The sequence below is a fragment of the Blautia sp. BIOML-A1 genome (genome assembly GCF_009883055.1).
GTDB lineage: Bacteria > Bacillota > Clostridia > Lachnospirales > Lachnospiraceae > Blautia_A.
This window is the reverse complement of record NZ_WWVR01000014.1, coordinates 1-57,671: the sequence shown is the minus strand read 5'-3', so window position 1 is coordinate 57,671 and position 57,671 is coordinate 1. Positions and strand designations below refer to the sequence as shown.

The 57,671-nt window shown below is 41.3% G+C and carries 55 protein-coding genes (1 of these 55 running past the window's edge); 48 read left to right on the top strand and 7 right to left on the bottom strand.

What is annotated here, in order from left to right; translation table 11 throughout:
- From GT674_RS08560 to GT674_RS08540, 4 genes are all read left to right on the top strand, one after another.
- A protein-coding gene (locus tag GT674_RS08560) for a CHC2 zinc finger domain-containing protein (protein ID WP_161285303.1) crosses the window boundary here: on the top strand, window positions 1–206 show its 3' end. Its footprint begins 439 nt before the window's first position; 206 of the gene's 645 nt are visible here — the last part of the coding sequence; its start codon lies off the left edge, out of view; it ends in the stop codon at window positions 204–206.
- Entirely contained in the window at window positions 175–1,512 is a 1,338-nt protein-coding gene (locus tag GT674_RS08555) for a virulence-associated E family protein (RefSeq protein ID WP_161285313.1), read from the top strand. The genes GT674_RS08560 and GT674_RS08555 overlap by 32 nt, the downstream gene beginning before the upstream one ends.
- A 241-nt stretch (window positions 1,513–1,753) precedes the next feature.
- Complete coding sequence (locus tag GT674_RS08545) at window positions 1,754–1,987, top strand: excisionase (RefSeq protein ID WP_004612442.1); 234 nt, start codon at window positions 1,754–1,756, stop codon at window positions 1,985–1,987.
- A gap of 110 nt (window positions 1,988–2,097) precedes the next feature.
- Window positions 2,098–3,297, top strand: coding sequence for a site-specific integrase (locus GT674_RS08540; protein WP_015552607.1), 1,200 nt, complete (start codon window positions 2,098–2,100; stop codon window positions 3,295–3,297).
- A gap of 393 nt (window positions 3,298–3,690) precedes the next feature.
- Here GT674_RS08540 and GT674_RS08535 read toward each other — a convergent pair whose 3' ends face one another.
- Entirely contained in the window at window positions 3,691–3,867 is a 177-nt protein-coding gene (locus GT674_RS08535; RefSeq protein WP_118197743.1) for a CopG family transcriptional regulator, read from the bottom strand.
- A gap of 109 nt (window positions 3,868–3,976) precedes the next feature.
- On the opposite strand from GT674_RS08535, the gene GT674_RS08530 reads away from it, so the two are divergent.
- Window positions 3,977–4,654 (top strand): zinc ribbon domain-containing protein, encoded by a 678-nt coding sequence (locus tag GT674_RS08530; protein ID WP_161285302.1) that lies wholly within the window; start codon window positions 3,977–3,979, stop codon window positions 4,652–4,654.
- Between the two features lie 233 nt (window positions 4,655–4,887).
- Here GT674_RS08530 and GT674_RS08525 read toward each other — a convergent pair whose 3' ends face one another.
- The 4 genes from GT674_RS08525 to GT674_RS08510 all read right to left on the bottom strand — a co-directional run bounded on the left by GT674_RS08525 (window position 4,888) and on the right by GT674_RS08510 (window position 8,058).
- Complete coding sequence (locus GT674_RS08525; RefSeq protein WP_161285301.1) at window positions 4,888–5,970, bottom strand: helix-turn-helix domain-containing protein; 1,083 nt, start codon at window positions 5,968–5,970, stop codon at window positions 4,888–4,890.
- Window positions 5,957–6,532 carry a recombinase family protein gene (locus tag GT674_RS08520; protein ID WP_161285300.1) on the bottom strand — a complete coding sequence of 192 codons (576 nt, stop codon included), beginning with the start codon at window positions 6,530–6,532 and terminating at the stop codon, window positions 5,957–5,959. The genes GT674_RS08525 and GT674_RS08520 overlap by 14 nt, the downstream gene beginning before the upstream one ends.
- Before the next feature lie 277 nt (window positions 6,533–6,809).
- A complete protein-coding gene (locus tag GT674_RS08515; RefSeq protein WP_161285299.1) occupies window positions 6,810–7,646 on the bottom strand; it encodes an ArdC family protein in 837 nt (278 codons plus the stop codon).
- Window positions 7,647–7,782: 136 nt separating this feature from the next.
- Window positions 7,783–8,058 carry a hypothetical protein gene (locus GT674_RS08510; RefSeq protein WP_161285298.1) on the bottom strand — a complete coding sequence of 92 codons (276 nt, stop codon included), beginning with the start codon at window positions 8,056–8,058 and terminating at the stop codon, window positions 7,783–7,785.
- Between the two features lie 305 nt (window positions 8,059–8,363).
- Between GT674_RS08510 and GT674_RS08505 the strand changes: the two genes are divergently transcribed.
- The 25 genes from GT674_RS08505 (at window position 8,364) to aspS (ending at window position 35,732) form a co-directional block, all read left to right on the top strand.
- On the top strand, window positions 8,364–8,552 hold the full coding sequence (locus tag GT674_RS08505) for a hypothetical protein (RefSeq protein ID WP_118197750.1): 189 nt from the start codon (window positions 8,364–8,366) through the stop codon (window positions 8,550–8,552).
- Between the two features lie 338 nt (window positions 8,553–8,890).
- Complete coding sequence (locus GT674_RS08500) at window positions 8,891–10,426, top strand: radical SAM protein (RefSeq protein WP_161285297.1); 1,536 nt, start codon at window positions 8,891–8,893, stop codon at window positions 10,424–10,426.
- A gap of 48 nt (window positions 10,427–10,474) precedes the next feature.
- A complete protein-coding gene (locus tag GT674_RS08495; protein ID WP_161285296.1) occupies window positions 10,475–11,341 on the top strand; it encodes a hypothetical protein in 867 nt (288 codons plus the stop codon).
- 271 nt (window positions 11,342–11,612) lie between these two features.
- Window positions 11,613–11,795 carry a hypothetical protein gene (locus GT674_RS08490; RefSeq protein WP_118197753.1) on the top strand — a complete coding sequence of 61 codons (183 nt, stop codon included), beginning with the start codon at window positions 11,613–11,615 and terminating at the stop codon, window positions 11,793–11,795.
- A gap of 29 nt (window positions 11,796–11,824) precedes the next feature.
- Window positions 11,825–11,995, top strand: coding sequence for a hypothetical protein (locus tag GT674_RS08485; protein ID WP_161285295.1), 171 nt, complete (start codon window positions 11,825–11,827; stop codon window positions 11,993–11,995).
- Window positions 11,992–13,245 carry a hypothetical protein gene (locus tag GT674_RS08480; RefSeq protein WP_161285294.1) on the top strand — a complete coding sequence of 418 codons (1,254 nt, stop codon included), beginning with the start codon at window positions 11,992–11,994 and terminating at the stop codon, window positions 13,243–13,245. Before GT674_RS08485 ends, GT674_RS08480 begins: the two co-directional genes overlap by 4 nt.
- A gap of 251 nt (window positions 13,246–13,496) precedes the next feature.
- Window positions 13,497–13,703 carry an excisionase gene (locus GT674_RS08475; RefSeq protein ID WP_118197786.1) on the top strand — a complete coding sequence of 69 codons (207 nt, stop codon included), beginning with the start codon at window positions 13,497–13,499 and terminating at the stop codon, window positions 13,701–13,703.
- A gap of 95 nt (window positions 13,704–13,798) precedes the next feature.
- Window positions 13,799–15,022, top strand: a complete 1,224-nt coding sequence (locus GT674_RS08470) for a site-specific integrase (RefSeq protein ID WP_161285293.1) — start codon at window positions 13,799–13,801, stop codon at window positions 15,020–15,022.
- A 198-nt stretch (window positions 15,023–15,220) separates the two neighbouring features.
- Window positions 15,221–15,700, top strand: coding sequence for a low molecular weight protein-tyrosine-phosphatase (locus tag GT674_RS08465; protein ID WP_161285292.1), 480 nt, complete (start codon window positions 15,221–15,223; stop codon window positions 15,698–15,700).
- Window positions 15,701–15,953: 253 nt separating this feature from the next.
- A complete protein-coding gene (locus GT674_RS08460; protein ID WP_161285291.1) occupies window positions 15,954–16,880 on the top strand; it encodes a DUF5688 family protein in 927 nt (308 codons plus the stop codon).
- Between the two features lie 72 nt (window positions 16,881–16,952).
- Complete coding sequence (locus GT674_RS08455) at window positions 16,953–17,717, top strand: N-acetylmuramoyl-L-alanine amidase (RefSeq protein ID WP_161285290.1); 765 nt, start codon at window positions 16,953–16,955, stop codon at window positions 17,715–17,717.
- A gap of 20 nt (window positions 17,718–17,737) precedes the next feature.
- On the top strand, window positions 17,738–18,322 hold the full coding sequence (locus GT674_RS08450; RefSeq protein ID WP_161285289.1) for a YdcF family protein: 585 nt from the start codon (window positions 17,738–17,740) through the stop codon (window positions 18,320–18,322).
- Window positions 18,323–18,718: 396 nt separating this feature from the next.
- Window positions 18,719–20,374: a hypothetical protein gene (locus GT674_RS08445; protein ID WP_192926001.1), complete on the top strand. Its 1,656-nt coding sequence runs from the start codon at window positions 18,719–18,721 to the stop codon at window positions 20,372–20,374.
- Between the two features lie 149 nt (window positions 20,375–20,523).
- Window positions 20,524–20,874, top strand: a complete 351-nt coding sequence (locus tag GT674_RS08440; RefSeq protein ID WP_161285288.1) for a TIGR04086 family membrane protein — start codon at window positions 20,524–20,526, stop codon at window positions 20,872–20,874.
- Between the two features lie 76 nt (window positions 20,875–20,950).
- Complete coding sequence (gene scfA / locus GT674_RS08435; RefSeq protein ID WP_015541285.1) at window positions 20,951–21,091, top strand: six-cysteine ranthipeptide SCIFF; 141 nt, start codon at window positions 20,951–20,953, stop codon at window positions 21,089–21,091.
- A 90-nt stretch (window positions 21,092–21,181) separates the two neighbouring features.
- Complete coding sequence (scfB, locus tag GT674_RS08430) at window positions 21,182–22,546, top strand: thioether cross-link-forming SCIFF peptide maturase (RefSeq protein WP_173902160.1); 1,365 nt, start codon at window positions 21,182–21,184, stop codon at window positions 22,544–22,546.
- A gap of 24 nt (window positions 22,547–22,570) precedes the next feature.
- Window positions 22,571–24,991 (top strand): protein translocase subunit SecD, encoded by a 2,421-nt coding sequence (gene secD, locus GT674_RS08425; RefSeq protein WP_161285287.1) that lies wholly within the window; start codon window positions 22,571–22,573, stop codon window positions 24,989–24,991.
- A gap of 82 nt (window positions 24,992–25,073) precedes the next feature.
- Window positions 25,074–26,786 carry a single-stranded-DNA-specific exonuclease RecJ gene (gene recJ, locus GT674_RS08420; protein ID WP_161285286.1) on the top strand — a complete coding sequence of 571 codons (1,713 nt, stop codon included), beginning with the start codon at window positions 25,074–25,076 and terminating at the stop codon, window positions 26,784–26,786.
- Window positions 26,787–26,899: 113 nt separating this feature from the next.
- Window positions 26,900–27,424 carry an adenine phosphoribosyltransferase gene (locus GT674_RS08415; RefSeq protein ID WP_161285285.1) on the top strand — a complete coding sequence of 175 codons (525 nt, stop codon included), beginning with the start codon at window positions 26,900–26,902 and terminating at the stop codon, window positions 27,422–27,424.
- 116 nt (window positions 27,425–27,540) lie between these two features.
- Window positions 27,541–29,874, top strand: a complete 2,334-nt coding sequence (locus tag GT674_RS08410) for a RelA/SpoT family protein (RefSeq protein WP_161285284.1) — start codon at window positions 27,541–27,543, stop codon at window positions 29,872–29,874.
- Window positions 29,875–29,904: 30 nt separating this feature from the next.
- A complete protein-coding gene (locus tag GT674_RS08405) occupies window positions 29,905–30,534 on the top strand; it encodes an MBL fold metallo-hydrolase (protein ID WP_161285283.1) in 630 nt (209 codons plus the stop codon).
- A complete protein-coding gene (hemZ, locus tag GT674_RS08400; RefSeq protein WP_161285282.1) occupies window positions 30,506–32,056 on the top strand; it encodes a coproporphyrinogen dehydrogenase HemZ in 1,551 nt (516 codons plus the stop codon). Before GT674_RS08405 ends, hemZ begins: the two co-directional genes overlap by 29 nt.
- Window positions 32,057–32,087: 31 nt before the next feature.
- Window positions 32,088–32,648, top strand: a complete 561-nt coding sequence (locus GT674_RS08395) for an HD-GYP domain-containing protein (RefSeq protein WP_227240143.1) — start codon at window positions 32,088–32,090, stop codon at window positions 32,646–32,648.
- Window positions 32,649–32,660: 12 nt separating this feature from the next.
- Window positions 32,661–33,911: a histidine--tRNA ligase gene (gene hisS / locus GT674_RS08390; protein ID WP_161285281.1), complete on the top strand. Its 1,251-nt coding sequence runs from the start codon at window positions 32,661–32,663 to the stop codon at window positions 33,909–33,911.
- A 21-nt stretch (window positions 33,912–33,932) separates the two neighbouring features.
- Window positions 33,933–35,732: an aspartate--tRNA ligase gene (gene aspS, locus GT674_RS08385; protein ID WP_161285280.1), complete on the top strand. Its 1,800-nt coding sequence runs from the start codon at window positions 33,933–33,935 to the stop codon at window positions 35,730–35,732.
- An 81-nt stretch (window positions 35,733–35,813) separates the two neighbouring features.
- On the opposite strand, the gene GT674_RS08380 is transcribed toward aspS, so the two are convergent.
- Window positions 35,814–37,106 (bottom strand): hypothetical protein, encoded by a 1,293-nt coding sequence (locus tag GT674_RS08380; RefSeq protein WP_192925999.1) that lies wholly within the window; start codon window positions 37,104–37,106, stop codon window positions 35,814–35,816.
- Window positions 37,107–37,466: 360 nt separating this feature from the next.
- Between GT674_RS08380 and GT674_RS08375 the strand changes: the two genes are divergently transcribed.
- From GT674_RS08375 to tsf, 16 genes are all read left to right on the top strand, one after another.
- Complete coding sequence (locus GT674_RS08375) at window positions 37,467–39,005, top strand: efflux RND transporter periplasmic adaptor subunit (RefSeq protein WP_161285279.1); 1,539 nt, start codon at window positions 37,467–37,469, stop codon at window positions 39,003–39,005.
- The gene (locus GT674_RS08370; RefSeq protein WP_161285278.1) at window positions 39,005–39,685 is read left to right on the top strand and encodes an ABC transporter ATP-binding protein; all 681 of its coding nucleotides are present in this window, start codon (window positions 39,005–39,007) and stop codon (window positions 39,683–39,685) included. The genes GT674_RS08375 and GT674_RS08370 overlap by 1 nt, the downstream gene beginning before the upstream one ends.
- Window positions 39,682–41,667 (top strand): efflux RND transporter periplasmic adaptor subunit, encoded by a 1,986-nt coding sequence (locus GT674_RS08365; protein ID WP_161285277.1) that lies wholly within the window; start codon window positions 39,682–39,684, stop codon window positions 41,665–41,667. The genes GT674_RS08370 and GT674_RS08365 overlap by 4 nt, the downstream gene beginning before the upstream one ends.
- Before the next feature lie 14 nt (window positions 41,668–41,681).
- On the top strand, window positions 41,682–42,938 hold the full coding sequence (locus tag GT674_RS08360) for an ABC transporter permease (RefSeq protein ID WP_161285276.1): 1,257 nt from the start codon (window positions 41,682–41,684) through the stop codon (window positions 42,936–42,938).
- 182 nt (window positions 42,939–43,120) lie between these two features.
- Complete coding sequence (locus GT674_RS08355; RefSeq protein ID WP_161285275.1) at window positions 43,121–43,993, top strand: DegV family protein; 873 nt, start codon at window positions 43,121–43,123, stop codon at window positions 43,991–43,993.
- Window positions 43,994–44,003: 10 nt separating this feature from the next.
- Window positions 44,004–45,770, top strand: a complete 1,767-nt coding sequence (gene argS, locus GT674_RS08350) for an arginine--tRNA ligase (RefSeq protein WP_161285274.1) — start codon at window positions 44,004–44,006, stop codon at window positions 45,768–45,770.
- Window positions 45,771–45,851: 81 nt separating this feature from the next.
- Complete coding sequence (locus GT674_RS08345) at window positions 45,852–47,093, top strand: serine/threonine protein kinase (RefSeq protein WP_330585506.1); 1,242 nt, start codon at window positions 45,852–45,854, stop codon at window positions 47,091–47,093.
- Window positions 47,066–47,962, top strand: a complete 897-nt coding sequence (locus GT674_RS08340; protein WP_161285272.1) for a hypothetical protein — start codon at window positions 47,066–47,068, stop codon at window positions 47,960–47,962. Before GT674_RS08345 ends, GT674_RS08340 begins: the two co-directional genes overlap by 28 nt.
- A gap of 16 nt (window positions 47,963–47,978) precedes the next feature.
- Entirely contained in the window at window positions 47,979–48,626 is a 648-nt protein-coding gene (locus GT674_RS08335) for an HAD-IA family hydrolase (protein ID WP_161285271.1), read from the top strand.
- Between the two features lie 110 nt (window positions 48,627–48,736).
- Window positions 48,737–49,459, top strand: a complete 723-nt coding sequence (locus GT674_RS08330; RefSeq protein ID WP_161285308.1) for a CPBP family intramembrane glutamic endopeptidase — start codon at window positions 48,737–48,739, stop codon at window positions 49,457–49,459.
- Between the two features lie 183 nt (window positions 49,460–49,642).
- A complete protein-coding gene (locus tag GT674_RS08325) occupies window positions 49,643–50,014 on the top strand; it encodes a GntR family transcriptional regulator (protein WP_161285270.1) in 372 nt (123 codons plus the stop codon).
- Window positions 50,011–50,913, top strand: a complete 903-nt coding sequence (locus GT674_RS08320) for an ABC transporter ATP-binding protein (protein ID WP_161285269.1) — start codon at window positions 50,011–50,013, stop codon at window positions 50,911–50,913. The genes GT674_RS08325 and GT674_RS08320 overlap by 4 nt, the downstream gene beginning before the upstream one ends.
- The gene (locus tag GT674_RS08315) at window positions 50,888–53,152 is read left to right on the top strand and encodes a DUF6449 domain-containing protein (RefSeq protein WP_161285268.1); all 2,265 of its coding nucleotides are present in this window, start codon (window positions 50,888–50,890) and stop codon (window positions 53,150–53,152) included. Before GT674_RS08320 ends, GT674_RS08315 begins: the two co-directional genes overlap by 26 nt.
- 9 nt (window positions 53,153–53,161) lie before the next feature.
- Window positions 53,162–53,938, top strand: a complete 777-nt coding sequence (locus GT674_RS08310) for a pseudouridine synthase (RefSeq protein ID WP_161285267.1) — start codon at window positions 53,162–53,164, stop codon at window positions 53,936–53,938.
- Between the two features lie 703 nt (window positions 53,939–54,641).
- Entirely contained in the window at window positions 54,642–55,370 is a 729-nt protein-coding gene (rpsB, locus tag GT674_RS08305; RefSeq protein ID WP_161285266.1) for a 30S ribosomal protein S2, read from the top strand.
- A 30-nt stretch (window positions 55,371–55,400) separates the two neighbouring features.
- On the top strand, window positions 55,401–56,339 hold the full coding sequence (gene tsf / locus GT674_RS08300; protein ID WP_161285265.1) for a translation elongation factor Ts: 939 nt from the start codon (window positions 55,401–55,403) through the stop codon (window positions 56,337–56,339).
- A 92-nt stretch (window positions 56,340–56,431) separates the two neighbouring features.
- Here tsf and GT674_RS08295 read toward each other — a convergent pair whose 3' ends face one another.
- Window positions 56,432–56,608 (bottom strand): hypothetical protein, encoded by a 177-nt coding sequence (locus tag GT674_RS08295; protein ID WP_161285264.1) that lies wholly within the window; start codon window positions 56,606–56,608, stop codon window positions 56,432–56,434.
- A 120-nt stretch (window positions 56,609–56,728) separates the two neighbouring features.
- On the opposite strand from GT674_RS08295, the gene GT674_RS08290 reads away from it, so the two are divergent.
- Window positions 56,729–56,899, top strand: coding sequence for a hypothetical protein (locus GT674_RS08290; RefSeq protein WP_161285263.1), 171 nt, complete (start codon window positions 56,729–56,731; stop codon window positions 56,897–56,899).
- A complete protein-coding gene (locus GT674_RS08285; RefSeq protein ID WP_161285262.1) occupies window positions 56,881–57,543 on the top strand; it encodes a helix-turn-helix domain-containing protein in 663 nt (220 codons plus the stop codon). The genes GT674_RS08290 and GT674_RS08285 overlap by 19 nt, the downstream gene beginning before the upstream one ends.
- The last annotated feature ends 128 nt before the right edge of the window (window positions 57,544–57,671 follow it).

The following is a 57,671-nucleotide window of genomic DNA, read 5'->3' as shown; positions in this document are numbered from 1 at the left end:
TTGTGGAAGCCTTACAGAAGCAAGCCCAAGTGGAATATCTGCTGGATGTGCTTCTGTTCGGGGAAACAGAGGAAAAAGCGGCTTTGATTACGGACTACGGAAAGGATGTGATACAGCTTGAACAGCGAATGGCAGAGCTTGCAGCCGCAGACGCAGCAAGAACTAAAAAACACCATGAACGCCATGCAGCCGCCACAGAGCGTTGAGGAAATCAAGGCGGGACTGGAAACCACCGAGAAAGGCGGTGTCCGTCAGAGCATACGGAACTGCCTGACCGTATTCCAGCGTGACCCGCTGCTTTCCGGGGCTATCGCATACAACATCCTGACCGACCGCAAGGACATCATAAAGCCCATCGGTTTTCAAAGAGAAAGCACCGCCCTGAACGATACGGATATGAAGTATCTGCTTCTTTATCTGGAAGAAACCTATGGGCTTACCAATGAGAAAAAGATTGATAACGCCATCGGGATTGTGGCGAATGAAAACAAGTACCACCCCATCCGGGACTATCTCAATACCCTGGTGTGGGATGGGACAGAACGAATCCGTTTCTGTCTGCGGCACTTTCTGGGGGCTGACGCAGACGATTACACCTATGAAGCGTTGAAGCTGTTCCTGCTGGGTGCAATCTCACGAGCCTTTCAGCCGGGATGCAAATTTGAAATCATGCTCTGTCTGGTAGGCGGTCAGGGGGCTGGCAAGTCCACCTTCTTCCGTCTGCTGGCAGTCCGGGATGAGTGGTTCTCCGATGATTTGCGGAAGCTGGACGATGACAATGTGTACCGCAAGCTGCAAGGTCACTGGATTATTGAAATGTCAGAAATGATGGCAACCGCCAATGCCAAGAGCATTGAGGAAATCAAGTCATTTTTAAGCCGGCAGAAAGAGGTCTACAAGATACCTTATGAAACCCACCCGGCAGACCGCCCCCGTCAGTGCGTGTTTGGCGGCACTTCCAATGCCCTTGACTTCCTGCCCCTTGACCGTTCCGGCAACCGTCGCTTTATTCCCGTCATGGTGTACCCGGAGCAAGTCGAGGTTCACATTTTGGAGGACGAAGCTGCTTCCAGAGCCTATATCGAGCAGATGTGGGCGGAAGCGATGGAGATTTACCGAAGCGGCAGGTTCAAGCTGGCTTTCAGCCCCACCATGCAGCGGTATCTCAAAGAACACCAGCGGGATTTTATGCCGGAGGACACCAAAGCCGGAATGATACAGGCGTATCTTGATAAGTACACCGGGAGCATGGTCTGTTCCAAGCAGCTCTACAAGGAAGCCTTGAACCATGCCTTTGACGAGCCGAAGCAATGGGAAATCCGGGAAATCAACGAGATTATGAACCAGTGCATTACTGGCTGGCGGTACTTCCCGAATCCAAGAATGTTTTCCGAATATGGCAGACAAAAGGGCTGGGAGCGTGAAAACCCGGCAACGGACTCCGGCAACCCGTCTGAAAAAACGATGGACGGTTTTGTGGAGGTCACAGAACAGATGGAGCTTCCATTCTGAAAATGACAGCCCGTTGCATCCCCTGTTGCTATCCCGTTGCCGCGCCGGTTGCCGGGGAAAACCCCGAAACTATTAGCTTTTCTCCCTTATAACAACCAAAACAACAGAAAAATAAAAGAAAAGTATAAATAGTAAGTAGTGCCAGATTGAGATTGTTTGCAAGGTCTTTTGAAGCCCGTTGCCGGACTTCGTTGCCGACACCCTCTGTCTGGCTATTTTCATGTATGGAGGATAACTGCCTATGGCGAATAATAAGATGAATATTGAAGGAAAAAATTACTCGGATGTTCCGGTGTGGCGTAGATATACGCTTACCATTGAGGAAGCAGCCAGATATTATCATATCGGCGAAGGAAAATTGAGAACGCTTATTGACACACATCCCAATGAGGATTTTTATGTGATGAACGGCAATCGTGCCCTCATTAAGCGTGAGAAATTTGAGAGGTATCTGGATCAGGCTACTGCTGTGTAAACAGAGCTGACAGATTTACCGATTTCACATGATATAACTATGCGGAGAGCTGGATTTGTGCTATGATAAGAGCGCAAGTCTGGCTCTCTTTTTTGAAAGGAGAGTTCACGATGAGTGAGAAAAGACGAGATAACCGTAATCGGATTTTGCGAGAGGGCGAGTACCAGCGTAAAGATGGGAGGTATCGGTTCCGCTATATTGATGAGGACGGAAAAGAGAAAAATGTATACAGTTGGCGTTTGGACAAGAATGACCCAATGCCAAAAGGGAAGAAGCGGGAGCCTTCCCTGCGTGAGAAAGAAAAACAGATTGAAGCGGATTTGTTTGACCGTATCGTAACAAACGGCGGCAACTATACTGTTTTGGAACTGGTAGAAAAATATGTTTCATTGAAAACAGGAGTTCGTCACAATACGGTTGCCGGATATAAAACGGTCATCAATATGCTGAAAAAAGAGAGTTTTGGGAATCTGCGAATTGATAAGGTGCGTTTGTCAGATGCAAAGGCATGGTTGATTAAGCTCCAGCAGATTGATGGACGGGGATACAGTTCCATTCATTCTATCCGGGGAGTTCTAAGACCGGCATTTCAGATGGCAGTCGATGATGACCTGCTTCGTAAAAATCCATTTGAATTTGAGCTTGCATCCGTCATTGTCAATGATTCTGTTACCAGAGAAGCGATTACCCGAAAGCAGCAGAGAGATTTGCTGAAGTTTATTCAGGAAGATAAGCATTTCAGCAGATACTATGATGCAATCTATATTCTTTTTCACACAGGGCTTCGTATCTCAGAGTTCTGTGGGCTGACAGTTTCAGAAATTGAGTATGGAGAAATGCGTATCAAGGTAGACCATCAGCTACAGCGTACTGCACAGATGCAGTATGTGATCGAAGAACCGAAAACAGACAAAGGTATTCGATATGTACCGATGACAGAAGCTGTTGCAGCGTGTTTTCGCAGAATCATTGCCAACCGAAAGACGCCAAAGGTTGAGCCGATGGTGGAAGGATATGCCGGATTTTTGTTTCTGGATAAAAACGATATGCCGATGGTTGCCCTTCATTGGGAGAAGTATCTGGAGCATATCATTCAGAAATACAATAAAATTTACCGTATCCAGATGCCGAAAGTTACCCCTCATGTATGCAGGCACACCTTTTGCTCTAATATGGCAAAATCCGGGATGAATCCAAAAACCTTGCAGTATATCATGGGTCACGCAGACATCAGTGTAACCTTGAACACTTACACCCATGTAAATTTTGATGATGCAAAGGAAGAAGTATATCGGATAGCGAATAGTTAAAAAAGCCCGTTGGTAAGGACGCTTGCTTTACCAACGGATTTACCAAGATTGCAGGGAAAAACATAAGAAAATACGAGAAGATTTGAGAAGATACCTTAAAAAGAAAGGAAAATTCAAAAGTCGGAAAACCCTGAAATATCAAGTGTTTGAGAAGAAATACAAGACTTAAATGGAGATATAAAAAGATGATAAAAATACTTTTTATTTGCCACGGCAGTAGTTTGTTTTAATCTCTAAAGTTCTGTATATCATGGAGTTATCTGTGAGAACAACTTATATTTGTACCAGTTTTGTACCAATGAAATTGTGAAAAGAAGTGACATAACATTTAATAATCATATAGCGTATACAAAAATTGGACTGAAAAATCAGTCCTCTTTTTTTTATCCGCTATTATTCTGATAAAGTGTCGTCCATGTTTCTAAGGGCATAAACTATCATCTGATTAATCATTTCATTTCGGCTGATGCCAATGGTTGCTGATTTATTATCTATGTCTCTTAATATTTCTATTGGAATGCGTAAAGATATTACTTCTTTTTCTGGTTTGTAAGCAATGAATTTTTCCAATTTATGCACCACCTCTCTTGATAATTGTAGTTTATTTTGATATGATAATATATATTCAGAAAACGAATACTAAAACGATATTAAAATACGAATACACAGGAGGCAGTGTATGGCACTGGTAAAATGTCCAGAATGCGGAAGAGAAAATGTTTCCGATACCGCAGAAGCTTGTCCTAATTGTGGTTATGCAATAAAGAACCATTATCAAAGAGTAAGGGAAGAAGAAGCTAAACAGGCTAGATTGAAAGCAGAAAATGAAAAGAGAATTTTAGAAGAACGGCAAAAAAAGGCTACAGAAGAACAACGTCAGAGAGATGCCGTTACAAAATTGGAAATGCAGATAAAAGGCAATACAAGAACAATTCCTGTTCTGGCAATTTTAACATTGCTTTTTGCTGTCTTAACGGTTTTGAGTTGGAATTACAGTGAGAACGGTGATCTGGGGTTTGCAATACTGTTCTGTGGTTTTGCAACATTCTTTTGTGGAATAGCCTGGATTGTTACTATCTATGCAAAAAATCAAGCACGTGAAGACCTTACACTAGTAAAACAAAGCGTAGATAGTTATGAGAAGAAAGTTGAAGAACGCAAGGTCAGGGCGGCAGAGTTGGCAAAAAAACAACAGGAATTGCAAGATGCTCAGCACCCTAAATGCCCGAATTGTGGAAGTAAAAATACTAAGAGAATAACGGTTACTAATAGGGCAGTGTCAACGGCTACTTTAGGCGTAGCTTCATCCACAATAGGAAAACAGTATAAATGTAATCGGTGTAAACATATGTGGTAATATGCTTATTTTAAAGAAAGAAAAACAGGGGCGGTTAAAATCCCCTGTTTTTTGCTTCATGTGTGATTATTGTTCCGTTAAAGTATCTGAATATCAAGCATTCATTGGTATAGTCGGTAACGCAGAGAGAGGTTTGATTGATTTTGGTTATGGTTATTTTATCCATGAAAAAGTGCCGTTTAATATATTGCAGAACTTTGTATTGTTCGATTGTATCAACATGAATGTACATGCTACTTCCCTACCTGCCTGTCTTTCCGACCATTTATAACACGGCTGATTGTCATTTTGGAAACATTGAATTGTTCGGCAATATAAGCCATTGTATAACCGTCATCAAACATTTGCTTGATAGTCGCCTTGTCATTGTTGGTTAATTTGTTATTATGATTTACCGTTTGCAGTTGTTCAATAAGGTAATCTGGTAATTGCAATGCAGATATTGCCTTTTTCTGTACACCTTTCATTGTACTTCGTGCGGCTTCGGATGTAATACCAAGGTATGTTGATATAGCTTTAAAACCATATCCACTTAATCGTAAATGTAGAATCACGGATTGTTTTTGTGTAAGTGACAAACATTCTATCATCTGGTCTATATTTTGCGCTGTAGAAATATCCGCGCTATATAGTGTACCTTGTCTTCCAATACTGTGATTTAATACCGTATTTTCAACACTGTCATAGGGGGAAACCATAGCACAGCCACCTAGATCAGCATATTTGATTAAGCGTTTATATACCTGTGTTTTCTCGCCTGTTTCGCCATCCTGTGCTATTTCTTCTAAATATGTATATCCGTTCCTTGCGTCTGTGCTCATTGCTCGGCTGTTTTCTATCTCACGCCTAACAGATTTGTAAACTTCTTGTATAGGAGTGGTTTCTACAGTTTCCCAACCGTTAACGCTGTCTGCTTTTTTTATCCAGACTTTCTTCTTCAATCGACGTTCTTTGTATGGGGATTCCATAAATTCCACAATATTTCCATGTTGCTTTGTCTGATTTATAAGTGTTGCAGATGCCGTGTGAACTAAGTCCATTCCGTCTCCTAGTGGGTTGCGTATTAAATATTCAAGATCACGTGAATCAGTTACTGTACCAGAGTTAACCAGTCTTAAAGTTGAATAATCTTTACATAATTCGGATTTTAAATCTGCAAGTTGCGGATTGCCTGTTTTAAGTACAGCTATTTTTAAAACGGCACAAGCTATAGAAAATGATAATTCATACAGAATATCAGTATATTCTTGCGTTGAGGTGTTCTGGCAATGTGCTTCGTACTCCTTAATCAATTCTTGAAAATTATTTGTTTGCATTAGTGTGTTCCTCCTTGTATTCCTTGATAAGTTTGTCAAGTGTTGGTCTGCTGATTCTTAATTCTTTTGCAAGTGCTACTTTGGATATTTCCCGACGTAAATAACGCTGATATCCGTTTTCAAAATTAGGAACGTTTTTTCGTTTTCCCCCTGTATATTTCCCATTCCTTTTTGCTATAGCTATTCCCTCACGTTGACGTTCCAAAAGATTGTATCTTTCAAATTCATTGATTGCGCCAATCATGGTTAGCATCAACTTCCCCGTAGGGGTGGAAGTGTCGATATTTTCTTTATTGCTGACAAGATAAATATTTTTCTGTGTAAGCTGTTCTACAATATCCAAAAGGTCTTTGGTAGAACGTGCTAACCTTGAAAAATCATGTACATGAATTGTATCTCCCTCCCGTGCAAATTCCAGAAGTTCCTGTAATTTTGGGCGGTTTGTATCTTTTGCTGAAATCTTTTCAATGAACCATTTCTCAATGGTAAATGGTTTCATTGCTTCGATTTGTCGTTGTTCGTTCTGTTCCACGGTGGAAACTCTGATATATGCAATGTTCATAGTGAAATGCTCCTTTGTAAAATTGAAATCATGACATACCATGCAGATTGTAAAAGATAGCGAAAAGCAATGTTGATTTTACAGAATTATCTGCATGGAATAATGTCAAATTACGGTGTAGTCTGTTTTATCTGCAATACTTATCTGCAAGATAGAGGGCAACTAATCCCAGTGGAGGAAAAAGTGTAGAGATAACACAGACACCAATATAAATAAAAAACTTTTCCATGGTATGTTCCTTTCTGTGTGGGGCGGTTGGTGTACCGCCCATAAGATATTAAGCAAGTATATAGTCAACAGCTTTCTCTGCTTGGCTTGAAGCTGAAATGATAAAGCGATTATCGTTCTTAAGTACGTTCAACCAATTCTGGATATATGCAACGCTGTTAGTAAAAGTTCGCTTTGTTTCAATCTCCAATGTGGAAAGTATCGTTGCACTTCCTATTTCTGCAACTAATTCTTCTTTGGAATATGTTTCACTTCCGAATGAAGCAACAGCAGTGGTTTCAAGTCTGTTCAATCTGTTCTTGTGTCCTGTACTATGTACTAGTTCATGGAATGTAGTTGAGTAGTATTCATTGATGTGTTGATACTGTTCTTTCATTGGAACGACAATTGTATCTCTGCTAGGGCTGTAGTAGGCTTCGTTACTTGCTTGTTCATTGAAGTTGATTGCTTCTCGTGTAACATAGTCAAGTATAAGTTTATCGGCATCTGCAATCGGCTCTACTTCGTGGAAAGGTTCTTCTAATGGCTTTACGCCGTCCACCTGTGAAATATGGAATACGCTGACGTATCTAAGATACGGAACAGTTTTCTTTTCCAGTTCACCGTCGTTGTTTTCCTTTTCAACCTCCAATATTTTCCAGAATACGACTATCTCCGCTTTTTCTCCTTTGCGAATTTTACCGCCTAATTCAGTCCATTGTTTAAAACTGGCGTATTCCCCGTCATGTTTAAGAAGCATCTGATTTAATAAGCTGTAGGGTTTCCGGCTGATTCTGTTGAATGCTTTTGTTCTGATACCTGTCCATGGCTTATGCCATGGAATAACCCCCTGTTTTAACTGTTCGATGATTCTATTTGTTACGATCTGGTATACATTGTTTTTCATGGTATTCTCTCCTTTATCTCTTGATATGATGGAGTGAATACGATATAATCAATATAGGCATTCACTCCTTTGAGTAGTAGTGTTGTGCTTAGGTCTACACTTTGTTTTGGTCGATGGGGTGTAGACTTTTTTCTGTTCACGCAACGGTGAAACGTTTTGAGGTAACAGGTTTCAGATAGGCTTTATATACTTCTGGCATAACCTTTTTAAATTCTGTTGAATTAAATCTGTTTGAAATAACGGTTGTGTATCTGATTATATGCGTACCTGCAATAAGCTCTTCTGAATGCTGTTCATTTAATTCATGTTTGAGAGAATCTTTAATAGAATCAATTTCTGCATTGAGTTCATGGAGCATATCCTCCAGTTCTTTCAACTCGGTAATCTTTTCAATAATTTCTGCTGTTGTCATAACTTTTATTTCCTTTCTTGCTTTTGCTAAAAATTTGTTGTTTCGTTTGATGTGACTAAACTATAGCACATTGAGTAATGTACCGTCAACTGTCAAATTGTACAATGATATTATATAAATTTTGTGAAAAAATACATTGAGTAATATGCTTGATAAATTTGTGCAAAAATGGTAAAATACTATAGAAAATGATGAGGTGCATACACACGGGGTGGTTTTGGTTTTGTTCCGTGGAATTGATATATATTATATACAAGTCGGTACATCTCCCATGTACGAAATCCAGAAAAAAGGAGGGCGCAGAAATGGCATATAAGGATGCAAAAGACGCATACAAGTATAATAATGACTTTAATAGAGAAAAGTATGATCGTATCAGTTTAATGGTAAAAAGCGGTAAAAAGGATATTATTAAGGCAAAGGCAGCAGCCAATAATGAATCAGTAAATTCTTTCATAAACAGGGCAATAGATATGTTATTGGAAAACTCCTAATTGTTAAATTTTTGTAAACTTTTATATGTCATTGATAGTCAATATTTTATGTATTGTGTTATAGGTTCTTGAATTTTGACATATGGTCGTGTTTTTGCTATAATTAAGACATAAATTAAATATTCATATACCCGAATCGGGCATATCATAGCTTAGCTGTTAGCAAGCGTATATTTCAAAGACGTAAATCTGTAAAGGTTATACGTCCGTGAGGTGTACGCTTTTTTTGTTGGAAAAATAAGTGCGTACACATTGTACCTTGACAACCGAATATGGATATTTTGACTTATTGCATAGATGAACCTACATAAAAAATAGCAGAGAAGAGAGGAACATTTATGAGCGAAAGTTTTATTAAAACAGAAAAGATTGCTATAGATCATTTACTGGTTGAAATAACTAGAAAATGTCAATTACGGTGTGCACATTGTCTTAGGGGAGATGCACAGAACATTAATATGTCTCCTAAAATAATAGATAAATTATTGGAATCCGTTTGTGTGATAGGAACATTACTTTTTACTGGCGGTGAACCAACTATGAATTTAGAGGGGATGAGATATTTTCTGGAAAAAATGAAAGCAAATAATATTGCATTACATAAACTTCGACTTATTACCAATGGGTGTGATATTTCGGAAGAGACGTCAACCTTGATAAAGGAATATTATGATTATATTACATACAATCAAGAATATGGAAATCATAAGATTATAATTTCTATAAGTAGTGACATATATCATAGACAAAGTGGGGGCAATCCAGAAAAAGCATATGATATCTATAAAAGCGTGTTTTCGGAGTATCCTTTAGTGGAAATTGCTTTGTATGATATTAGTAGTATACCGCTTGCGATAGGAAGAGCAGAATCTCTTGAAGAAGCAAATGAAAACATTGAAGCATATATGCCGTTTAAAAAGATTGAAGTCATGAGTAAAAATTCACATCATTACTGTGTTGTGAGAAAGTATTATAGACTTGAAGATGGAATTGACGAACTTATTATGTGTCCGACATATGTATCTGTTTATGGACGTGTATTTCATGCAGAAGATTCGCAGATGGAATTTGAACAGGAAGACAATACAGGTGTTAGTCTTGAATGTGAAAATTTGATAGATGCAATCAAAGAACATAATCGAGATGCAGAGTATTGCGTGGCTTGTATGCTTGCCAAACAGCTTGTTAAAGACACTTTGCTTGACGGGGATATTATTGTCAAGTGGTTTAAGTTTATAAATAGAAAACTCAATGGATATTCCGAACGAGTACGAGCTGTGGATGTAGATAATTTTAATAATCTTGCGGAGGACGGGACTAAATATAGTATATCAGATGATGAGGCTATTGCTGTTGTAAAAGAATGGTATGATGACGTTGGAGAAGATGGAGTTTTAAGAGTCAAAAAAATAATTAATGAAGTTTTTGAAAAACATCTTTTGGGAGAAGAGGGAATATATCAACGACAAAAAGCAGAAGTAGCAGAAATGTTAGTGAATCTTGCCAAAACCGCAAATACTATAGAAGCACCACAGGCTCGCGGCTTTATAAAAATAATTGCCCAACTGGCTAATATTGTAGAACGTGGAGAAAACGAAGAGCATTTCAAAAAAGAAAAAAGATATTTTGATAAACATGGAGAAATATTTCTAAAAGAAAATGAAGAAATGGTACGTGGGCAACATCCACAGTGGTCACATAAGGATTGTGTGAGATATGCCAATAGCGAAAAATGGATTAAATACTATTCTGGAAGAGCCAGTAATGAGGACAAAATTCAGTTAATACGGCATCAAATGATACTTGAAGATATCCGAAAAAAATATAAAGCAAGTGATACCATAAATGCCATGTTGAATATTCAAGAAAAATAGAATACTAGTTTTATTTATTGCGATACAAAGAAAGGAAAAATGTAAGAAATGGGTGAATATGCAATAGTTGACACCGAAACAGGGGAAGAAGTAGGAGAAATAAACAGTGGAGATGTCATAATTTCTGTACATGAACGACAGCGCAGAGCCAGAATGAAAAAAGAGCGTGAAGAACATGAGATAAACAGGTACAGGGGCAAAGGCGAAAGATATATTTTTGTTAATACGACATTTGATTTTTCGGATTTGTCCCCGTCAACAGTTACAAAATTGATATATCTTAGTACATATGCGGCTTATGATAACCTGTTGATTTTGAATGCTAAATCTAAAAAAGAGATTAAACGGTCTGATCTACCAAAAATCTTAGGTGTTTCAAAAAGAACGAGTGAAAGATTCTGGAATAGTGTCAAGGCTTATTATATACGGGAAGATGAAGAAACCGGTAAATTGTGGTTGAACGATGAAATATTTAAGCGTGGAAAGTTGAAAAGTAAAACAGCAATAGATTATCAGCAGTTTTACTTCAACGGGGTACGTTCATTGTATAAATCTGCGAATGGGAAGAATCACAATTATTTAGGATATTTGTTTCAGTTGATTCCGTTTATTAACAGAGAATGGAATGTTGTTTGTGAGAATCCGTTTGAAGCTGATCTGGATAATGTGCAACTTGTAACGATGAAAGACTTTTGTGATTACATCGGGTACAAAGACACGTCCAGTATCAGTAAATTAAAGAAAATATATGATGATTTGGAATTTGATGTCAACGGTAAAAAGCAAAGATTTTGTGCATTAACATATACTGGACTGGATAGCGGAACAGCAAGAATTTGTATCAATCCAGAAGTTTTCTATGTAGGCTCAAATAAAGGGCGTGTTGATGTTTTGAAATTATTCTTTAAAGAATAAAAGATATATTTTCTACTCGGAAATTTTGACGCACTGGGGCGGTTTTCTAAAATGCGGTATTTACGGGGAAAATAGTATTTGAAAAAGTCAGGGAAAACTGTTGATAATGCGGTGGTTATGGGACTTTTCGACACTTTTAAAATTGCTCGGAAATTTTGACGCAGTAAAAATTGACCTAACTTACTGATACACATGTTATTAGGGGATTATGAACTGAAAATTGCTTTTCTTCTTCGGAAGATTGCCAGTGAAAACAATACGGAGGTTGCAAATGGGACAAGAGATTGCATGTGATATATGCAAGGAAAATTGTGGAATTACACACTATAAAATCCAATTCAGCGAAAGCTATCACAGCTTACAAACACCTGTAGGGGATATAAAGGTTTGTGATGATTGTGCTTTAAGAATCGGAGAATTTATCCAAAAGATGAAAGGGGAAAACATATTGTGAAGATGCGGTGCAATAAATGTGGTAAGGAAATGGATATATGGGATAGACAGGAGAATTTTTCCATCAATGGTATCTGCGGATATGGAACAAAATATGATGGTTCCAAAATCCAGTTAAATTTGTGTTGTGACTGTATGGAAGAATTGATTGATACTTGCGTAGTATCTCCTGTAATTATGGAAAGGGGGAGTGATGATTGAATCCAGATATAATATATACAACGTCTAATAACACAATTATCATATATGAAACTGTGTATGAAGATGAAGTATGCTATTGCATTGAACACGTCAAGAGCAAGCATAAGGAAATAATAAACCATGATGAAGCATTATTAAAGTCCATAATTGAAAAAATGGAAATGACAGGAGCATTGGTCTGTGACAAAAAGCGGCAAGAAAGAAGAATGTTGAAATTCAAAGAGAAGAACGGTCAAAATAGTATTTCGTTGAGAAAATATGTATATGCACATTATCATAATCTTTCTACAGATGAATTAGACTATAAGAGAATTGATCTGTTAGATTCGTCTTGCTATAGCAATAATCTAATAGATTTACGAAAGAAAAATCTGTTTGCACCACAAGAATGTGGGAAAGAATGGGTAGATGTGATATGCCGTCCTAATAATCCCAAAGAAAAATATATTATTACATATCAAAACGGACACATTAGCATACAAGATTATACGGCAGAATTGTATTCCGTATTAGCTGATAGAAGCGTATGTGTGCCTGCTCCAAATAGAGGAAGTCGGCAAAGAATACAGATTCATTACAAGCATGGACGCAAAGGCTATATGCTGATGAATTTATCGAGATTTGTATATATGTATTATCAAGATTATGGTAGTGAGGGCTTTATACGCAGGATTCCAGAAACAAGTCGGGGCATGGGAACAGGAAATGATTGCGCCCATGTAAATGCAGATAATTGGAATAATTGTGCTTGCAATTTAATGGCAATGAAGCAATCCTTAAATATACAAATGCGTGACTATATCAAAGCATTTTCTGGACGTTATTCTGCATTTCCTGTTATGGTGCGTGAAGATGGCAGAGAAATTGTTATTTTGGAGATAAGAAGTGGCAGCAGGTTCTTTTACTATAAGTGTTGCAGTTCAGAAGATTATCTTGATTTGCAGAAAGTGTTATTAGGTAAAGCGGTAATAACAACCCATGTAAAGACAAATATAGTTAATACTCGTGATCAGTTTTCGTGTCACATTCCAACACCAAAAGAAGAAGTTAGAAATGCGGATTTAGTATCAAATGATGTGATAAAGCAATTCTGGAAGTGGTGTGATAACAGGGACAGGCTTTTGAATTTGTACAATACAGTACCGTCTTTATTTACGGAATGGATAGCATGTGAAAAAAATATGAGCGTACAGATATTGCTTAATCAGATAGTCCCCGTTTTCCTTGGGGATATTGTCCGAGAAGTATAAAAGGGCGGTAATAAGGGGCTTTTCTATCATATAAGTCAAAAATATCTATTGGTTGTCAAAACGTTTTTGCTTTTTAAAATACGTGAAAAGGTACGGAAATATAGGGTTTACAGGGCATGAAAACAGAGGAAAAGTAAACACATATCACGGTAATGCTCGTGTTTACAACGGAAAATAAAAAGCAATTATGGAAAAAATATAACGATAATATTGGTAGTTATCGGCTTAACTATGGAGAAAAGAGGATTAGGATGGAAAATACAAATTGTATACCGTATTGGAATCAATACACATTGACTATTGAAGAAGCATCGGAGTATTTCCGCATTGGAGAAACGAAACTAAGGAGATTGGTGCATGATAATCCAAATGCAAAATATCTGTTGCATAACGGAAATCGTATTCAAATAAAGCGTGTTTTGTTTGAAAGGTTCATAGATTCCCTAGACGCCATTTAAAGTATGCGCAAATCATTGACAGGTTGGAGTGTGACATGGCATACTAAAACAAATGTTATGTCACATTCTTTTCGGTTTGAAAGAAAGGAATCAATATGAGCGAAAAGAGACGTGATAATAAAGGTAGACTATTAAAAACAGGAGAACATCAAGAGAAAGACGGGAGGTATTCATATCGGTACACAGATAGTATGGGAAAACGTCGCATTATAAGGAGTTGGAGATTAACCAATGCAGACACAACACCGCCAGGAAAGAAAGCAACACCCTCTCTGAGGGCGCAAGAGCAAGAATTACAGGTGCAAATATGCAAGGGTATAATTCCTACAGAGATAACGGTATGTCAGCTTGTAGAGCGTTATATAACGACTAAAACGGGCGTGACACATAACACAAAGGCTGGCTATAAAACGGTGCAGAACATACTGGAAAAAGAAGAATTCGGACATAAGCAAATTGATAAGGTTAAATTTTCAGATGCAAAGATTTTCTTGATTAAGTTACAGGAGAACGGAAGAAGCTATAGTGCAATACATTCTATACGTGGCGTGTTGCGTCCGGCTTTTCAAATGGCATTTGAAGATGAAGAAATCGGCTACAATCCATTTAATTTTGAACTGGCAAAAGTATTGATTAATGACAGTGTACAGAGAGAAGCATTGAAACCACGGGAGCAGAGATTATTTTTAAACTTTGTAAAAGAGGACAGGCATTTCAGTAAATATTATGACGGTATATCCATTCTTTTTAAGACAGGCTTGAGAATCAGTGAGTTTTGTGGTCTGACAGTGCATGATATTAATTTTGACGAGCATACATTTTCTGTCAATAATCAGTTACAGCGGACACGAGAGGGGGAATATATCATTGTTCCGACCAAAACGAGTGCAGGAAAGAGAGTTCTTCCAATGACAAAAGAAGTCGAAGAACATTTCAGAAATATAATCAAAGAACGAGAGAAGCCACGTATAGAACCAATGATAGATGGTAAAAGTGGTTTCCTATATCTGGATAAAAACGGGAATCCGTCAGTTGGATTGCATTGGGCGCACTATTTCAAGCATATATGCCAGAAGTACAACAGTATTTACAAAGTGCAGATGCCTACAGTTACACCGCATATATGCAGACATACATATTGTTCTAATATGGCTAGAAGTGGTATAAGTGCTAAGACATTGCAATATTTAATGGGGCATTCAGATATTAGTGTAACATTGAACGTGTACACGCATTTAGGCTTGGAAGATGCACAGCAAGAATTAAAACAGCTAGAAAAACGTGCAAATTCGCAGACTTCAAAAGTTGTCAATTTTTAAAAGCACATTATTTATGCCATGAGAAAGTGGAAAATATTATGATGTTCCAAATTCAAGAAAAATGTACCAATTTTTGTACCAAACGCCATGGAAAATATAAGGAATTGTGAAAAGATATAAGAAAAAGAGAATTTTGATATAAGCTGACAAATACAGTAAAAACAAGGATTTGACAAGAGATAAGGAGTTATAAGAACAATGATAAAAATACTATTTATTTGCCACGGCAATATCTGCCGTTCCCCTATGGCAGAATTTGTATTTAAGAATATGATCAACAAAAAACAACTACAGTCGGATTTCTATATTGCATCTGCTGCAACGAGTACAGAGGAAATCTGGAATGGAATAGGGAATCCGGTGTATCCTCCGGCGAAGAAGGAACTTGCCAGACATGGAATTTCCTGTGATGGAAAACGAGCAGTTCAGCTTAAGAAATCTGACTATGATAAATATGATTATCTGATCGCAATGGAAGAGAGAAATCGGCGAAATATGCTTCGGATTCTTGGAAGTGATTCGGAGCATAAAGTGAGTCTTTTGCTGGATTATACCGATTGCCCGGGAAATATTGCAGACCCGTGGTATACTGGGGATTTTGAGATTACATATAGAGATATTGTAAAAGGCTGCGAGGGATTCCTTGAACATCTGGTCAAAAGTGGAAGATTGCTCTGATCAAAGTTTGCTTGGAGTACGCCAGATACATATGGAATATGTCTGCAAAGGCGGACTTGTCCGATTTTTTCTTTTGTTCTTCAACGATTTTCGGCATATGTACGTAGAATTTGTCGATGAAAACTTCTTTACACGTCTTTGAAATCTGTTTATACTGTTCATACAGCAACTCTAAAGGGAGCGTTCGCTCCCTTCTTATCTATTAATAATCATGGGCATTCGCCCGAACATTCAGAAAGACGAGGAAATGAATATGGACATGACATACGAATGTTTTGTAGAAGAACTTCGTAAAAATTTACTCGAAGAGACAGATTATAAAGAAGATATGATTTGTTATAAGAAGGAAGAAGAGTATCCCCCGACGACTGGGGACCGGCTCTTACTGAAGCGGCAGCAGGGTGAAGGAATTGTGGAAGTATGTGCATTGTATGTACAGGATCTGTATAAGGAGTATCAGAACGGCTGGAGTATGGATTCGATTATTCAGGAAATTTTAAACAGACTGGAGGTTATTTTAGAATCGGAATGTTTCCAACGGTCTAAGAATCTGGAAGACTATGAGAAAATCAAAGATTATCTGTTTATTCGTCTTTTAAATATAGAAAAGAATCAGACGGAACTTCAGGATTGTATTTACAGAACGATTGGAGATATTGCGTTGGTTTTGTATGCCAGTATGGGAGAATTGGATGGGAGCAGTGCCAGTGTCAAAATAAAACGACACATGTTGGATAGTTGGAAACGAGATTCGCGGGAGGTATTTGATGCTGCACTATTAAATACGTACTTTATTTCACCACCCAGGATCTACTGTTGGGAGAGGCTGATTTTTAATCCGGATTATGCAGGAGAAAATTTTATGAATCTGATGTGTGATTATAAGATAAAGAAGGATGCTCTGGGAAATTGTCTGAGCACTACGATTCGAACGAATGGTGCTGTGGCAATTTTCCTGCCGGGGGTAGCTGAACGAATCGGGCAGTTAATGGGATGTGGATTTTATATGGTATTTACCAGCATCCATGAGGTGATGATCCACAGTGAACGAAACGCAAATCCGAAAGAACTGAAACAGGTCCTGGAAGATACTGTGAGGGAAACAACTCCGCCGGAGGATTTCCTTACTTATCAGATTTATCATTATGATCCGGAGTCAGAATCGTTCAGCTTCTGTTAAAACAGATGAAAAGGTGCCAAATAGCAGAATGCTGCATATAGTATTTAAGAAAGCATTTTGGGAGGAAGGGCATTGGCATATAAAATTGTACTGGATGCGGGACATGGCGGAACAGATCCGGGCGCTATATATAAGGAAAGAAAAGAAAAAGATGATAATCTGGAACTGACCAGAGCAGTTGGTAAAATCCTGGAAGACAATGGAATTGATGTGGTGTATACTAGGACTACAGATGTCTATCAGACACCCTTTGAGAAGGCCAGGATTGCAAATGAAGTGGGAGCAGATTATTTTATTTCTTTTCACAGAAACAGCAGTCCGAAGGAGAACCAGTACCAAGGGGTAGAAGTTCTGGTTTATGACAAAAGTGGAATTAAATATGAGATGGCACAGAATATAGAAGGAGCACTTGGCGAACTGGGATTTAAAGAATTGGGAGTGAAGGCAAGACCGGGACTTGTAGTTCTTCGAAAGACCAGAATGCCGGCTCTTTTGATAGAAACAGGATTTATAAATTCTGATTCGGATAATCGGCTTTATGATGAAAAAAAACAGGAGACTGCGAAAGCGATTGCAACTGCGGTTTTGGGGACATTGAGTGATGAAACGATAGAACAGCCTTTGTATTACAGGGTTCAGACAGGAGCTTTCCGTCGACGTGAGAATGCGGATCAAATGTTGTACCAGCTTACGGATCAGGGATTTCCAGGATTCCTTCTTTATGAAAATAATCTTTATAAGGTTCAGGTAGGTGCGTTTCAGCAGATCAACAATGCGATCCAGATGGAGCAAAAGCTTCGGGATGCCGGATACAGTACGATCATTGTAACAAAATAAAATACAGACAGGAGAAAATTATGTACGAGAAATTTTTGGAAGAAGTAGAAGAGTTTATTTTTATGGAAAATCAGCCGGAACAGGCGGATATTATTTTTGTTCCGGGAAATAGTTATCCGTATATGGCGGAGAAAGCTGCTGAACTTTATATGGCAGGAATGGCACCTGTCATTCTTCCAAGTGGAAAATACAGCATATCCTCTGGGAAATTTTCTGGAGTGTCTGGAAAGAAAGAAAAATATGATGGAAATTATCACACAGAGTGGGAATTCCTTAGAGATGTTCTGATAAAGAACGGTGTACCGGAGTCAGTAATACTGAGAGAAGATCAAGCTACTTATACCTGGCAGAATGCTCTTTTTTCAAGAAAAGCTACCGATCTTTTGGGGATGAAAGTAAGCAAAGCAATTTTATGCTGTAAAAATTACCATGCCAGAAGAGCATTCATGTATTATCAGAGGGCGTATCCAGAAGCAGAAATTCTGGTATGCCCTTGTGTTGTGGATGAGATTACAAAGAAAAACTGGAAATTGTCACAGCATGGGATTGATGAGGTGATGGCAGAAACAAAACGAATTATCAGTCAATTTCAAATAATGATGTGAAATATAAAATATAAAAAGGAAATTCTGAAAATAATTTAGGGGGTGTCGAAAAAAGCAGAACTGTGTTATAATACGTGTGTCGTAAAATAAAATATTATGTTACGAAATATTTACAAAAAGATAAAAGTTTGGTATATTAAAATTTGGCGTGTCGAGAAAATAGAGATGTCAGAATATTTAATTTGATTTGCTTTATAGATAGAATATAATAGGCTGGATTTTGGCTGTCATACATATGAGGCCGTATCTGGCAATAAGATGCAGAGGCATTCCTGAAAGATTGCCAGGCATCGACAGCTACTCAACAGGGAGAAATCCTGTGAAGTATCATTCAGAGTAGTTACTGAATAATTAAAACCATCGTAGAATGTTTAGAATAGATTGAGGTACATAATTATGAAAAATAATAATAAAAATATACATTTTTTTGCTATAGCAGCTCTTGCAGCAACACTTATGGTTGGACAGGTTCAGACTTCACCGGTTTATGCGGAAGATAAATCTGTACAGCTTGGAAGTCTGATCCCGGATAATGTGACAATTGAAGAACCGGTTCCGCTTTCTGATATTTCTTTGCCGGACAGTAAATATGGTACACTTACCTGGGCAGACAGTTCCAGTGTGCCATCTGAGAGAGTTCAGTCTTATGATGTGATATTTAAACCATATGATTCTTCAGTGTTATCCAGGATTTCCGGTTGGGATGGAGAATCTGATGCTATTTACAGCAGTGTGACGGTTGTAGTTAACAGTATTGCATCAGATTCCGAAGAAGAATGGAAAGAAGATTCTGAAGAAAATTATGATGAGAATTACGATGATTCCAGTGCTTCAGAGAATGAAAATCAGGAGAATTATGATGAAAACCAGGATTACTCCGAGGAAAATGAGAATAATGAGACAGATGCAGAAGAGCAGACAGAGGATAAGTCTTCAGAAGAGGAACCAGAGGTAAGTGAGGCTCCAGCAGAAACTGAGAAAGAAGAGGCAGAAATAACAGAAACACCGTCAGAAGAAGCAGATAAAGAAGTTGAAAAATCTGAGACAGAGGACAAAAAAGAGACTGACGATAAGGAAGAATCAGATAATAAAAAAGAAAATCCGACAGAGGTACCGACAGAAACACCGGAGGTGACAGAAATTCCGGAAGTAACGCAGATACCAGAAACCTCGGAAACTCCGGAAACAACAATAACTCCTGAGGTAACGGAAGAACCAGCGGTAACATTAACTCCGGCAGCAGATAAGGATAATATCTTTGATGGAGCAGACAAGGACATCAAAGAAGATGAACGCTCTACAGAATATGAAAAAAATCTTACAGAAGAACAGCAGACGGAGCTCGCAGAGGAAAATCACAGCTGTAATGGAATAACTGTGTCCGGAATCGATCTGCCGTATTATGTGCAGTTCCGTGTTGCCAGTGGAGATGATTATGAATTTACCAATGAAACGGAGGCAAATGTATTCCAGTCCTATGAATTTGAACTGTGGGATCTTAAGAACAATACGGAATATGAGGTTCCGGATGGAGAATATGTAAGTGTGACAGTTCCGGTCAAGGCAGGTTACAGTTATACAATTGAGCATCTTCTGGACAGTGGAGCCATGGAAACAATTGTACCAAGTGTTGACGGAAGTACCATGGTATTCAGTACGCACTCTTTCAGTCCGTTTGGAATTGCAGGAAGCAAGACCTTGGTTGGCGAAGAAATTGAAGAAGATGGATATGATACCGGTGTGGTTACAGATACACAGCTTACTCCGGCAGCAGATGAAAGTACAGATTCCTCAGCCGATTCAGCTGAAGATACATCTACAGATATTTCTTCGGAGACAGATTTAAGTACAGCTGTTACGCCAACAGAGAAGATTGAACAGTCTTCAGAGACTGCTTCGGATGATGCACAGAATAATGATGAGGATAGCAGCAGTTCTGTGAAGGCTGTGCACACAAATGATCCGACCAGAATTCTTCCGTTTGTGATTCTTGCAGCGGCGGCAGCGGCTATTGTTGGTGTGATCGTGTATTTAAGAAAAAGAAAAAAATAAAGTAATTATTCAGAAGACAGTATCCCGCGAGACAATTTGGAATGCATTTTGACTCGTAGCTGTGAGGGTACGGAACAGTTACGAAATAAAATAAGCAGGAAATATACAGATAACTCCGGCATATGATTTAGATATGAGGGGGTATCTGTATGGGAGTAAAGGTAGTATTGCGAGCATTATTTCTGGCATATGCGCTTACAGGCGTATGTCTTTTAGTTCTTGCCGGTCTCGTGTTTTGGATGGATATCGGGACGGGAGCAGTCACGGTGGGGATTATCCTCATCTATGTGATCTCCTGTATGGCGGGTGGATTTCTGGCTGGAAAGATTGCCAGGCGGGAGAAATATCGCTGGGGAGCTCTGTCGGGGCTTGCCTATTTCCTGCTGTTGGTAACAGTTTCGTTTATCGTGAGCAGAAGCTGGGATATGAGCGTTCAGCATATGATAACAACCTTTTGTATGTGCCTTGGAGGAGGTACGCTTGGAGGAATGCTGTCCTGATAAAAAAATGCTTTTATTTGAGCCGGATTTATGCTATACTATGCCCAGAACATTATACATAAGGAGGTATGCTAACATGGAACATATCAAAACATTAAATACAAAGAATCTGCAGAACACAGTGAAAAAAGGTGGATGTGGTGAATGTCAGACATCTTGCCAGTCTGCTTGTAAAACTTCCTGTACTGTAGGAAATCAGAGCTGCGAGAACAAATAAAGCAGGTTCAGAGTAATCAGTTAAGCAGCGGAGTGAAATCCGCTGCTTATTCTTATGATAAAAAGTTTTTAGGAAAGGATTTTCAGAAAGATGAGTCTGATTCACAGATATCAGAACAATGGTTATAATATTGTTCTGGATATAAACAGTGGATGCATCCATCTGGTGGACTTAGTCACATATGAAGTACTTCCGTATATGGAAGAAGGACTGAAGGAAGACGAGATTGTTGCTAAATTAGCGGAGCGTTTTCCGGAGAAGGATATCCGTACTTCTGTTTCTGAGTGTGAGAAGCTTAAAGAACAGGGAATGCTTTTCACCAGAGATGCATACGAAAATGTAATAGAGGAATTTACAAAGAATCGACAGACCGTAGTTAAAGCATTGTGCCTGCACATTGCACATGACTGTAATCTGGCCTGTCGATATTGTTTTGCTGAAGAAGGAGAGTATCACGGAAGACGTGCACTGATGTCCTTCGAAGTTGGAAAGAAAGCACTGGATTTTCTGATTGCAAATTCCGGTTCCAGAAAGAATCTGGAGGTGGATTTCTTTGGAGGGGAACCTCTGATGAACTGGCAGGTAGTCAAAGACCTGGTTGCATACGGAAGAGAGCAGGAAAAGCTTCATAATAAGAAATTCCGTTTCACACTCACAACGAATGGAGTGCTTCTCAATGATGAAGTCATGGAGTTCTGTAATCGTGAGATGGGGAATGTGGTTCTCAGTGTGGATGGCCGTAAGGAAGTACATGATTTTATGCGTCCGTTCCGCAAGGGGGCAGGAAGCTATGATCTGATCATTCCGAAATTCCAGAAGTTTGCGGAGTCCAGAAATCAGGATAAATATTATGTGCGAGGTACCTTTACTCATCATAATCTTGATTTTTCAAAAGATGTCCTGCATCTGGCTGATCTCGGGTTCAAACAGATTTCTGTTGAGCCGGTAGTTGCCCCGGAGACGGAGGATTATGCGATCAGAGAAGAGGATATTCCACAGATCATGGAAGAATATGATGCTCTTGCGAAAGAAATGATCGCCAGAGAAAAAGCCGGCAAAGGTTTTAATTTCTTCCATTTTATGATCGACCTTACTGGTGGGCCGTGTGTTTACAAGCGTCTGTCCGGATGTGGTTCAGGAACAGAATATCTTGCAGTAACGCCGTGGGGAGATTTTTATCCATGCCATCAGTTTGTTGGCGAAGAACAGTTCCTTATGGGGAATGTGGACGAGGGAATCACAAGACCTGAGGTTCGTTGTGATTTCAGTAAGTGCAATGTATATACAAAGGAATCCTGTAAGGAATGCTTTGCAAGATTTTACTGCAGTGGCGGATGTGCTGCCAATGCGTATCATTTCCAGAAAGATATTAATGGCAATTATGATATCGGGTGCGAGCTTCAGCGTAAGAGAGTGGAGTGCGCAATCATGATAAAGGCCGCATTAGCGGAATAAAATAATTCAGGAAAGGAAAAAACGATGAAGAAAAACAGAGCAATCGTTGTGCTGCTCCTGACCGCCATTATCACAGTCTTTCTGTGTTATACGGCCGGTATTGGTTTTGGACCAACAGGAACTGGTGCAGCAAAGAACATCAAGACCGGTCTGGACCTGTCAGGTGGTGTCAGCATTACCTATCAGGCAAAAGACAGTAATCCAAGTGCGGAAGATATGTCAGATACTGTATATAAGCTCCAGAAGCGTGTAGAGCAGTATAGTACGGAAGCACAGGTGTACAAAGAAGGAAACGACCGTATTGCGGTAGAGATTCCGGGAGTCACAGATGCAGATGAAATTCTGAATGATCTCGGAAAACCAGGTTCTCTGTGTTTTATCACACAGACGGACGATGATGGTAATGCGAACTTTTCCAACACAGGAAGTGGTTATGCACTTGCAAGAAGCCTTGATGAGATCCGTGAAGCCGGATCAGTGGTTCTGGAAGGTACAGACGTGAAGGATGCCCAGGGAGGTGCGTTCCAGTCTGACAAAAACAGTTCCAGAGAATATGCAGTCAGCCTGACGCTTACAGATGAGGGAAAGACGAAATTTGCAGAAGCAACAGAAGCAAATGTTGGAAAGCAGATTGCAATCGTTTATGACAATCAGATTTTAAGTGCTCCGAAAGTAAATGAAGCAATCACCGGTGGGCAGGCACAGATCACTGGTATGTCAGACGTAGAAGAAGCACAGAATCTTGCTTCTTATATCCGTATTGGTTCTCTGAGTATTGAACTTGAAGAACTTCGTTCCAGTGTGGTTGCGGCACAGCTTGGTGAGGAGGCAATTTCTACCAGCGTTTTAGCCGGTCTTATAGGACTTGTGATCGTTATCATCTTTATGATCCTGATGTATCGTGTTCCTGGTGTGGTTGCGGGCATAGCACTGGTTCTGTATACAGCACTCGTGCTGATCACTCTGAATGCATTCGACATTACGCTTACCCTTCCGGGTATTGCCGGTATCATTCTTGGTATTGGTATGGCAGTGGATGCCAACGTCATCATTTATGCACGTATCCAGGAAGAGATTGCAGCAGGCAACTCTGTAAGGACTTCGATCAAGGCAGGATTTGCAAAAGCATTCAGTGCGATTGTCGACGGAAATATCACAACCCTGATCGCTGCATTGGTTCTGATGTGGCTGGGTTCCGGTACTGTTAAGGGCTTTGCATATACACTGGCTCTTGGTATCGTGGTTTCCATGTTCACAGCACTGGTGGTATCCCGACTGGTGGTAAATGCACTGTATGCAGTAGGAATCCGTGATCCGAAATTCTATGGAAGTGCAAAACAGCGTAAATTTGTGGATTTTGTCGGCAAACGTAAAGTATTTTTCATTATCTCCATTATCCTGATCCTGAGTGGCCCGGTTGCAATGGCAGTTCATCATCAGACCGATGGAACAGCATTGAACTATGCACTCGACTTCTCCGGTGGAACTGCAACAACTGTGACATTTAATGAAGATATGGATATCAAGCAGATTGATTCTGATGTCACACCGGTTGTAGAGGAGGTTACCGGAGACAAGAATGTACAGCCGACCAAGGTATCCGGCACAAATCAGGTAGTTATCAAGACCCGTACACTGTCTCAGGAGGAAAGAGAAAAACTGAATGCAGCTCTGGTTGAGAAATTCAGTGTGGATGAGAGTCTGATCACAACGGAAAGTATTTCTGCTACGGTAAGCTCTGAAATGAGAAGAGATGCGATCGTAGCCGTGATCGTAGCTACACTTTTTATGCTTGCATATATCTGGTTCCGTTTCAAGGATATCCGTTTTGCGAGCAGTGCAGTTCTGGCATTGCTTCATGATGTGCTGATCGTACTTGCATTCTATGCAATCTCCAGAATTTCCGTAGGTAATACATTTATTGCCTGCATGCTGACGATCGTTGGTTATTCGATCAATGCAACAATCGTTATCTTTGACCGAATTCGTGAGAATATGAGAGGAAGAAAGAACCCAGATCATCTGGATGAGATTGTAAATGAGAGTATCACACAGACTCTTACAAGAAGTATTTATACTTCCTTTACTACATTTATCATGGTTGCAGTTCTGTATATCCTAGGTGTATCTTCCATCCGCGAGTTTGCAGCTCCTCTGATGGCAGGTGTAATCTGTGGTGCATATTCTTCTGTATGTATTACAGGTGCCCTGTGGCTGGTAATGAAACGCTATTACAAAAAGCCGGTTCCGCAGGCGGCACTGGCAGGCAGCACTACAGTTTCCAAAAACACTGGAAAACAGCCGGCCAAAAACAATCAGAATGCACAGCAGTCTGGTAAAAAGAGCAAGAATCAGCCGAAAAAGAAAAATCGTAAGAGAGTTGCAGAACGTCTTGCAGCTCAGGAGGCAGCAGCGAAAGAAGCTGCAGATAATAAAAAAGAATAATTGAACAAAGTGTATTCCCGGGGCAGGTTATCTGTTCCGGGAATATATGTTTTATGGCAGGATATTAAAAGGAGAAACGACAATGGAAAAATGGGTGGTCTGTGCAAAACGGGCGGATTTTCAAAAAATCAGTCAGGAATTTGGAATTGATCCGGTGATCGCAAGACTGATTCGGAACAGGGATGTGGAAGGATCGGAAAATATTCGAAGTTATCTTTATGGTACCCTAAAAGAACTTCCATCGCCATGGCTTTTGAAGGATATGCATGAGGCAGTGGAGATCCTTCTGAAGAAAATCAGGGAACACAAAAAAATCCGGATTATTGGAGATTACGATATAGATGGTGTGACTTCAACCTGTATTCTTTTAAAAGGATTTCAGCGGCTGGGGGCTGATGTAGATACCTATATTCCGGACAGGATCAAGGATGGATATGGTATTCATGAGCAGCTGATCCAGAAAGCAGTGGAAGATGGTGTTGATACGATCGTCACCTGTGACAATGGAATTGCGGCATCCGCAGAAATCTCAGATGCAAAAGCACGTGGACTTACCGTTGTGATTACGGATCATCATGACATTCCCTTCAGGGAAATTTCTGATGGGAAAGAATGGATCATACCAGTAGCTGATGCGGTGATCAATCCGAAACAGACAGATTGTGGGTATCCGAATAAAAATCTCTGTGGTGCGGTGGTTGCCTGGAAACTGATATGGGCATTATATGAAAAATCAGGGATTTTGCAGAGTGAAGTGCTGGAATTTACAGAACTGGCTGCTGTGGCTACGGTTGGAGATGTTATGGATCTGCAGGGAGAAAACCGGATTATCGTAAAAGAAGGCCTGCACCGGCTTTCTGTGACACATACGCCAGGACTTCGTGCACTCATTCGTGCAAATCAGCTGGAGGGAGCGGAAATTACGGCATATCATGTAGGATTTGTTCTTGGTCCGTGCATCAATGCCAGCGGACGTCTTGACACAGCTGCAAGATCACTGGAACTTCTGTGTGAAAGGGATGAGGAAAAAGCAGCAAAATTGGCGGGAGATCTTGTGGCTCTGAATCAGAGCAGAAAGGCAATGACTGAGAAGGGAAAAGAAGATGCCATTCGTCTGATCGAAGAAACCGGATTGAACCAGGATCGTGTGCTTGTGGTATATCTTCCGGACTGCCATGAAAGTCTTGCCGGAATTATTGCAGGAAGAATCAGGGAAAAATATCATAAGCCGGTGTTTGTTCTTACGAAAGGCGAAACATCAGTAAAAGGAAGCGGACGCTCGATAGAGGCTTATTCCATGTACGAGGAGATGGTGAAATGTGGAGATCTTCTGATTCAGTTTGGCGGACATCCTATGGCAGCGGGACTCTCAATAGAGGAAAAAAATGTTGATCTGTTCAGAAAACGACTGAATGAAAACTGTACTTTGACGGAGGAAGAACTTCGGCCAAAGATAGTGATTGATGTGCCAATGCCGATATCGTATCTTTCCAGAGAACTTACGGAACAGTTAAAGATACTGGAACCCTTTGGAAAGGGAAATACAAAGCCTCTTTTTGCACAGAAAGGGCTGAGGGTATTAAATTTAAGACTTTTGGGAAAGAATCAGAATGTGGCAAAGATGAAACTGGAAGATATGGGGGGAACCCGGATAGATGCAGTGTATTTTGGCGAAGCGGATGAATTTGCTGCTTTTGTGCAGAAACAGGAAACAATTTCAGTTACATATTATCCGGAAATTAATGTATATCAGGGGAGGGAAACTTTACAGGCGGTTATCCGTAACTATTGCTGAAAGTCGAAAAACCTTGTATTTTAACGACTCTTGTCGGGTTAGAGATTGATTCCCCTCAAAAAAAGTGATATACTGATTACCTAGATTTATACAAGTGGCGGAGGTTGGCATATATGAAAAAAATAGAAGATTATATAAGAAGCATTCCGGATTTTCCGGAACCGGGAATTATTTTTCGCGATATAACAAGTGTTCTTCAGGATGCAGATGGATTACAGCTTGCAATTGATTCCATGCAGGATTGTCTTAAAGATGCAGAAGTGGATGTGATCGCAGGAACAGAATCCAGAGGATTTATCTTCGGAGTTCCGATCGCGTATAATCTTCATAAACCGTTTGTTCCGATTCGTAAGCAGGGGAAACTGCCGTGTGAGACGGTGTCCCAGAGCTATGATCTGGAGTATGGAAGTGCTACAATTGAGATGCATAAGGATTCCATCAAACCAGGTCAGAAGGTTGCAATCATAGATGATCTTATTGCAACAGGAGGAACCATAGAGGCAGCGATTAAACTGGTGGAGAGTCTTGGTGGTGAGGTTGTAAAGGTTGTTTTCCTCATAGAACTCGCCGGACTTAAAGGCAGAGAGAAGCTTGCCGGCTATGATGTGGCTTCCGTGATCAAATATGAAGGTAAATAGTAAAGAGTCAGAAGTAACCCGATAATGTATCAGGCTTCAGCCGGTATTTCCGGGACCAGAAATTTCGGAAATACTGCCTGTGGACTGAATCTATAATGGCAGGCAGGTGGGAGATAATGGCAGAGAAGAAACAAAGTACACAATCTGAGAAGAATCCGGATCAGGTAGAAAAAGAAAAACTGGAATCTGTAAAAAAAGCAGATGCGGCAGTAAAATCCATGAATGATTTTACGAGTCCGGAGGTTTTGTACGATGAACTGATTTTCAGTGTAAAAAAATATCACCCTTCTACAGACATTTCAATGATCGAGAAGGCTTATGAGGTAGCAAGAGAAGCACATAAAGATCAGAAAAGAAAGTCAGGAGAACCATATATCATTCATCCATTATGTGTGGCAATCATCCTGGCAGATCTTGAACTGGATAAAGAAACAATTGTTGCAGGTCTTCTCCATGATTCTGTAGAAGACACCTGGATGACATGTGAGGAACTGGAAAAGGAGTTTGGCGCTGAAGTTGCACTTCTTGTAGATGGTGTAACAAAACTGGGACAGCTGAGTTATTCTGCAGACAAGGTAGAGCAGCAGGCAGAAAATCTCCGCAAGATGTTTCTTGCCATGGCAAAAGATATCCGCGTAATCCTGATCAAGCTTGCAGACAGGCTTCATAATATGCGTACCCTGCAGTATATGAGACCGGAGAAGCAGCAGGAAAAAGCAAGAGAGACGATGGATATCTATGCACCGATTGCGATGCGTCTTGGTATCTCCAAGATCAAGGTGGAACTGGACGACCTGTCACTGAAGTATCTTAAACCGGATGTATACTATGATCTGGTCAAGAAGGTTGCACTTCGTAAGAGCGAGCGTCAGGAATTTGTCAGCAATATTGTAAAACAGGTCAAGCAGCATATGGATGATGCCGGAATCAAGGCACAGGTGGATGGAAGAATCAAGCATTTCTTCAGTATCTACAAGAAGATGGTCAACCAGGATAAGACCATCGATCAGATTTATGACCTGTTTGCTGTCCGTATTCTGGTGGATACAGTCAAGGACTGTTATGCGGCACTTGGTGTCATTCATGAGATGTACAAGCCGATTCCGGGAAGATTTAAGGACTATATTGCAATGCCGAAGGCGAATATGTATCAGTCTCTTCATACGACTCTGATCGGACCAAATGGACAGCCGTTTGAAATCCAAATCCGTACTTTTGAGATGCATAAAACTGCTGAGTATGGTATCGCAGCGCACTGGAAATATAAGGAATCTTCTGACGGTAAGCTTCCTGTGGACAAACGAGAGGAAGAAAAGCTGAACTGGCTCCGTCAGATTCTGGAATGGCAGAAGGATATGTCCGATAACAGGGAGTTTATGAGTCTTCTCAAGAATGACCTGGATCTTTTTGCGGACAGTGTGTATTGTTTTACCCCACAGGGAGATGTCAAAACATTGCCGAATGGTTCTACTCCGATCGATTTTGCATACTGCGTGCACAGCGCGGTAGGAAATCGTATGGTAGGTGCGAGAGTTAATGGCAAGCTTGTTCCGATAGAGTACCGGATTAAAAATGGTGACCGTATTGAGATCATCACATCCATGAATTCGCAGGGGCCGAGCCGTGACTGGCTGAAACTTGTCAAGAGTACACAGGCAAAGAATAAGATCAATCAGTGGTTCAAGAAAGAACTCAAGGAAGACAATATCCTCAAAGGTAAGGAGATGCTGACACAGTATGCCAAGTCTAAGGGATATAAGATCAGTATGTACACAAAAACACAGTTCCTGGAATCTGTTATGCGTAAATATGGTTTCCGCGACTGGGACTCCGTACTGGCTGCGATCGGACATGGCGGTCTGAAGGAAGGTCAGGTTTTCAACAAACTTCTGGAAGCTTATGAGAAAGAAAATCAGAAGAACCTTACAGATGAGCAGGTGCTTGAGGCGGCAGGAGAACAGCAGGAAAAACTTCATGTAACCAAGAATAAGGGCGGAATCATAGTCAAGGGTATCCATGATGTTGCAGTTCGTTTCTCCAAATGCTGCAGTCCGATTCCGGGTGATGAGATCGTTGGCTTTGTTACACGAGGACGCGGAATCACGATCCATCGAACAGATTGTGTAAATGTACTGAATATGTCAGAAGCAGATCGTTCCCGTCTGATCGAGGCAGAATGGCAGCCGGCAGAAAACAAAGGCTCTGAGAAATATATGGCAGATCTGCAGGTGTTTGCAAACAACCGTACCGGTCTGCTGGTTGATATTTCCAAGGTCTTTACAGAACGTAAGATTGATATGCGTACGATCAACAGTCGTACCAACAAGCAGGAGAAGGCTACGATTTCCATTACATTTGAGATCGGAAGCAAAGAAGAACTGGCTTCTCTTATCGAAAAGATCCGTCAGATTGAGAGTGTGCTGGATGTAGAGCGTGGAACAGCAGGCTGATGTTATAACATAGAAAAAGAGGAAGATTGTATGAAAAAACTGGAATTACAAAAATGCATTGTCGGAAGTGTTTATACAAACTGTTATTTCCTTAAAAACAAAGAAACAGGTGAACTGCTGATCGTGGATCCGGGAGATGCGGCAGATATGATCGAGCGTAAGGTTTCCGAAATGCAGGGAAAACCTGTCGGGATTCTTCTGACACATGGTCATTTTGATCATATCATGGCGGCAGATGAAGTACGAAAAAAATATAATATTCCGATTTATGCAAGTGAGAAAGAAGAGACGACACTTCTCAATCCCAAGGTGAATTTGTCGGTATTTGGACACGGAAGCTGCACACTGGATGCGGATGTTTATCTTAAGGATCTTCAGGTCGTAGAACTGGCAGGATTTTCAGTGCAGATGATCGAGACGCCGGGACATACGGTAGGAAGCTGCTGCTATTATCTGAAAGAAGAAGGTGTGCTTTTTAGCGGGGATACCGTATTTCAGGGTTCTGTAGGAAGAACAGATTTTCCGGAGGGAAGTACTGCGGCAATTGTGAGAAGTCTTCATCGTCTTCTGGATACACTTCCGGATGAAACTGAGGTATATCCGGGACATGATGCATCTACAACAATCGGTTATGAAAAGAGGTATAATCCATTTGTATAAGATAGATATACTTTTTCTGGATAAAGAATTTGAACATGATATTTATGAGTTGATCCGTGCTTTTTATCCGGAAAGTGAGATTACATCTTCCTACGAAGAAAAAGGGGCAGACTGTGATCTTTATTTCCGGATCGAAAAGCAGGATGATTCCTGTATGATCTACTATGAAGATAACGAAAATAAAGGTGTGACAAGTGCAGAGTTTGTGGAAGGGCAGTCTTCGGATGCCCTTGTTTCCTGTACAGATGCACAGGGCAGTGACACCAAAGAGCGTGCACATGCAATCCGCAAAGAACGAAAAGACATTGTAAAGATTGCATTGTACAAATTATTGGTCAGAATAACAGGAAAAACTCTTCCCTGGGGAAACTTGACGGGAATCCGCCCGGCAAAGCTTGCGATGGGACTTATTGAATCCGGAATGAAAAATACAGAAGCGGCACAGAAAATGAGGAACCGTTATATGGTCAGTCCGGAGAAGACGGCACTGGCCATTACAATTGCAAACAGAGAAAGAGAAATCCTTAAGGATATTGATTATGAGAACGGATACAGTTTGTATGTAGGAATTCCCTTCTGTCCAAGTATCTGTCTGTATTGTTCTTTCAGTTCGTATCCTCTGAAACAGTGGAAAGACAGAGTAGATCTTTATCTGGAAGCTCTCTGTAAGGAAATTAAAGCTGTTTCTGAAATAATGAAACAGAAGGGTAAAAAACTGGACACTGTATATATCGGAGGCGGAACACCGACGACACTTGAGGCAGAACAATTGAAAGTCCTGTTTGATGCCCTTATGGAGAACTTCGATTGCCATAACCTTGCAGAGTTTACCATAGAAGCCGGAAGGCCGGACAGTATCACCAGAGAAAAACTGAGGATGATCCGCAATTATCCGGTGACAAGGATTTCTGTAAATCCGCAGACCATGAATCAGGAAACATTGGATATTATCGGACGCCGTCATACTGTACAGGAAACGGAACAGGCATTTCTGCTCGCAAGAGAATGTGGCTTTGATAATATCAATATGGATCTTATCGTGGGACTTCCGGGTGAGGACAGAGAGATGGTCGGACATACATTGGATGAAGTCAGACGTCTTGAACCGGACAGTATGACGGTGCATTCACTTGCCATAAAAAGAGCGGCACGCCTGAATATGTTTAAAGATAAATATCAGGAAATGACATTTGAAAACAACCAGGAAATCATGGATATGACCATGAGAGCAGCCTACGAGATGGAAATGGGTCCTTATTATCTGTACAGACAGAAAAATATGAAGGGAAATTTTGAGAATGTAGGCTATGCAAAGGTTGACAAAGCCGGGATTTACAATATACTGATTATGGAAGAAAAACAGCCGATCATTGCACTCGGTGCAGGTGGTTCTTCCAAACTGGTTTTTGATCATGGGAAACGCATTGAACGTGTGGAAAATGTCAAAGATGTAACGAATTATATTTCCCGTATTGATGAAATGATAGAAAGAAAACGTACAGGAATACAAACATGGCTGTAATGAACAGTGACAGGAGGTATATACGTTGGAAGTGACGCAAAAAGAAGAGATAAAGTCCACAGACAGACTTCTGGAATTTGACCTGTCTGCCGAACTGAATCACGGAATTGCTGTCAGTAATCTTGCGTATGCGGTGGCAAAGGAACTGGGGCAGGAAGAAGAATTCTGTTATCAGCTTGCCATTGCAGGAATGCTTCATGATATTGGCAAACTGAAACTTACAGGATATATTAACGGGCAGGAAAGGGATCCACTTCTGATCGAGGAACTGAAATATGTCAGAATGCATTCGACACTTGGCTATGAAGAACTGAGAGATCAGGACTATTCGGAAATCGTTCTGCAGAGTATTCTCTATCATCATGAGAATTATGACGGTACCGGATATCCGTCAAATTTATCAGGTGACAGCATTCCATTAGGAGCCAGGATTTTGAGAGTCTGTGATGTATATGCGGCACTGATCTCAGACCGACCTTACAGGAAGGCGTTTGATATCAGTACGGTGATAGAGCTTATGATCGATGAGATCAAAAACTTTGATATGGAAGTTTTTCTTGCATTTCAGAGAGTGGTACACAATAACAAATAACAGGAGGATAGCATGGCATTAAAGAAAAAACCGGTAACCGGTATGAAAGATATTTTACCAAAGGAAATGGAAATCCGTAATTATGTGATGAATATGATCCGTGAAACTTACGGAAAATTCGGATTTACAGCAATTGAAACTCCGTGTGTGGAGCATATTGAGAATCTCAGCAGCAAACAGGGTGGAGAAAATGAGAAACTGATCTTCAAAATTCTGAAACGTGGAGAAAAACTGAAACTGGATACAGCAGAGTGTGAAGCGGATCTGGTAGATTCCGGACTTCGCTATGATCTGACTGTACCGCTTTCCAGATATTATTCTAATAATGCAAGTCAGCTTCCGTCACCATTTAAGGCATTGCAGATGGGAAATGTATGGAGAGCTGATCGTCCGCAGAGAGGACGTTTCCGTCAGTTTATGCAGTGTGATATTGACATCCTTGGAGAGTCAACCTACCTTGCAGAGATTGAACTTGTCATGGCTACAACGACACTGCTTGGCAAACTGGATTTCCATAACTTTACAATCCGTATCAATGACAGAAAGATCCTGAAGGCAATGGCACAGTACAGTGGTTTCCCGGAGGAAAGCTTTGATACTGTATTTATCATTCTTGACAAGATGGATAAGATCGGTCTTGAAGGCGTTGCTGAAGAACTTGAAAAAGAAGGGTTCAGCAAAGAAAGTATTGATACATACCTCGGTATGTTCAAAGAAATCACATCCGATATCGAGGGTGTTCGTTACTGTAAGGAAAAACTGAGTGATGTTCTGGATCCGAAGGTTGCAGAAGATCTGGAGACGATCATCACAGCAGTAGACTCTGTGAAGAATGCAGATTTCAGGATTTCCTTTGACCCGACTCTGGTGCGCGGAATGTCTTATTATACAGGTCCGATTTTCGAGATCGCTATGGATGAGTTCGGAGGATCTGTCGGTGGCGGTGGACGTTATGACGAGATGATCGGTAAGTTTACAGGTCAGAACACATCTGCATGTGGATTTTCTATCGGATTTGAGAGAATTGTTATGCTGCTTCTGGAAAGAGGATATGAGATTCCGACCAGTGCAGCAAAGAAAGCGTATCTGATTGAGAAAAATATGCCGGCAGATAAGCTTCTTCCAATCCTGAAACAGGCAGAAGAAGAACGCAAGAGTGGTGTTCAGGTTAATATTTCTATTATGAAGAAAAACAAAAAATTCCAGAAAGAACAGATGACAGCAGAAGGATACACAGACTTTGTAGAATTCTTTAATAAATAATGCGTCAAAAGGAGAAAAATCATGGCTGAAAGTATGAAAGGTCTGCACAGAACATGCCGATGTGCAGAAGTGACAAAGGATATGGTCGGCAGCAAAGTAACCCTTATGGGATGGGTGCAGAAAGCACGTAATAAAGGTGGTCTTGTTTTTGTTGACCTTCGCGACCGTTCCGGAATCATGCAGATTATTTTTGAGAATGGAAGCATTGATCAGGAAGGCTTTGAGAAAGCCGGTAAACTGAGAAGTGAATTTGTAGTTGCGGTAACTGGTACTGTCGAGAAACGTGGTGGTGCAGTGAATGAGAATCTTGCTACCGGTGAGATCGAACTTCGTGCAGAATCTCTTCGTATCCTGGCAGAATCTGATGTTCCGCCTTTCCCGATCGAAGAGAACAGCAAGACAAAGGACGAAATTCGTCTGAAATATCGTTATCTTGACCTGAGAAGACCGGATCTTCAGAGAAATCTGATGATGAAGAGCAAGGTTATGATGCTGACCCGTAAATTCTTCACAGAAGAGGGATTCCTTGAAGTTGAAACCCCGATGCTTGGTAAGAGCACGCCGGAAGGTGCAAGAGATTACCTTGTTCCATCCAGAATCCATCCGGGTTCTTTCTACGGACTGCCTCAGTCTCCTCAGCTTTACAAACAGCTTCTGATGTGTTCTGGCTATGATCGTTATATTCAGATCGCACGCTGCTTCCGTGATGAGGATCTTCGTGCAGACCGTCAGCCGGAATTTACACAGATCGACATGGAGCTTTCTTTCGTGGATGTGGATGATGTCATTGATGTAAATGAAAGATATCTTGCATATCTCTTTAAAGAGGTTCTTGATATAGATGTTAAACTTCCGATCCAGAGAATCACCTGGCAGGAAGCAATGGATCGTTTTGGTTCTGATAAACCGGATATGCGCTTTGGAATGGAACTGCATGATGTAAGTGATGTAGTGAAAGATTGTGAATTTGTTGTATTCAAGGGTGCACTGGAAGCAGGCGGAAGCGTTCGTGGTATCAATGCAGAAGGACAGGGAAGCATGCCTCGTAAGAAAATCGACAAGCTGGTTGATTTTGCCAAAACTTATGGAGCAAAGGGTCTTGCTTATATTGCGATTGCAGAAGATGGCACACGTAAATCTTCCTTTGCAAAATTTATGACCGAGGAAGAGATGGATGCCCTGGTTGCGGCTATGGAAGGTAAACCGGGAGACCTGCTTCTTTTTGCAGCAGATAAGAACAAAGTTGTATATGATGTTCTCGGAGCTCTCCGTGTAGAACTTGCAAAACAGATGGAACTTCTTGACAAGAATGAATATCGTTTTGTATGGGTAACAGAGTTCCCACTTCTTGAGTGGAACGAAGAAGAGAACCGTTATACAGCAATGCATCATCCATTTACTATGCTGATGGACGAGGATATCCCACTGATCGAGAGTGGAGATCTTGGAAAGATTCGTGCAAAAGCATACGATATCGTACTGAATGGTAATGAGATCGGTGGAGGAAGTGTTCGAATCCACCAGAATGACATCCAGGAAAAAATGTTTGAGATGCTTGGATTTACCAAAGAAGCGGCGTATGATCAGTTTGGTTTCCTTCTGAATGCGTTTAAATACGGAGTTCCGCCTCACGCAGGACTGGCTTACGGACTTGACCGTCTGGTAATGCTGATGGCAAAAGTTGACAGTATCCGTGACGTTATCGCATTCCCGAAGGTAAAAGATGCCTCCTGCCTGATGACAGAGTCACCGAGCAGAGTAAGCGAGCAGCAGCTTGAAGAACTGGGACTGGAAACAGCACCGGAGAAATCTGAAGAATAAAATACAAAAACTCCTGCCGGACATGTAACAAAAAAGATCTGGCAGGAGTTTTTTGTGTAGCGTTGTTTGTATTTAATAAGTTTATTCGTAATAGGATTCATCAGATTCCTCATCGATGTTATCTTCATCGGCATTGTCAGATGCATCGATGTCATCGTCAGGATTTTCGATATCCGTTTCTTCACTGTCTGTGGCTGCATTGTCAGAAGCGATGGTCAGCTGCTCGGCATCGTCGTCCTCGATGGCACTGTCAGGATCAGCGGGAACAGGGGTTGTGCTGAGCGTTCCGAATATGGCATTTCCGAGTGCTTCGCTGTTTTCAAGTAACTTCCAGGAAACTCCATCATTGAAAAGGTGGAAGGTTACAGAAGAAGTAACAGTGCTGGTATTGTTGTTGATGCTGTCCAGAAGAAGCTCCAGAGAATGTTCATATCTTTTGGAGGAACCATCAATCACAGCGTCTACAGAAGAAAGATAGGCATCACGGCTGTTCTGATAATCAGAAAGAATAGATGCACTGTCAAAGGTTGTGACCTCTGCAGTTACAATAGCGTTATAACTCTGTATATCGCAGCTGGTAATCTGATAATCAAGACATTTGTGTACCTGTTCGACCAGGGCGGAAGCAATGGAATTCTTGGCAGAATCAGAAGTGTTTAAAAGACTTTCCAGGCCAAGATAATTTCCCATTTGGGTTGAGTCCATGGTTTTCAGAGTATCTAAATAGATGGACAGAGTTTCTTCTGGGGGAATCAGATCACTGTCGGACAGGTAAGTCATAAGACCGCCGACGAGATCATTTTCCAGAGAATGAGTTCGTACAATTTCCCATTCCGGCTTGGAAGTCCCTTTGTTTGTCAGTGTCAGAGTACATTCTTTTTCTACAGTTTCATACTGATTTTGTTTCAGAAGATCATCCAGAATGACATAACGGTCTTCCAGAGAATCTGTTGTCTGTTCTGTATCATCAGAAACAGAACCGGCAGCTTTAAGAACTGCAGCTTTGAGAGAGGCTTTTGTGTAATCTGAAGCTAAAGTCTCTGCATCTATAGTTGTCAGTTTTACTTTTGCAACGGCTTCTTTATTATTTTCATCGACATCAATATCAAGGATCTGATAATCAAAATTCTGAAAGAAGAGCGAAAAAACTTCTTTTATTTCCCTGGACAGAGTGGTTTCTTTCGTCGCATCAGGGAATAGTTCTTTGTAGGATACATATTTCTGGGCAGTGTCAGGGTCCAGATTCTTGAGGAGATTCAGTTCAGTGCTGATTACTGTTTTTACATCGGTTTTATCGAGGTGGGAACAGCCGCCAAGACAGACAACTGCAAGGATAAAAACGAAAAGAGAAACCAGATTTTTGACAATCTTCATAAGTATCTTTCCTTTCAAAAAATATTCTTGTATATTTTATCAAAAAGCAGTCCAAAAGTCAAAAAATGGAGTTTTTGTTCTGCTTTACGAAGGCAAACGTGAAAAAAATGTGAAAATCTTACTGATTTTGAGGAATACTTTCTTTTTTGAGTACAATCTGATATGATAGGTAAGAAAAAAGTTGTAACTGTTCAGTATCCTGACCGTTACAAAAAGTTACTGTTACAGAATCGTCGTAGGGATTCTGTAATATATATAGAAACTAAGAACAGAAGTAACTATGAGGGTACTGAACAGTTAAGAACAGAAACTGATAAGTATGTCCGAGGACAAAGGGCTGTAAGGAGGAAACTTCATATTATGAAAAAAAGAATTCTGATCCTTTTGGGGATCCTGATAATAGGAGGGGGCACAGCGGGAATCTGCTGGAAAACAGGTGTGTTTGGGCAGCAGGAAGTCAGCGGAGATGCTGTATATGTAACACAGATCAGTGAGATCAACGGAGAGGCTTCCGGAGTATCCAATCGCTATGCAGGCGTCGTGGAGCCGCAGGAAACGGTTTCAGTAGAGCTGGAGAATGGAAGAAGTGTCAAGGAAGTCAAGGTCAAAACAGGTGATCAGATCAAGAAAGGCCAGCTTTTATTTGAATATGATCTCAGCAGTATTCAGGACAGCCTGGAGGAAGCACAGCTGGAACTGGATCGTCTCAAGAATGAAGCTTCCAGTCTGAATGAGCAGATTGCCACTCTTGAAAAAGAAAAGAAAAAGGCATCTCAGGACAACCAGCTGTCCTATACAATTGAAATTGAGACAAACAAGATGAATCTCAAAAAAAATGAATACAATCAGAAGAGCAAACAGGCAGAAATTGATAAGCTGCAGAGTGCAACAGGAAACACAGAAGTCAGAAGTTCTATTGATGGCGTGATTCAGAAGATTGATACTTCCAAGCTTTCAACGGATGACGGAGACAGTATGAGCGACAGCAGTGATAATGATATGTCTTCCTATTCAGATAGCAGCAGTGGAAGTAACAGCAATGCGTTTATTACAATTTTGAGTACCGGTTCTTACAGAGTCAAGGGGACTGTCAACGAATTGAATATCCAGAGTATTGTAGAAGGGGAGCCTGTGATTATCCGATCAAGGGTAGACAGCAGTCAGATCTGGCATGGAACGATGGGAACAATCGACAAGGACAGTGCAACGTCTAACAGCAACAGTAACAGCTACAATTTTGGCATGATGGACGCAAGTGGAGATTCACAGACCTCATCAAGTACTTATCCATTTTATGTAGAACTGGATTCTTCAGATGGACTGATGCTCGGACAGCATGTTTACATAGAGAAAGATGAAGGCCAGGAAGAGCAGAAGGCAGGTCTGTGGCTGAGTGAAGTGTACATTGTAGATGCAGATACGGACCAGCCATATGTATGGACCATGGGAAAAGATAAGAAGCTTGAGAAGCGAAGCGTGATCCTGGGACAGTATGATGAGGAATTAGGTGAGCATGAGATTGCAGATGGACTTACGAAAGATGACTATATCGCCTATCCATCAGAGAATCTCAAAGAAGGAATGGCAACTACCAAAAACAGAGAAGAAGCAGTTGACTCCGGATCAGATACGGTAGATATGGATCCGATTTCCGACATGGGGACAGATGAGATGCCGACAGAAGATGGTGATGTTGGCTATATAGATGATTCGTCCGATGATACTGAGATCAGTGATTATGAGATGAGTGATACGGGAACTGTGACAGATGATTATGATGATACGGCAGATGACTGGGAAACAGCTGATGAAAGCTGGGAGGACGATTCGGATATGACGGACGGTGATTTTCCGGATGAAGATCTTGTCCCGGTACAGGATGATACGGAGGCAGAATAATGATCTTGGAATTGAAGGGAATTTATAAGGATTACCAGCAGGGCAAAATGAACGTTCCGGTATTAAAGGATATTAATTTTTCTATGGAAGAGGGAGAATATGTGGCAATTATGGGACCTTCAGGTTCAGGCAAGACGACACTTATGAATATTATAGGATGTCTGGACAAGCCAACGAAGGGAGAATTTTTTCTGGACGGACAGGAAATCGGCAGATGTTCAGAAAATGATATGTCAGATATCCGCCTGAATAAGATTGGATTTGTTTTTCAGAGTTTTCACCTTCTTCCGAGACAGTCTGCAGCGGCAAATGTAGAACTCCCCCTGAATTATGCAAAAATCCCAAAGAAGGAGCGCAGACAGAGAGCACTCAAAGCACTGGATCGTGTCGGGCTGGCAGACAGAGTGGATTTCAAACCAAATCAGCTTTCCGGTGGACAGATGCAGAGAGTTGCGATAGCGAGGGCGATAGTAAACAGTCCGAAGCTGCTTCTGGCGGACGAACCTACAGGAGCACTGGACAGCAAGTCCGGGGCACAGGTCATGGAGCTTTTTCAGAAGTTGAATGACGAGGGGGTAACAGTCCTGATGATTACTCATGATCCGGAAATTGCAGCACATGCGAAGCGTGTAGTAACAATCCGTGATGGTGAACTCAGGGAAAAAGAGGTGAATTCATGAAGAAAAAAATCATCATAGGCGTTCTGATCGCTGCACTGATAGCGGGCGGTACTGTCGGTGGTGCAGTTTATTACAGGAAGTCACATCAAAGTGAAGTGTCTGTTGTGAGTGTGGACAGTCTGGCAAGTCAGTATTATACAGATGATACCAGCCTTGAAGGAAATATTGCCACCAGTGCAGTTCAGAATGTCAGCATTGATAAGGACATGATTGTTCAGGATATTTATGTATCTAAGGGAGATACTGTAAAAAAAGGTGACAAACTGGTTTCTTTTGACATGACACTGGTGCAGATGGAATTAAAGATCGCAAAACTGAAACAGGAACAGCAGGAGCAGAATCTTGCCAAAGCCCAGAAGCGACTGACAAGTCTTCAGAATGGAGGTCCTGTTGAGGAGAGCGATGCAGATAAAGGTGCACTGGATACAGGTACGACATCAGATACGGATACAGAAAGCACGGGGGATAATCTCGCATCTGCAGGCGGTTCGCTGAACGGGATCTATCTGGCAGCTGTGGTGAATCCGATCCTAGCGGCAGCTATTCCGGAAGAAACTGCTCTGAGTGAAGATTTCACAGATACACAGCAGGAGACAGTTTCCGAAGAAAATGCAGGAGCGGAAGTGGATTTTAATTCTGATGATACAGATTCAGATAATTCTGAACCTACACCGACTCCGGAAGCAACGGAGACACCTGGAGCAACAGAAGTGCCGGATATAACATTGACACCGGGTGCAGAATTAACTCCTACTCCGGGAGCTGATCAGTCGCAGGGAGATTTTGTAGATGATATTAAGATCATAGATCTGGAACCAAATCAGAATAAGGACAAACTGATGGATGGAGAATCTCAGTTTGTGAAGGTTCTGGATGATGAAACAGAGCCAATCGCGGGAACCGGCACGAAGGATGATCCGTTTGTGTTTCTGTGTGATTCATCAGACGGATATGTAATTGCCAAGGGATCCTTTCTGAACAAGATGGCACAGTTTAATGAGGACGGAACAAGGGATGCCGGAAAGAATGGGTACTGGTATCGGCTGGAATTCCATCAGGATAATCAGGTTGCTGATTTCCAGAATCGAAAGGAATCCTGTATTGGATATTATCTCATCGATGGGAATCTTCTGGATAAACGGGTAGAGAATGATTCAGAAATTGAATATACATTGGATGGTGCAAGCCATGATGAGGAGGAATTTCCGGATGATCCGGGCGGAGATGGAGATGGCGGTGATGCAGGAAGTGCATCCATTACCAGAGATGAAGCAATTAAAATCCAGAAATCAAAGATACAGAGCCTGACTTTGGATATCCGTGAAAGTAAACTGAATATCAGAAAACTAGAGAAAAAGGTTCAAAGAGAAACCGTTTATAGTAAATTGGATGGGGTGATAGCGAAAGTAGGAGATTCGATAACCTCATCTTCTGACGGAGATACTTTTATGACTGTCAAAAGTAAAGAGGGATATTATGTCAGAGGAACGGTGAGTGAACTGATGCTGGATCAGATACAGGAGGGAACAGAACTGAAGTGCTCCACCTCTAATGGTGAGTTTAATGCTAAAGTATCCTATGTTTCAGACTATCCTGTTTCAAGTGATTCTTCTTCTTATGGCAGTGGAAATCCGAATGCTTCTTATTATGAATATACAGCAACTATTGAAGACAGTTCCATAAAGGTATCGGATGATGACTGGCTTACAGTTATGCTGGCAGGAAATGTGGTCAGCAATGGAATTGTCCTGGATAAAGCATTTGTCCGGACAGAAAATGGTATCAGTTATGTATACAAAGATGATAATGGAACATTGAAGAAACAGATTCTCAAAGTGGGTGGCAATGTAAACAGTGGATATAGTGTTCTGATCACAGGCGGAATCACCAGAGAAGACAAGATTGCTTTTCCTTATGGCGATGATGTGGCAGAAGGTGCCAAAACAAAAGAAGTTTCCTCAGATGAAATGTACGGATACTAGGAAGGGGAAAATTTATGCTTGAAAATATCAGAATATCCATTCAGGGAATCTGGTCCCATAAGATGCGCTCATTTCTGACAATGCTAGGTATTATTATTGGTATTGCCTCGATTATTGCAATTGTTTCGACATTGAAAGGAACAAATGAGCAGATAAAAGAAGATCTGATCGGTGCAGGAAACAATACGGTTTCGATTACGCTTAATTATGGAGACAGTGCCTATGACCAGGAATATGGAATGGGAGATGGAACAGCGGCTCCGCTTCTTTCTGATGAGCAGAAGGAAGAGGTACGCAAACTGGATCACATAGAGGATGCAACATTTTTTTATAGTCGTTCTTATGCAAGTAATGTGTATTATCAGAATACCAGCTTCCAGGGAGGCAGTATTTACGGAATTGATATGAATTATCTGGAAACTCGCGGTTATATGGTCAGATCCGGAAGAGGCTTCATACAAAAAGATTTCAGTGAGATGCGAAAAGTTGTTCTGGTGGATGACAATGCGGCAGAGAATCTATTTGCAGGAGAAAATCCGGTAGGAAAGACTATTGAAATCGGTGCAGAGCCGTTTACCGTTGTGGGTGTGGTGCAGCAGAGTGATGAGTATCTTCCGACGATTAAGTCTATTGATGAATATAATGAATATTATCAGACGATCATGGGAACGGTGATGATTCCGGAAAGCTGCTGGCCTACGGTATTTCAGTTTGATGAGCCGCAGAATGCAGTGATTCGTGCGGACTCAACAGATAATATGAGTTCAGCAGGAAGTGCGGCGGCAGAAGTCATGAATCAGGGAATTGATATGAACTCTTCCAAATTCAAATATAAAGCGGATGACGTTATGCAGCAGGTAAGAAATATGCAGAAGCTCAGTGAAAGCACAAACACGCAGCTGATCTGGATTGCGAGCATTTCTCTGTTGGTAGGTGGCATTGGTGTTATGAATATTATGCTGGTGTCTGTCACCGAAAGAACGAGTGAGATTGGCCTGAAAAAGGCGATCGGAGCCAGAAAAAAAGTCATTCTGTATCAGTTTTTGACAGAAGCAGCCATGCTGACAAGTATTGGCGGAGTCATTGGGGTGATCGTAGGAATCGTATTATCGAAGGTGGTATCCAGAATTTCAGGGGCACCAACCGCGATCAGTATTCCTGCAATCATTGGTTCCGTAGTATTTTCCATGCTGATCGGAGTTATTTTTGGCCTGCTGCCTTCTGTTAAAGCAGCGGATCTCAATCCGATCGATGCACTTAGAAGTGAATAAAGAACTCATAAAAACCTCCATGGTTCAAAAGAACCAGGGAGGTTTTTTTAGATAAAATGTAAAAAATATCTGGCTTTTATAATTTTAATTGAGATACAGGGGGAGATGTGTTAAACTACACATAGTATGCAATGATTCAAGTATAATTGAGTATTGATAGAAAATACATGAGGAGATGCAGCATGGAGAAAATTGCGATTGTAACTGACAGTAACAGTGGCATTACACAGGAAGAAGGAAGAAGACTTGGAGTTTCCGTTCTGCCAATGCCTTTTTATATTAATGATGTCATGTATCTTGAAGGAATTACGCTCACACAGGAAGAGTTTTATGAGAAACTCAAGAATGATGAGGCGATTTCTACTTCACAGCCAAGCCCGGCAGAGGTGTGCGGTCTGTGGGACAATCTTTTGAAGGAGTATGACGAAGTGGTCCACATTCCGATGTCTAGCGGTCTGAGTGCATCCTGCGAGACAGCAATGGCACTGGCAAGAGATTATGATGGCAGAGTGCAGGTTGTTGATAATCAGAGAATTTCCGTTACACAGCGGCAGTCTGTGCTGGACGCGCTGGTATTGTGCGAGGCGGGCAGAACAGCAGCTGAGATTAAGGAGAAACTGGAAGAAGAAAAGATGGAATCCAGCATTTATATCACGCTGGAGACTCTTAAATATCTCAAAAAAGGCGGAAGAATCACTCCGGCTGCGGCAGCGATCGGAACAGTTCTTAACTTAAAGCCGGTTCTTCAGATTCAGGGTGAGAAGCTGGATGCGTACGCGAAAGTAAGAGGTAAGAAACAGGCAAAGAAAGTTATGCTCAAGGCAATAAGAGAAGACTGGGAAGGCCGTTTCAGAAAATATGTGGAAGCTGGAGAAATGTGTCTGCAGATGGCATATACCGGAAACAAAGAAGAAGCAGAAGAATTCAAAGAAGAAGTTCAGGCTGTCTTCCCGGGAGCGGACATTCATATGGATCCATTGTCTTTAAGTGTTGCCTGTCATATCGGACATGGAGCACTTGCAGTTGCCTGCTCAAAAAAAGTTACCATAAAATAAGGAGAATGATATGAAAAAACTTATGGAATTAATGGCAGAAGAACTTGCTTCTGCTTTTGAAAAAGCTGGATATGATCCGGAATACGCTAAGGTTACCGTCTCTAACCGCCCGGATTTATGTGAATATCAGTGTAATGGAGCAATGGCAGGAGCCAAGGCTTATAAGAAAGCTCCTTTCATGATCGCGGATGATGTTGTTGTGTATCTTAAGGAGAGTAAGATCTTTTCTATGGCAGAGGTTGTGAAACCAGGTTTTATCAATCTCAGAGTCAAAGAAGAATTTCTTGCAGATTATCTTAAGGAGATGGAGGCAGATCCGAAATATTCTGTACAGACAGCAGAGTCACCAAAGACCATCATTATTGACTACGGCGGACCGAACGTGGCAAAGCCACTTCATGTCGGACATCTGCGTTCTGCAATCATTGGTGAGAGTATCAAACGTATCGGAAGATATGTAGGACACAAGGTTGTAGGTGATGTTCATCTTGGTGACTGGGGACTTCAGATGGGACTCATTATCACAGAGTTGAAACATCGTAAGCCGGAACTGGTTTATTTTGATGACAGCTATCAGGGAGAATATCCGGAGGAAGCACCATTTACCATCAGTGAGCTGGAAGAAATTTATCCATGCGCAAGCGGTAAATCCAAAGAAGATGAGGAATACCGTAATGAGGCACTGGAGGCGACGCATCAGCTGCAGCAGGGAAAACCAGGATATATGGCTCTCTGGAATCATATCATGCAGGTTTCTGTAACTGATCTTAAGAGAAACTACAGCAATCTGAACGTATCTTTTGATCTCTGGAAAAAAGAATCGGATGCACAGCCTTATATCCCGGATATGGTTGAGATGATGAAGGACAAGGGCTTTGCATACGAGGATCAGGGAGCACTTGTGGTAGATGTCAGGGAAGATACAGATACCAAGGAAATCCCACCATGTATGCTGCTCAAATCGGATGGAGCATCCCTTTATACAACAACAGACCTTGCAACGATCGTAGAGCGAGTAAAACTTTTTGATCCGGATGAAATTCTGTATGTCGTAGATAAAAGACAGGAGCTTCACTTCATTCAGGTATTCCGCTGTGCGAGAAAGACAGGTCTTGTAAAACCAGAGACAGAGCTTTCCTTCCTTGGTTTTGGTACGATGAATGGCAAAGACGGCAAACCGTTCAAGACCAGAGACGGCGGAGTTATGCGTCTTGAAAACCTGATTGCAGACATCGATGAAGAAATGTTCCATAAGATCGTTGAGAACAGAAGTGTCAAAGATCAGGACGCAAGAGAAACAGCCAAAGTAGTAGGACTTTCCGCGATTAAATACGGAGATCTTTCCAACCAGGCAACCAAGGACTATGTATTTGATATTGACCGCTTCACTTCCTTTGAGGGAAATACAGGTCCGTACATCCTTTACACGATTGTACGAATCAAATCGATTCTGAACCGTTACAAAGAAGAAGGCGGAAACCTTGAGGCGGGAGAAATCCTTCCGGCAGTAAATACCAGCCAGAAGAATCTGATGCTGGAACTGACAAAATTCGGAAGTACCATCGAAAATGCTTTCGAAGAAAAAGCACCACACAAAATCTGTGCATATATTTATGAAGTATCCAATGCATTCAACAGCTTTTATCACGAGACCAAGATCCTGAGTGAAGAAAATCAGGCTCAGAAAGAGTCCTTCCTTAAGCTTCTGGGTCTCACCAAAAACATTCTTGAAACAAGTATCGATCTTCTGGGCTTCTCAGCACCGGATCGCATGTAGAAATCTTTTACTGACAGTCTGACAACAGTCATATCTCCCGGCTTTCCTTATACAGGGGAGCCGGGTAAGTAAAAAGGAGGGATATACATCGATCTGACAGGAGTTATTTTAAAAAATCGTTACTGCATCATATCCCAGATCGGCAAAGGCGGTCAAGGTAAGATGTATCTTGCAAGAGATATGGAACTGGGTACCTTCTGGGCTATAAAACAGCTTCCGTTGTTCATGAAAAAAGAGGCAGAGCTTCTGCGTCGTCTGAATCATTCATCTTTACCAAGAATGACAGATTACACAGAGCAGGATGACAAATGCTATCTGGTCATGGAATATATCAAAGGCAAATCTCTTAACGAATATCTAAAGACAAACAATCTTCTTTCTTTCGAAGAAATCTTAACGATCACCAGAACAATTCTTCAGATTTTTCAATATTTACATTCTCAAAAACCCCCAATTTATTATGGCGATTTAAAACCAGAGAACCTGATGCGCACAGAAACCGGCAAAATCTATCTTGTGGATTTTGGCAGTGCTTTGTACAGTTACGGCACAGTAAGAAAAAATATTAAAGGAACAAAAGGATATGCCGCACCGGAACAATATCAGGGAATGCTGACGGCAGCCAGTGATTTTTATGCACTGGGTAAAACAATCCAGCAGCTCTGCGGCAGGAATAAATATCCATATTATATGCGCAGCCCGCAGTTTGCAAAATTTATCAGTAAATGCTGCAGGGAAGATGCCAACAGACGCTGGCAGAATGTGTCTGATGCAGAAAACTGTCTTAACAGGGTTAAAACAAAACCAGTTTCCCTGAAATCTGTTCTGGTTCCGACATGTGCAGTGCTTATCACGATTGCAGCCGGAATCTTGAAAGCCGGAGTGTTCCCTGTTCTTCCGGAGTTTCAATATACACTTGCTGCTGTGACTGATACATTTTATTCTATGGACTACCGAAGTGCAGACGAGCAGACCCGTCAGAAGCTTGGCCTGGATATAGAAAGAAAACTGCAGAAAATGCTGCGATTTTATAAAAAAAGTGAAGAACAGATCCGGCTTCTGGAACTTCTGGCGTGGAATGGTGAACTGATCGGTAAGGCAAATAAGTCAGAATTTTATTATCGTCAGCTGATTACCTATGAACCGCAATATGGAAGAGGATACCTGGAGTTTGGGAAGTTTCTTTGCCGCCAGGAACGATATGAACAAAGCAGGGAGGTGTACGAAGAATGGGAAAAACAGACGAAAGAAGAGAAAATAGACAACAGTGGTATAAACCAGCAGCAGATAGAAGAATGGCAAAAACAGGCAGAACAAAAGTAAGAGGGAGTTTATGTGCGGCAATGGTACTGTTGTTGACGATGACCGTCACTGTACGTTATGTCCAGGCAATTGAGTTGGGCGGTTTTGATGTCGATATGGGGACGGGAAGCTTCGAAGGAGATGCTTATGACTGGTATCATGATGCAGAGGAGGAATCCGCCGGAGATGAGAATTATGCCAGCGGTGATGGCAGCTGGAGCAATTCAGACAGTTCCTGGACTACCGGAGAAACTTCAGAAGCAGGAAATGATGTGCAGCCGGAAACAGGAGGAGAGGATTTTTTTTCATCAGGACAGTATGAAATGGAGGCTTCCGGTGCGTCTTATAATGAGGAGACTTCAGAAGAAGATGAGATTTCAGACAGGCAGGCGGAAAATGGTTCTGTAAATAACCATACAGACTCAGAACTGGAAATCCCAGAAAGTCAGTTTTCGGATCCGGAGAATCTTCAAAGTATAGCTCCCACACCTACAGTAATGGAAACAGCAACGCCCAGTCCATTTCCGGTCAGAAAGCTTTCACCTGTGCCGTCGTCGATACGAACGCAGGATATTTTGAAGGTGCTGGAAAAAGAAGAAGAACTTCCTGAAGAGGAATGCAGGCAGAAGATGCAGCTTCTTTACTGTAGAAAAAGTCTGGATAAAGTATCCAAAATCAAAATCAATCCGAATCCGGAACTGGCTGCCGCGATTCTTTCGATTCGAATAAATGGAAAAGCGATACTCTGGAATATGAGTGGTGGAAATATCCTTCTGGATCTGCAGGAGGAAACGGAGCATACAGAAATTGTGACAGCAGTCATGTGTCGTCGAGAATTGTCGTGGACGGAGGCAAAAAAGAATGCTATACTAACGTATAATATTTTTTGACATTGGAGGAACATTTATGTATAAAGCAATCTTTTTTGATCTGGATGGAACATTGACAGAATCCGGAGAGGGAATCACCAAATCGGTTCAGTATGCACTGGAAAAACTTGGAAAACCAGAAGAAGATCTGGATAAACTCAGGGTATTTATAGGCCCTCCGCTTATGGAGCAGTTTATGAAATATGCGGATGTCGATGAAACAGAAGCCCGTAGGGCAGTGGAATATTACAGAGAACGATATGCGGTAAAAGGAATTTTTGAAAACCGGCCATATGATGGGGTGGAAAATCTGCTCCGGGAACTGAAAGGCAGAGGATATATTCTGGCGGTCGCATCCTCAAAACCAGAATATTATGTGACAAAAATCCTGGATTATTTTAACCTGAGTTCTTATTTTGAGGTGGTTGTCGGAAGTGAAATGAACGGTGCCAGAACGAGTAAGACAGAAGTGATCGAGGAAGCACTGAAACGTCTGAACATGAGTGACAGACGTAAAGAAGTCCTTATGGTAGGGGATAAGGAGCATGATGTTCTAGGAGCAAGAGCTGCCGGACTTGCCTGTGTGGCGGTAGGATACGGATATGGGACTAAGGAAGAGCTGACTGCGGCACAGCCATTGAAGATAGTAGCTTCTATTGAGGAACTCCTGCGTTTTTTCGACTGAGCCCTCTGCGCAGACAAAGTCGTATTCATGAGATATGGAGAATCCTTTACCCCTGTGGGATACATTTTCTGATCTCACAGATCATAGGCTATGCAGGGCTTTTGTTTGCGATGAAAATCTGGGGCGAAGATGGAGATACAGCCTATTATAACCATGCGATTCTGATTACCGGGCTGACCGGAATAGCAACGATGCTTCCAAGTCTGTACTTTTATCAAAAGGATCGAAGTGCACGGATAATCGGAGGAATTATAAAGTCAGGAGTGATGCGGCATCTGAAGATTGGAGAATGTGTACGGATTCTTCTTATGGGAGCTGGATTTGCACAGTTTGCCAATATGCTTGTTAATATTTTAGGTTCATTTCTCAATGCAGATGCATATCAGGAGAGTATGAGCCAGATGACCGATGGCAAAAGTCTGCTCTTTTTGATCGTGTGCATGGGAATCATAGCACCTCTGGCAGAGGAAATGATCTTTCGCTGGCTGATTTATCTGAGACTGAGAGATTACATGCGGGCAGTCCCTGCGATGGTGATTTCGGGGATATTCTTTGGAATCTATCATGGAAATCTGGTTCAGGGTGTTTATGCGAGTATTCTTGGAATTCTGTTTGCGTATTTTATGGAACTGACAGGAAGCTTATGGGCAAGTATACTGCTTCATGTGGGAGCAAATATCTGGTCACTGATCCTTCCTGAACTGGCTGGTGGTATTTTGAAGAAATACCCGATGGGCGTTATGCTGCTTTTACTGATTCTTATGGCTGGCATGTATACAGGAACCGTATACTTTCAGAAGCAGGCAGAGACAAAGGAAGGCAGAAACATCTGATGAAAATAGAACTTTTAAATTTTATAGTGTAATGAAGTAGAAACTTCCGGAATCGATGAAGCGGTGATTCCGGAAGTTTTTCAGTTTCAGACTCTTGCCAGAGAGAGAAAAATGTGATAACATAAGTGTATTAAAACAATTAATACACTAAATACACATAAAACTAAAATGAAAGGAGGTTCTATGATTGTTTTAGATTATCAGGACAGGCGTCCGCTTTATGAACAGGTGACAGAGAAGTTTCGAACCCTGATCTATCAGGGAGTTCTTCCGGCAGATTCCAGAATCCCCTCGGTGCGTCAGCTTGCGATGGAGCTGTCAATCAATCCTAATACAATACAGAGGGCATATATGATGCTTGAACAGGAGGGGCTTATCTATCCGGTAAAGGGCAAGGGGAATTTTGTGGCGGATACACAGAAAATTCAGGAAGAATCAAAAGAAAATTTCAGGCAGGAATTTCTGGAGCTTGTCAGAAAGGGAAACCATACGGGCTTTGAGGAGGAAGAACTGATCGCATTGGTTCAAAGAGGCTACAAGGAGGAACAGAGATGATTGAGATAAAAGAATGCAGCAAGTCATTTGGAACGCTACTGGCAGTGAATGATGTTTCTATGGATATTGGAGAACGGGAGGTATTTGGGCTGATCGGAAATAACGGTGCAGGAAAAAGTACGCTTCTTCGAATGGCAGCAGGAATTTTGAAGCAGGACAAAGGCAATATCAGAATTGATGACATGGAAGTCTATGATAATCCAGCCGCAAAAGAAAAAGTTTTTTACATATCAGATGAATGCTATTTCCCGGCGAATTTCACATCCAGGGATATAGCGGCATTTTATCAGGTACATTATCCGAAATTTGAGATTCAGCGTTTTTCAAAACTGATGAGACAGTTTCAGCTGGATGAAAAGCAGAAGGTCAGCAGCTTTTCGAAGGGGATGAAGAAGCAGCTGATGATGCTTCTGGGAATCAGTGCAGGAACGAAATATCTTCTCTGCGACGAAACTTTTGACGGGCTTGATCCGGTGGTTCGTCAGGGAGTTAAGAGCCTTCTGGCAGCGGAGATCATGGGCAGAGAATTTACGCCGGTTCTTGCTTCTCACAGTTTAAGAGAACTGGAGGATATCTGCGACCACGTAGGTCTTCTGTACAAAGGCGGTATTTTGCTGAGCAGAGAACTGGAAGATATGAAGTTCCATATCCACAGGATACAGTGCGTGCTGAAGGATCAAAAACAGGAGCAGGAACTGAAACGGGAACTGGACATTCTCAAGATGGAACATCAGGGTTCCCTTATCCTTATTACAGCAAGGGGAACAAGAACAGAGATCATGACACGTATCAGGGGAAAAAATCCGCTGTTCTGTGAAGTGCTTCCATTGAGTCTGGAAGAAATATTTATCAGTGAAATGGAGGTGGCTGGCTATGAGATCCAGAATATTTTCTTCTAAATATATCAGAACCATATCAAAGGGAAATGCATGGATACCGGCATTCCTGACACTTGGATTTCTTTTGGCATTTCCAGTGACAGGACTGGTAAAACTCGGGTCATGGCAGAATATGGAATATACTGTAGATCAGATGGGTGTTTTATATAATCATCTGTGGAAAGACGGATTTGTTCTGGCGGGAATGTTTGTTGCTGCAATCGCAGCGTTTATGAACAGTGTGAATGGTTTTATTTATCTTTATTCAGGCAAAAAAACAGATTTTTATCATGGACTTCCGCTGAAACGTTCTGAGATTTTTACAGAAAAAACAGTGACAGGACTGCTCTACTATCTGATCCCATATGTGATTATGGAGTTCCTTGCAGTCTGCATTGGGGCAGCCAGAGGATTTTTCAGTCTGAATATCGTAGGTATGGCTGTCAAAATGCTGCTTCTGCATCTTATTATCTATCTGGTGATCTATTTCAGCATTGTGCTCATTATCAGTGTGACGGGAAATATGCTGATGGGTATTCTGTGTCTGGGAGGTATGTACCTGTATGGTATTGTACTCAATCTGCTCCTTGTAGCCTATGGACAGTCATTTTGGCATACCTTCTTCTCGGAATACCAGTATGGTGGCTTTAATACGCTTTTGCACTCTGCATCTCCGGGAACGTTGATTCTTGATATGGTCAGTGCTTATGCGGAAGGAAAGGCAGGAAAATTAGTTGCAGCAGTCATTATTCTTGGCATTGTACTTGGAGTTCTGGCATGGATTGCATATAAGAAAAGACCATCAGAATCAGCAGGAAAATCTATGGTTTATCCGTGGGTTTCAACGGTAGTGAGATTTATGGTCGTGGTTCCGGGCGGCCTTGCAGTCGGCTGGATATTCTATCCGCTTACTACCGGAAAAATCAGAATTCTCTGGTGGGTTTTCGGAATGATACTTGGAACAGTCGTAATGCACGGGCTGTTAGAAACAATATATCAGATGAGCTTTCAGGGCTTTTTTGCGAAAAAGTTACAGCTGGTAATTGCAGGAGCATTTGTAGCGGTCTGTGCGCTGATCTATCAGAAAGACCTGCTGCATTTTGAAAGCTATATTCCAAAACAGGAAGATATTGCATCTGTGAATCTCAACATGATGTCTTTTGATCAGGACTATTATGAGAATGTTCAAAAGACAAAAGATGGAGACTATAAAATAACAGGTGCAAATAACTGGGCAGAACCTGCTATGGCATTTACGGGTAAAAATGGTATAGGCGACCAGACTTATAGGGCTCTTCAGGATATCGTTGCCGGCAATCCAAAAAGTGAGGCAATCGACGGAGATTATACATATTATTCAAGTATAAAATACACACTTAAATCTGGAAGAGAAATCTACCGAAAATACTGGATAAAGACAGAAACGTTAAACTCGCTTGTAAAAGGTTTATATGAAGAAGAAAATCTGAAAGAACAGAAATTTGGTTTTCTTGAGCTTGATCAGAAATATCTGAAAAATATTGGACTGAACGATGCAAGTGGAAATGGATACAGTATCTTCCAGAATGATCCTGACAAAATAAAGCAGCTCCTGGAAGCAATGAAGAAGGATGTGAACGCTGCAACAGCAGAAGATTTCCTGCAGACACCTGAGGTTAAAATTGATTTTGCTTATCAGTTTCCTGGCAAACAGAATGTGAATAATATGATGCCGGGAAATACTAATGCAGATGTACAGTATGCAGAATGGATAGTCGGTATATATCCTTCATTTAAAAATACTCTTGCAGTTCTTAAGGAAACAGGTTATCCTCTGACGGTAGAAGATCTGGATATTGAAAAGATCATGCTGAGCTATTTTAATGATGAAAATGGTCAGCAGGAAGATGTGACGTATGAAAATCAAGAAGAAATAAAAGCTCTGAAAGAGGCATTGACTGTAAGATATAATGGATACGTTGACAAAGATTCCGAGATCTATCAGAATATTTATGTATCTGTGTATACGGATAAAGGCGAGGCTGTGAATGGATATGGATTGAAGACAGAGAAACTGCCTGATTTCGTAAAAGAAAAAATTACAGAGCTGGGAATCACACAGAGTAGTATGCAGATGGATGCACCGGCAATAAATGAAGCAACTGGATATATAGACGATGGTGAAAATCTGACCTCACAGGAAATTATAGGTGGGGCAGACGAACCAACTTCAATCTATCTGGAAAGCAGCAGCGATTCAGATTCATCTGAGACAGAATAAGGAGTAGATATGGCAAAGGCAGTAAGGCTGGACAAGTTTCTTGCGGATGCAGGAAAGGGTACGAGAAGCGAAGTAAAAAAATTTATACAGAAGGGACAGGTTCAGGTTAATGGAACACCGGCTAAGAAACCGGAACTGAAGGTTGAACCGGATAAGGATGAAGTTATATTTGCCGGGGAAATGGTCAGTGCAGCACCGGAGTTTGTCTATTATCTTCTGAATAAACCTGCCGGCTGCGTCAGTGCCACAGAAGACCGTAATGACAGAACAGTAATGGAATATGTACCATCTGACAGGAAAGGGCTTTTTCCGGTAGGAAGACTTGACAAAGACACAGAGGGATTACTTCTTATTACAGATGACGGTATGCTGGCACATGAGCTTCTTGCACCGGGAAAACATGTGGATAAAACCTACTTCGTCCGCGTGGAAGGAAAGCTTACAGTGGAAAAGATTGAAAAACTGGAAAACGGTGTAGATATCGGTGAAAAAAATCTGACGATGCCTGCAAAAGCAGAGATTGTAGGCGGCAGCTGGGAGGGCGCAGGTGAACCAGAACCAGGACGCGTCCGCCGAGAAAATCTGCCAGAAGTCTATACAGAACTGCATCTGACGATCCATGAAGGAAAATTCCATCAGGTGAAACGCATGATGGCAGCAGTCGGAACACCTGTTATCTATCTCAAGAGAATCGCCATGGGATCCCTTACTTTACCGGATGATCTAAAGAAGGGAGATTGCCGTCCTCTTACAGACGATGAAGTAAGAGAACTTAGAAGATGGTAGGTATATGTGATATTGTATGATACGCCAGAAAATTTCCTGTACAGGCTCAAAAATACCGTTGCGTTTTCTATTCGATGCATGCACTTATTTGTCACCAGTCGCACAAACTCGGCGAAGCCTCGAACAATGTGCTTGGTGGTGACAGTTTGCCTGCATCTCATGACGAAAGCCTCACGAGTATTATATGAGCTATGTACAGGAAGTCTTTCTGGCTGTTTTATGACAATATCGTAACGGATCAGTATCCTCGCAGTTCCCTGTAAATAAATGCGTTTGCTTTTGTAACATATCGCAGGTGGAAAGTTCTTCCGTGCAGGGACAGAAATACTTACGAGGCTTTCGTCATGAAGTGCAGGCAAGCTGCCGTCACCAAGCGCACTGTCTGAGGCGAAGCCGAGTTTGCGCGACTGACGGCAAATAAGCGCATGCACTGAATAGAAAACGTAGTGGTATTTCTGAACCGCACGGAGTAACTTCCACCGTAAACAGTTACAATATCACAAAAAGTTAACAAAAACTGCGAAAACCCTCTTTACACAGAGGGTTTTCTTATGCTATACTCTAGAAGTTGCAATGTGTGCAGAGACACACAAATAAAAAGTCACGTACAGAGATTCCGATGGATGGTGCCCTTACAGTGTGAGGTTGGGTCCGGATAGAAAGTGATCTGTGCGGAAGAATTTAACCAAAAAGGAGAAAAATCATGAGCGTTATTTCAATGAAACAGCTTTTGGAAGCAGGTGTTCATTTCGGACATCAGACAAGAAGATGGAACCCTAAAATGGCTCCGTATATCTACACAGAAAGAAATGGTATTTATATCATCGACCTTCAGCAGTCTGTAGGTATGGTTGACGATGCTTACAATGCAGTAGCTGATATCGTAGCTAACGGCGGAAACATTCTTTTCGTTGGTACTAAAAAACAGGCTCAGGATGCTATCAAAGTTGAAGCAGAGCGTTGCGGACAGTACTATGTAAACGAAAGATGGCTTGGAGGTATGCTTACAAACTTCAAGACAATCCAGAGCCGTATTGCAAGACTGAAAGAAATCGAAGCTATGGAAGCTGATGGAACTTTCGAAGTACTTCCAAAGAAAGAAGTTATTGAATTAAGAAAAGAACTTGCTAAACTGCAGAAAAACCTTGGCGGTATCAAAGAGATGAAACGTCTCCCAGACGCAATCTTCATCGTTGATCCTAAGAAAGAAAGAATCTGCGTTCAGGAAGCTCATACATTAGGTATTCCGCTTATCGGTATCTGCGATACAAACTGTGATCCGGAAGAACTTGACTATGTGATCCCGGGTAACGATGATGCTATCCGTGCCGTAAAACTGATCGTTTCCAAAATGGCAGATGCTGTTATCGAAGCAAATCAGGGAACAACAGAAGCTGAAGAAGCAGAAGTTGAAGAAGCTACAGAGGAATAATTAATTTAATAATTCCAGGAGGAAAATACAATGGCTATTACAGCAGCTCAGGTAAAAGAATTAAGAGAACTGACCGGTGCCGGAATGATGGATTGTAAGAAAGCTCTTACAGCTACAGATGGCGATATGGACAAAGCAGTAGAATTCCTGCGTGAAAAAGGTCTTGCTACAGCTCAGAAAAAAGCAAGCCGTGTTGCAGCAGAAGGTCTTTGCAAGACTCTCGTTGCTGAAGACGGTAAGAGCGCAGTTGTTGTAGAAGTTAACTCTGAGACAGACTTCGTTGCTAAAAACGAAAAATTCCAGAGCTATGTTGCAGACGTTGCAGCACAGGCACTTACTACTTCCGCAGCAGATATCGATGCTTTCCTTGCTGAAGCATGGGCACTTGATACAACCAAGACTGTAAAAGAAGCTCTTGCAGCTCAGGTTGCAGTTATCGGCGAGAACATGAACATCAGAAGATTCGCTCAGGTGAAAGAAGACAACGGTTTCGTTGCTTCCTACACACATATGGGTGGAAAGATCGGCGTTCTTGTAGATGTTGAGACAGATGTTGTTAACGATGCAGTTAAAGAAATGGCTAGAAACGTAGCAATGCAGATCGCAGCTCTGAAACCGCAGTACACAAGCGACAGCGAAGTAAGTGCTGAGTACATCGAGCATGAAAAAGAAATCCTTCTTGCTCAGATCCAGAACGATCCTAAAGAATCCCAGAAACCGGAAAAGGTTATCCAGGGTATGATCACTGGACGTATCAAGAAAGAACTCAAAGAAATCTGCCTTCTTGACCAGGTATACGTTAAAGCAGAAGACGGAAAACAGTCCGTTGGTAAATACGTAGAAGAAGTTGCAAAAGCAAACGGCGCTAAGATCACAATCAAAGGTTTCGTTCGTTACGAGACAGGTGATGGTATCGAAAAACGTCAGGATGACTTTGCAGCAGAAGTTGCAGCTCAGGCTGGAATGTAATCACTGATTTGAGTTAAGTCAGAATATTTCAATCCCCCGAAATTCGGAAACACTTTACAAGAGTGTCGATTTCGGGGGATTTTTTACGTAACTTATAAAAGATTCACAGAATCGGGTGCAGGTTCTGAATTTTCAGGAGGAATCTGTAAGGATGTGTAGTGCTGCAGGACTTCAGAAGCAGTCATAGATTCCAGTTTATGAAGAAATTCAGAGGAATCGTTCTGTTTGGAGCTGATATAGAGTAACTGATGGAATAAATCGTAAGTCATAAACAATCCTCCTTTTGAACGTTTGTGTAAGTTATTCGTTTTTATAAAAATAACGCTTATATAATAGAAATATCGCCAAATATATGGTAAAATAACGCCAAATCAAAAAGAGGTGAAGGAATGTTTCCAGAGGATCTGATCGTTACAGATACGAATAAAGAGGATATGTTTGATCTGAAATCAGACTATCCCTGTTGCATCAGAGAGGTGACTGAAAGCGGAAAAAACAGATCATCACATGGCATTGGCATGAAGAATTGGAGTTTGTTTATGTGCTGGAAGGAGAATTAGAGTATTGGACAGCTGGAAAGCAGATATGCTTGAAAAGAATAGAGGAAATTTTTGTAAATGCAAATGTAATGCATCAGGTAACTGTCCAAAAAGGCACAGGATATGTCAGATATCAGGTTTTTATGCTGCGTCCCGAGTTTCTGGCCGAAGAGGGGAGTTTTCTGGATAAAAAATATATCAGATCTGTTCTGCAGGATTATAAATTTCAGGCGGCGGTGCTGTACCAGGAGAGTGAAATGCAGAGGAAAGTGCTGGAAGATATGCAGGAAATGGATCGAATCCAGGATAAAAAGGCATTTGGATATGAGATGGCCTTTCGCAATAAGATGGCAGAGATGTGGATCGATTTTATTCACATGTTAGGTGTGGAGGCAGAATCAGCAAAACTTCGTACCTCAGAAAAGGAAGAACGTCTCAAAGAAATGCTGACTTTTATCCATCAGGAGTATGGAAATGAAAATTCTCTGAGCGATATTGCGGCTGTTGCGAAAGTAAGCAAAAGAGAAGCACTTCGATGTTTTCAGGAAGAAATCCATATTTCACCGGGTGCTTATCTCAAAGAGTACCGCCTGCAGATGGCGTGTACCATGCTGAGAAATACCTCTGAGACGATCACGACTGTTTCGCAGAACTGTGGTTTCTAAGTTAGCAACCACCAGTTCAACTGGTGGTTTATCCCTGGCCCTCCAAAGGGCCATTGTTACTGCTCGCCCCAAAGAGCGGTATCGCAAGCACTTTTACTGGCCCGCTATAAAGCGGTACTACTGGAATC

Excerpts from the sequence above, each read along its gene's own strand:
- GT674_RS08555 (WP_161285313.1), top strand. The coding sequence starts at position 175 with ATGAACGCCATGCAGCCGCCACAGAGCGTTGAGGAAATCAAGGCGGGA.
- GT674_RS08545 (WP_004612442.1), top strand. The coding sequence starts at position 1,754 with ATGGCGAATAATAAGATGAATATTGAAGGAAAAAATTACTCGGATGTT.
- GT674_RS08540 (WP_015552607.1), top strand. The coding sequence starts at position 2,098 with ATGAGTGAGAAAAGACGAGATAACCGTAATCGGATTTTGCGAGAGGGC.
- GT674_RS08530 (WP_161285302.1), top strand. The coding sequence starts at position 3,977 with ATGGCACTGGTAAAATGTCCAGAATGCGGAAGAGAAAATGTTTCCGAT.
- GT674_RS08525 (WP_161285301.1), bottom strand. The coding sequence starts at position 5,970 with ATGCAAACAAATAATTTTCAAGAATTGATTAAGGAGTACGAAGCACAT.
- GT674_RS08520 (WP_161285300.1), bottom strand. The coding sequence starts at position 6,532 with ATGAACATTGCATATATCAGAGTTTCCACCGTGGAACAGAACGAACAA.
- GT674_RS08515 (WP_161285299.1), bottom strand. The coding sequence starts at position 7,646 with ATGAAAAACAATGTATACCAGATCGTAACAAATAGAATCATCGAACAG.
- GT674_RS08510 (WP_161285298.1), bottom strand. The coding sequence starts at position 8,058 with ATGACAACAGCAGAAATTATTGAAAAGATTACCGAGTTGAAAGAACTG.
- GT674_RS08505 (WP_118197750.1), top strand. The coding sequence starts at position 8,364 with ATGGCATATAAGGATGCAAAAGACGCATACAAGTATAATAATGACTTT.
- GT674_RS08500 (WP_161285297.1), top strand. The coding sequence starts at position 8,891 with ATGAGCGAAAGTTTTATTAAAACAGAAAAGATTGCTATAGATCATTTA.
- GT674_RS08495 (WP_161285296.1), top strand. The coding sequence starts at position 10,475 with ATGGGTGAATATGCAATAGTTGACACCGAAACAGGGGAAGAAGTAGGA.
- GT674_RS08490 (WP_118197753.1), top strand. The coding sequence starts at position 11,613 with ATGGGACAAGAGATTGCATGTGATATATGCAAGGAAAATTGTGGAATT.
- GT674_RS08485 (WP_161285295.1), top strand. The coding sequence starts at position 11,825 with ATGGATATATGGGATAGACAGGAGAATTTTTCCATCAATGGTATCTGC.
- GT674_RS08475 (WP_118197786.1), top strand. The coding sequence starts at position 13,497 with ATGGAAAATACAAATTGTATACCGTATTGGAATCAATACACATTGACT.
- GT674_RS08470 (WP_161285293.1), top strand. The coding sequence starts at position 13,799 with ATGAGCGAAAAGAGACGTGATAATAAAGGTAGACTATTAAAAACAGGA.
- GT674_RS08465 (WP_161285292.1), top strand. The coding sequence starts at position 15,221 with ATGATAAAAATACTATTTATTTGCCACGGCAATATCTGCCGTTCCCCT.
- GT674_RS08460 (WP_161285291.1), top strand. The coding sequence starts at position 15,954 with ATGGACATGACATACGAATGTTTTGTAGAAGAACTTCGTAAAAATTTA.
- GT674_RS08450 (WP_161285289.1), top strand. The coding sequence starts at position 17,738 with ATGTACGAGAAATTTTTGGAAGAAGTAGAAGAGTTTATTTTTATGGAA.
- GT674_RS08445 (WP_192926001.1), top strand. The coding sequence starts at position 18,719 with ATGAAAAATAATAATAAAAATATACATTTTTTTGCTATAGCAGCTCTT.
- GT674_RS08440 (WP_161285288.1), top strand. The coding sequence starts at position 20,524 with ATGGGAGTAAAGGTAGTATTGCGAGCATTATTTCTGGCATATGCGCTT.
- scfA (WP_015541285.1), top strand. The coding sequence starts at position 20,951 with ATGGAACATATCAAAACATTAAATACAAAGAATCTGCAGAACACAGTG.
- scfB (WP_173902160.1), top strand. The coding sequence starts at position 21,182 with ATGAGTCTGATTCACAGATATCAGAACAATGGTTATAATATTGTTCTG.
- secD (WP_161285287.1), top strand. The coding sequence starts at position 22,571 with ATGAAGAAAAACAGAGCAATCGTTGTGCTGCTCCTGACCGCCATTATC.
- recJ (WP_161285286.1), top strand. The coding sequence starts at position 25,074 with ATGGAAAAATGGGTGGTCTGTGCAAAACGGGCGGATTTTCAAAAAATC.
- GT674_RS08415 (WP_161285285.1), top strand. The coding sequence starts at position 26,900 with ATGAAAAAAATAGAAGATTATATAAGAAGCATTCCGGATTTTCCGGAA.
- GT674_RS08410 (WP_161285284.1), top strand. The coding sequence starts at position 27,541 with ATGGCAGAGAAGAAACAAAGTACACAATCTGAGAAGAATCCGGATCAG.
- GT674_RS08405 (WP_161285283.1), top strand. The coding sequence starts at position 29,905 with ATGAAAAAACTGGAATTACAAAAATGCATTGTCGGAAGTGTTTATACA.
- hemZ (WP_161285282.1), top strand. The coding sequence starts at position 30,506 with ATGAAAAGAGGTATAATCCATTTGTATAAGATAGATATACTTTTTCTG.
- hisS (WP_161285281.1), top strand. The coding sequence starts at position 32,661 with ATGGCATTAAAGAAAAAACCGGTAACCGGTATGAAAGATATTTTACCA.
- aspS (WP_161285280.1), top strand. The coding sequence starts at position 33,933 with ATGGCTGAAAGTATGAAAGGTCTGCACAGAACATGCCGATGTGCAGAA.
- GT674_RS08380 (WP_192925999.1), bottom strand. The coding sequence starts at position 37,106 with ATGAAGATTGTCAAAAATCTGGTTTCTCTTTTCGTTTTTATCCTTGCA.
- GT674_RS08375 (WP_161285279.1), top strand. The coding sequence starts at position 37,467 with ATGAAAAAAAGAATTCTGATCCTTTTGGGGATCCTGATAATAGGAGGG.
- GT674_RS08370 (WP_161285278.1), top strand. The coding sequence starts at position 39,005 with ATGATCTTGGAATTGAAGGGAATTTATAAGGATTACCAGCAGGGCAAA.
- GT674_RS08365 (WP_161285277.1), top strand. The coding sequence starts at position 39,682 with ATGAAGAAAAAAATCATCATAGGCGTTCTGATCGCTGCACTGATAGCG.
- GT674_RS08360 (WP_161285276.1), top strand. The coding sequence starts at position 41,682 with ATGCTTGAAAATATCAGAATATCCATTCAGGGAATCTGGTCCCATAAG.
- GT674_RS08355 (WP_161285275.1), top strand. The coding sequence starts at position 43,121 with ATGGAGAAAATTGCGATTGTAACTGACAGTAACAGTGGCATTACACAG.
- argS (WP_161285274.1), top strand. The coding sequence starts at position 44,004 with ATGAAAAAACTTATGGAATTAATGGCAGAAGAACTTGCTTCTGCTTTT.
- GT674_RS08340 (WP_161285272.1), top strand. The coding sequence starts at position 47,066 with ATGGCAAAAACAGGCAGAACAAAAGTAAGAGGGAGTTTATGTGCGGCA.
- GT674_RS08335 (WP_161285271.1), top strand. The coding sequence starts at position 47,979 with ATGTATAAAGCAATCTTTTTTGATCTGGATGGAACATTGACAGAATCC.
- GT674_RS08330 (WP_161285308.1), top strand. The coding sequence starts at position 48,737 with ATGAAAATCTGGGGCGAAGATGGAGATACAGCCTATTATAACCATGCG.
- GT674_RS08325 (WP_161285270.1), top strand. The coding sequence starts at position 49,643 with ATGATTGTTTTAGATTATCAGGACAGGCGTCCGCTTTATGAACAGGTG.
- GT674_RS08320 (WP_161285269.1), top strand. The coding sequence starts at position 50,011 with ATGATTGAGATAAAAGAATGCAGCAAGTCATTTGGAACGCTACTGGCA.
- GT674_RS08315 (WP_161285268.1), top strand. The coding sequence starts at position 50,888 with ATGAGATCCAGAATATTTTCTTCTAAATATATCAGAACCATATCAAAG.
- GT674_RS08310 (WP_161285267.1), top strand. The coding sequence starts at position 53,162 with ATGGCAAAGGCAGTAAGGCTGGACAAGTTTCTTGCGGATGCAGGAAAG.
- rpsB (WP_161285266.1), top strand. The coding sequence starts at position 54,642 with ATGAGCGTTATTTCAATGAAACAGCTTTTGGAAGCAGGTGTTCATTTC.
- tsf (WP_161285265.1), top strand. The coding sequence starts at position 55,401 with ATGGCTATTACAGCAGCTCAGGTAAAAGAATTAAGAGAACTGACCGGT.
- GT674_RS08295 (WP_161285264.1), bottom strand. The coding sequence starts at position 56,608 with ATGACTTACGATTTATTCCATCAGTTACTCTATATCAGCTCCAAACAG.
- GT674_RS08290 (WP_161285263.1), top strand. The coding sequence starts at position 56,729 with ATGTTTCCAGAGGATCTGATCGTTACAGATACGAATAAAGAGGATATG.